The 55252-nt window shown below is 65.5% G+C and carries 55 protein-coding genes and 3 tRNA genes (2 of these 58 cut by a window edge); 27 read left to right on the top strand and 31 right to left on the bottom strand.

What is annotated here, in order from left to right; all coding sequences use genetic code 11:
• A protein-coding gene (locus E5673_RS09235) for a hypothetical protein (RefSeq protein ID WP_136189762.1) crosses the window boundary here: on the top strand, positions 1–739 show its 3' portion. It extends 326 nt beyond the left edge of the window; the window shows 739 of its 1065 coding nt (coding positions 327–1065); its start codon lies off the left edge, out of view; it ends in the stop codon at positions 737–739.
• Positions 740–939: 200 nt separating this feature from the next.
• Here the strand turns inward: E5673_RS09235 and E5673_RS09230 are convergent, their stop codons facing one another.
• On the bottom strand, positions 940–3993 hold the full coding sequence (locus tag E5673_RS09230) for a TonB-dependent receptor (protein ID WP_247599671.1): 3054 nt from the start codon (positions 3991–3993) through the stop codon (positions 940–942).
• A 396-nt stretch (positions 3994–4389) separates the two neighbouring features.
• Here E5673_RS09230 and E5673_RS09225 point away from each other — a divergent pair, with 396 nt between their 5' ends.
• From E5673_RS09225 to E5673_RS09210, 4 genes are all read left to right on the top strand, one after another.
• On the top strand, positions 4390–4929 hold the full coding sequence (locus E5673_RS09225; RefSeq protein WP_136189760.1) for a hypothetical protein: 540 nt from the start codon (positions 4390–4392) through the stop codon (positions 4927–4929).
• A 210-nt stretch (positions 4930–5139) separates the two neighbouring features.
• On the top strand, positions 5140–7062 hold the full coding sequence (locus E5673_RS09220) for a S9 family peptidase (protein ID WP_136189759.1): 1923 nt from the start codon (positions 5140–5142) through the stop codon (positions 7060–7062).
• Between the two features lie 38 nt (positions 7063–7100).
• Positions 7101–8081, top strand: a complete 981-nt coding sequence (locus E5673_RS09215) for an MBL fold metallo-hydrolase (protein WP_136189758.1) — start codon at positions 7101–7103, stop codon at positions 8079–8081.
• A 120-nt stretch (positions 8082–8201) separates the two neighbouring features.
• Positions 8202–9740, top strand: a complete 1539-nt coding sequence (locus E5673_RS09210; protein WP_136189757.1) for a L,D-transpeptidase family protein — start codon at positions 8202–8204, stop codon at positions 9738–9740.
• Here E5673_RS09210 and E5673_RS09205 read toward each other — a convergent pair.
• Positions 9737–11071, bottom strand: a complete 1335-nt coding sequence (locus tag E5673_RS09205) for a chloride channel protein (protein ID WP_136189756.1) — start codon at positions 11069–11071, stop codon at positions 9737–9739. The genes E5673_RS09210 and E5673_RS09205 overlap by 4 nt on opposite strands.
• 193 nt (positions 11072–11264) lie before the next feature.
• Between E5673_RS09205 and E5673_RS09200 the strand changes: the two genes are divergently transcribed.
• Positions 11265–12428, top strand: coding sequence for an endo-1,4-beta-xylanase (locus E5673_RS09200; protein ID WP_247599640.1), 1164 nt, complete (start codon positions 11265–11267; stop codon positions 12426–12428).
• A 25-nt stretch (positions 12429–12453) separates the two neighbouring features.
• Here E5673_RS09200 and proC read toward each other — a convergent pair whose 3' ends face one another.
• The 5 genes from proC to E5673_RS09175 all read right to left on the bottom strand — a co-directional run bounded on the left by proC (position 12454) and on the right by E5673_RS09175 (position 15736).
• Positions 12454–13257 carry a pyrroline-5-carboxylate reductase gene (gene proC, locus E5673_RS09195; RefSeq protein WP_136189755.1) on the bottom strand — a complete coding sequence of 268 codons (804 nt, stop codon included), beginning with the start codon at positions 13255–13257 and terminating at the stop codon, positions 12454–12456.
• Positions 13254–13760 carry a YbjN domain-containing protein gene (locus tag E5673_RS09190; protein ID WP_165895101.1) on the bottom strand — a complete coding sequence of 169 codons (507 nt, stop codon included), beginning with the start codon at positions 13758–13760 and terminating at the stop codon, positions 13254–13256. Before E5673_RS09190 ends, proC begins: the two co-directional genes overlap by 4 nt.
• Positions 13761–13857: 97 nt before the next feature.
• Positions 13858–14145 carry an accessory factor UbiK family protein gene (locus E5673_RS09185; RefSeq protein WP_136189754.1) on the bottom strand — a complete coding sequence of 96 codons (288 nt, stop codon included), beginning with the start codon at positions 14143–14145 and terminating at the stop codon, positions 13858–13860.
• A 51-nt stretch (positions 14146–14196) separates the two neighbouring features.
• A complete protein-coding gene (locus E5673_RS09180) occupies positions 14197–14748 on the bottom strand; it encodes a TspO/MBR family protein (RefSeq protein ID WP_247599639.1) in 552 nt (183 codons plus the stop codon).
• A gap of 187 nt (positions 14749–14935) precedes the next feature.
• Positions 14936–15736 (bottom strand): TlyA family RNA methyltransferase, encoded by an 801-nt coding sequence (locus E5673_RS09175; protein ID WP_136189753.1) that lies wholly within the window; start codon positions 15734–15736, stop codon positions 14936–14938.
• A gap of 185 nt (positions 15737–15921) precedes the next feature.
• Between E5673_RS09175 and E5673_RS09170 the strand changes: the two genes are divergently transcribed.
• Positions 15922–16593 (top strand): alpha/beta hydrolase, encoded by a 672-nt coding sequence (locus tag E5673_RS09170; protein ID WP_056047792.1) that lies wholly within the window; start codon positions 15922–15924, stop codon positions 16591–16593.
• Between the two features lie 132 nt (positions 16594–16725).
• On the opposite strand, the gene E5673_RS19650 is transcribed toward E5673_RS09170, so the two are convergent.
• Together E5673_RS19650 and dxs are read right to left on the bottom strand one after the other, a co-directional pair.
• Positions 16726–16893, bottom strand: a complete 168-nt coding sequence (locus E5673_RS19650) for a hypothetical protein (RefSeq protein ID WP_168711593.1) — start codon at positions 16891–16893, stop codon at positions 16726–16728.
• Positions 16890–18812 (bottom strand): 1-deoxy-D-xylulose-5-phosphate synthase, encoded by a 1923-nt coding sequence (gene dxs / locus E5673_RS09165; RefSeq protein WP_136189752.1) that lies wholly within the window; start codon positions 18810–18812, stop codon positions 16890–16892. Before dxs ends, E5673_RS19650 begins: the two co-directional genes overlap by 4 nt.
• A 92-nt stretch (positions 18813–18904) precedes the next feature.
• On the opposite strand from dxs, the gene E5673_RS09160 reads away from it, so the two are divergent.
• The gene (locus E5673_RS09160) at positions 18905–19435 is read left to right on the top strand and encodes a GNAT family N-acetyltransferase (RefSeq protein WP_136189751.1); all 531 of its coding nucleotides are present in this window, start codon (positions 18905–18907) and stop codon (positions 19433–19435) included.
• A gap of 143 nt (positions 19436–19578) precedes the next feature.
• On the opposite strand, the gene E5673_RS09155 is transcribed toward E5673_RS09160, so the two are convergent.
• Together E5673_RS09155 and E5673_RS09150 are read right to left on the bottom strand one after the other, a co-directional pair.
• On the bottom strand, positions 19579–20046 hold the full coding sequence (locus E5673_RS09155; protein ID WP_136189750.1) for a transcriptional repressor: 468 nt from the start codon (positions 20044–20046) through the stop codon (positions 19579–19581).
• Between the two features lie 41 nt (positions 20047–20087).
• Positions 20088–20471 carry a MerC domain-containing protein gene (locus tag E5673_RS09150; RefSeq protein ID WP_136189749.1) on the bottom strand — a complete coding sequence of 128 codons (384 nt, stop codon included), beginning with the start codon at positions 20469–20471 and terminating at the stop codon, positions 20088–20090.
• Positions 20472–20770: 299 nt separating this feature from the next.
• Here E5673_RS09150 and E5673_RS09145 point away from each other — a divergent pair, with 299 nt between their 5' ends.
• The 3 genes from E5673_RS09145 to rpsI all read left to right on the top strand — a co-directional run bounded on the left by E5673_RS09145 (position 20771) and on the right by rpsI (position 22984).
• Positions 20771–21823, top strand: a complete 1053-nt coding sequence (locus E5673_RS09145; protein ID WP_136189748.1) for a COX15/CtaA family protein — start codon at positions 20771–20773, stop codon at positions 21821–21823.
• Positions 21824–21947: 124 nt separating this feature from the next.
• A complete protein-coding gene (rplM, locus tag E5673_RS09140) occupies positions 21948–22427 on the top strand; it encodes a 50S ribosomal protein L13 (protein ID WP_082441436.1) in 480 nt (159 codons plus the stop codon).
• Positions 22427–22984, top strand: coding sequence for a 30S ribosomal protein S9 (gene rpsI, locus E5673_RS09135; RefSeq protein WP_082441435.1), 558 nt, complete (start codon positions 22427–22429; stop codon positions 22982–22984). The genes rplM and rpsI overlap by 1 nt, the downstream gene beginning before the upstream one ends.
• A 330-nt stretch (positions 22985–23314) precedes the next feature.
• Here the strand turns inward: rpsI and E5673_RS09130 are convergent, their stop codons facing one another.
• Both E5673_RS09130 and E5673_RS09125 read right to left on the bottom strand, forming a co-directional pair.
• Positions 23315–24298: a polysaccharide deacetylase family protein gene (locus tag E5673_RS09130; RefSeq protein ID WP_136189747.1), complete on the bottom strand. Its 984-nt coding sequence runs from the start codon at positions 24296–24298 to the stop codon at positions 23315–23317.
• The gene (locus E5673_RS09125) at positions 24295–26184 is read right to left on the bottom strand and encodes a HAMP domain-containing sensor histidine kinase (RefSeq protein ID WP_247599638.1); all 1890 of its coding nucleotides are present in this window, start codon (positions 26182–26184) and stop codon (positions 24295–24297) included. Before E5673_RS09125 ends, E5673_RS09130 begins: the two co-directional genes overlap by 4 nt.
• 167 nt (positions 26185–26351) lie before the next feature.
• Between E5673_RS09125 and E5673_RS09120 the strand changes: the two genes are divergently transcribed.
• On the top strand, positions 26352–26819 hold the full coding sequence (locus tag E5673_RS09120) for an Lrp/AsnC family transcriptional regulator (RefSeq protein ID WP_055880606.1): 468 nt from the start codon (positions 26352–26354) through the stop codon (positions 26817–26819).
• Between the two features lie 220 nt (positions 26820–27039).
• On the opposite strand, the gene E5673_RS09115 is transcribed toward E5673_RS09120, so the two are convergent.
• A complete protein-coding gene (locus E5673_RS09115) occupies positions 27040–28332 on the bottom strand; it encodes a hypothetical protein (RefSeq protein WP_136189746.1) in 1293 nt (430 codons plus the stop codon).
• Between the two features lie 163 nt (positions 28333–28495).
• On the opposite strand from E5673_RS09115, the gene yaaA reads away from it, so the two are divergent.
• The 5 genes from yaaA (at position 28496) to E5673_RS09090 (ending at position 33594) form a co-directional block, all read left to right on the top strand.
• A complete protein-coding gene (gene yaaA / locus E5673_RS09110) occupies positions 28496–29245 on the top strand; it encodes a peroxide stress protein YaaA (protein ID WP_136189745.1) in 750 nt (249 codons plus the stop codon).
• Complete coding sequence (locus E5673_RS09105; protein WP_136189744.1) at positions 29242–29928, top strand: SDR family NAD(P)-dependent oxidoreductase; 687 nt, start codon at positions 29242–29244, stop codon at positions 29926–29928. Before yaaA ends, E5673_RS09105 begins: the two co-directional genes overlap by 4 nt.
• A 152-nt stretch (positions 29929–30080) precedes the next feature.
• On the top strand, positions 30081–30362 hold the full coding sequence (locus E5673_RS09100) for a hypothetical protein (protein ID WP_136189743.1): 282 nt from the start codon (positions 30081–30083) through the stop codon (positions 30360–30362).
• Between the two features lie 119 nt (positions 30363–30481).
• Positions 30482–33247, top strand: coding sequence for a DNA gyrase subunit A (gene gyrA / locus E5673_RS09095; protein WP_136189742.1), 2766 nt, complete (start codon positions 30482–30484; stop codon positions 33245–33247).
• Positions 33244–33594: a DUF952 domain-containing protein gene (locus tag E5673_RS09090; RefSeq protein ID WP_136189741.1), complete on the top strand. Its 351-nt coding sequence runs from the start codon at positions 33244–33246 to the stop codon at positions 33592–33594. The genes gyrA and E5673_RS09090 overlap by 4 nt, the downstream gene beginning before the upstream one ends.
• Before the next feature lie 269 nt (positions 33595–33863).
• Here E5673_RS09090 and E5673_RS09085 read toward each other — a convergent pair whose 3' ends face one another.
• Positions 33864–34811 carry an alpha/beta hydrolase gene (locus E5673_RS09085; protein ID WP_210731826.1) on the bottom strand — a complete coding sequence of 316 codons (948 nt, stop codon included), beginning with the start codon at positions 34809–34811 and terminating at the stop codon, positions 33864–33866.
• A 117-nt stretch (positions 34812–34928) separates the two neighbouring features.
• Between E5673_RS09085 and E5673_RS09080 the strand changes: the two genes are divergently transcribed.
• A complete protein-coding gene (locus E5673_RS09080) occupies positions 34929–35858 on the top strand; it encodes an alpha/beta hydrolase (RefSeq protein ID WP_136189739.1) in 930 nt (309 codons plus the stop codon).
• Between the two features lie 9 nt (positions 35859–35867).
• On the opposite strand, the gene E5673_RS09075 is transcribed toward E5673_RS09080, so the two are convergent.
• Both E5673_RS09075 and E5673_RS09070 read right to left on the bottom strand, forming a co-directional pair.
• Positions 35868–35944: transfer RNA gene (locus E5673_RS09075), tRNA-Arg, on the bottom strand.
• Positions 35945–35994: 50 nt separating this feature from the next.
• Positions 35995–36071, bottom strand: a tRNA-Arg gene (locus tag E5673_RS09070).
• 94 nt (positions 36072–36165) lie between these two features.
• On the opposite strand from E5673_RS09070, the gene E5673_RS09065 reads away from it, so the two are divergent.
• The gene (locus E5673_RS09065; RefSeq protein WP_136189738.1) at positions 36166–36675 is read left to right on the top strand and encodes a hypothetical protein; all 510 of its coding nucleotides are present in this window, start codon (positions 36166–36168) and stop codon (positions 36673–36675) included.
• Positions 36676–36716: 41 nt separating this feature from the next.
• Here the strand turns inward: E5673_RS09065 and E5673_RS09060 are convergent, their stop codons facing one another.
• The 3 genes from E5673_RS09060 to hemB are packed head-to-tail and all read right to left on the bottom strand — an operon-like array spanning position 36717 to position 40478.
• Positions 36717–38957, bottom strand: coding sequence for a fused MFS/spermidine synthase (locus E5673_RS09060; protein WP_247599637.1), 2241 nt, complete (start codon positions 38955–38957; stop codon positions 36717–36719).
• A complete protein-coding gene (locus tag E5673_RS09055; RefSeq protein WP_136189737.1) occupies positions 38950–39489 on the bottom strand; it encodes a GNAT family N-acetyltransferase in 540 nt (179 codons plus the stop codon). Before E5673_RS09055 ends, E5673_RS09060 begins: the two co-directional genes overlap by 8 nt.
• Positions 39486–40478, bottom strand: coding sequence for a porphobilinogen synthase (gene hemB, locus E5673_RS09050; RefSeq protein WP_093399359.1), 993 nt, complete (start codon positions 40476–40478; stop codon positions 39486–39488). Before hemB ends, E5673_RS09055 begins: the two co-directional genes overlap by 4 nt.
• A 92-nt stretch (positions 40479–40570) precedes the next feature.
• Here hemB and E5673_RS09045 point away from each other — a divergent pair, with 92 nt between their 5' ends.
• Positions 40571–41455: a YegS/Rv2252/BmrU family lipid kinase gene (locus E5673_RS09045; RefSeq protein ID WP_136189736.1), complete on the top strand. Its 885-nt coding sequence runs from the start codon at positions 40571–40573 to the stop codon at positions 41453–41455.
• A 235-nt stretch (positions 41456–41690) separates the two neighbouring features.
• On the opposite strand, the gene E5673_RS09040 is transcribed toward E5673_RS09045, so the two are convergent.
• A complete protein-coding gene (locus E5673_RS09040; protein WP_136189735.1) occupies positions 41691–42311 on the bottom strand; it encodes a peptidylprolyl isomerase in 621 nt (206 codons plus the stop codon).
• Positions 42312–42425: 114 nt separating this feature from the next.
• On the opposite strand from E5673_RS09040, the gene E5673_RS09035 reads away from it, so the two are divergent.
• The 6 genes from E5673_RS09035 to E5673_RS09010 are packed head-to-tail and all read left to right on the top strand — an operon-like array spanning position 42426 to position 47561.
• Entirely contained in the window at positions 42426–43331 is a 906-nt protein-coding gene (locus E5673_RS09035; RefSeq protein ID WP_136189734.1) for an alpha-L-glutamate ligase, read from the top strand.
• Positions 43331–44347: an LLM class flavin-dependent oxidoreductase gene (locus tag E5673_RS09030; protein WP_136189733.1), complete on the top strand. Its 1017-nt coding sequence runs from the start codon at positions 43331–43333 to the stop codon at positions 44345–44347. The genes E5673_RS09035 and E5673_RS09030 overlap by 1 nt, the downstream gene beginning before the upstream one ends.
• On the top strand, positions 44344–45078 hold the full coding sequence (locus E5673_RS09025) for an ATP-binding cassette domain-containing protein (protein ID WP_136189732.1): 735 nt from the start codon (positions 44344–44346) through the stop codon (positions 45076–45078). Before E5673_RS09030 ends, E5673_RS09025 begins: the two co-directional genes overlap by 4 nt.
• Positions 45075–45737 (top strand): methionine ABC transporter permease, encoded by a 663-nt coding sequence (locus E5673_RS09020; RefSeq protein WP_136189731.1) that lies wholly within the window; start codon positions 45075–45077, stop codon positions 45735–45737. The genes E5673_RS09025 and E5673_RS09020 overlap by 4 nt, the downstream gene beginning before the upstream one ends.
• A gap of 22 nt (positions 45738–45759) precedes the next feature.
• The gene (locus E5673_RS09015; protein ID WP_056062680.1) at positions 45760–46554 is read left to right on the top strand and encodes a MetQ/NlpA family ABC transporter substrate-binding protein; all 795 of its coding nucleotides are present in this window, start codon (positions 45760–45762) and stop codon (positions 46552–46554) included.
• Positions 46555–46592: 38 nt separating this feature from the next.
• Positions 46593–47561: a magnesium and cobalt transport protein CorA gene (locus E5673_RS09010; protein WP_136189730.1), complete on the top strand. Its 969-nt coding sequence runs from the start codon at positions 46593–46595 to the stop codon at positions 47559–47561.
• A gap of 134 nt (positions 47562–47695) precedes the next feature.
• On the opposite strand, the gene E5673_RS09005 is transcribed toward E5673_RS09010, so the two are convergent.
• Complete coding sequence (locus tag E5673_RS09005) at positions 47696–48685, bottom strand: NADP-dependent oxidoreductase (protein ID WP_136189729.1); 990 nt, start codon at positions 48683–48685, stop codon at positions 47696–47698.
• Positions 48686–48826: 141 nt separating this feature from the next.
• Positions 48827–50137 (bottom strand): DUF2171 domain-containing protein, encoded by a 1311-nt coding sequence (locus E5673_RS09000; RefSeq protein WP_136189728.1) that lies wholly within the window; start codon positions 50135–50137, stop codon positions 48827–48829.
• A 236-nt stretch (positions 50138–50373) separates the two neighbouring features.
• Between E5673_RS09000 and E5673_RS08995 the strand changes: the two genes are divergently transcribed.
• A tRNA-Ala gene (locus E5673_RS08995) sits at positions 50374–50449 on the top strand.
• A gap of 17 nt (positions 50450–50466) precedes the next feature.
• On the opposite strand, the gene E5673_RS08990 is transcribed toward E5673_RS08995, so the two are convergent.
• From E5673_RS08990 to E5673_RS08960, 8 genes are all read right to left on the bottom strand, one after another.
• Positions 50467–51816 carry a phage integrase SAM-like domain-containing protein gene (locus E5673_RS08990; protein ID WP_136189727.1) on the bottom strand — a complete coding sequence of 450 codons (1350 nt, stop codon included), beginning with the start codon at positions 51814–51816 and terminating at the stop codon, positions 50467–50469.
• 151 nt (positions 51817–51967) lie between these two features.
• Positions 51968–53188, bottom strand: coding sequence for a hypothetical protein (locus E5673_RS08985; protein ID WP_136189726.1), 1221 nt, complete (start codon positions 53186–53188; stop codon positions 51968–51970).
• Between the two features lie 4 nt (positions 53189–53192).
• Complete coding sequence (locus E5673_RS08980; RefSeq protein ID WP_136189725.1) at positions 53193–53450, bottom strand: hypothetical protein; 258 nt, start codon at positions 53448–53450, stop codon at positions 53193–53195.
• 6 nt (positions 53451–53456) lie between these two features.
• Complete coding sequence (locus E5673_RS19645; RefSeq protein ID WP_168711592.1) at positions 53457–53756, bottom strand: hypothetical protein; 300 nt, start codon at positions 53754–53756, stop codon at positions 53457–53459.
• On the bottom strand, positions 53753–53953 hold the full coding sequence (locus E5673_RS08975; protein ID WP_136189724.1) for a hypothetical protein: 201 nt from the start codon (positions 53951–53953) through the stop codon (positions 53753–53755). Before E5673_RS08975 ends, E5673_RS19645 begins: the two co-directional genes overlap by 4 nt.
• On the bottom strand, positions 53950–54228 hold the full coding sequence (locus tag E5673_RS08970; protein ID WP_136189723.1) for a hypothetical protein: 279 nt from the start codon (positions 54226–54228) through the stop codon (positions 53950–53952). The genes E5673_RS08975 and E5673_RS08970 overlap by 4 nt, the downstream gene beginning before the upstream one ends.
• A gap of 2 nt (positions 54229–54230) precedes the next feature.
• Positions 54231–54698: a hypothetical protein gene (locus E5673_RS08965; protein WP_136189722.1), complete on the bottom strand. Its 468-nt coding sequence runs from the start codon at positions 54696–54698 to the stop codon at positions 54231–54233.
• Positions 54698–55252, bottom strand: the 3' portion of a protein-coding gene (locus tag E5673_RS08960) for a hypothetical protein (protein ID WP_136189721.1). 45 nt of this gene lie beyond the right edge of the window; the window shows 555 of its 600 coding nt (coding positions 46–600); the start codon falls outside the window, past its right edge; the stop codon is at positions 54698–54700. The genes E5673_RS08965 and E5673_RS08960 overlap by 1 nt, the downstream gene beginning before the upstream one ends.

The following is a 55252-nucleotide window of genomic DNA, read 5'->3' as shown; positions in this document are numbered from 1 at the left end:
GTCGACGCTGAAGGAACCGCTGATTCTCAACGACCTTGTCGGCTGGCGCCACCGCGGCGGCAACCCGGCACAGGTTGCCGACCGGCTCGACAGCGCACTCACGCTGCTGTCGCGCGCATTCGTGCCGGGCGAGGCGGTGATCGTGAAGCCGTCCAACGTGGTCAATGCACTGGCTCCGACGATGATGACGCTTCGTCCAGAGGCACACGCGGTGCTCCTGTACGCGCCACTGCGGGTCTTCCTTACGTCGATCGCGCGCAAGGGCATGTGGGGGCGTTTGTGGGTACGCGAACTGCTTGCCAAACAGTTAGCGGACGGCATGGTCGACCTTGGATTCGCGCCCGAGGATTATTTCCGGCTGACCGACCTGCAGGTCGCGGCGGTCGGCTGGATCGCACAGGCCGACCTGTTCGCCGGGCTCGTGACGCGGTTTCCGGGACGCGTGCGATCGTTGCAGAGCGAGACGCTGCTCGCCACGCCCCGCCCGGCGCTGGCCGCACTCTGTACCCTGTTCGGCTTAGCCGACGATCCCGCGACGATCGACGCGTTGGCGGCAAGCGAGGCGTTCGGGCGCAACGCCAAGGACGGCAAGGCGTACCGTGCTGCCGACCGCACGCGCGAACAGATCGACGGTGCGGCATTCCATGCCGAAGAAATCGACAAGGTGCTGGTCTGGGCCGAAGCGGTCGCCCGCGGGGCCGGCGTAGCACTCGATCCACCGGCGCCGCTTCTCGACTGAGCACGAGGCGGAGCGGAGCTTCACGCCGCCGATGGCTGGGACCCTGCGTACCCCGTCATGTCAAACTGAGACGCAGCGTCTTCCTTCGCGCCAACCAGCCGGCCCCGCGCAGCACGAAGGTTGCGACCCCAATCACGCCCCCCACGGGCAAAAAAAAGGGCGACTCCGAAGAGCCGCCCCGAGATCGGATCGTCGAGATCCTAGAAGTGCAGTCGTGCCCCGACCGCAAAGCGACGGCCCAGCGCGTCGTACGTCGACGGATAGGTGTTGCCGCTGTTGTACGAGGTCGAACCAACAGTCGAACCAACGATCGGCGGCTCCTTGTCGAGCAGGTTCTGAACCGTGACGGTGAAGTCGAAGTTCTCTGCAACGGCGATACGCGTGGTCAGATCGAAATAGTCGTGCGCCTTGATGCGACCGAAGTTGACCGTGTCGCCGCCGAACGTACCTGCGAATGCAGGACCGCTACCGTCCGTCACGTCGTAAGGCTCTTGCTTAACACCGTCGATATGGCGCCACATGAGCGATACATCGACGCTGTCGGCAAACGTGAAGGTCGCCCGGGTATTCCAATAGAACTCCGGCTGGATCGATGCGCAGCTGACCGAATAATAGCCGGTGCATTCGCGGTTGATCGAGGTTGGCGTTGCTTGGAACTTGGAGTCATGCGTCCAGTTGCCTTGGAACGACAATGCCATCTTCGCAAATCCGATATCGCGACGATAATTGATGCCGAGATCGATACCGTCCGTCTTGATCTGGCCAAGGTTGGACAGCGGCGAGAACAGGCCGGGAGTAGTGGCGCTATCGCCGTAGAGATTGCCCGTCGCAGGATTACGGCGAATGACAGTGCAGGCAGCTGAAGTTGCGCTAGCCGCGCTCAAGGAAGGACCAAAGCAGGCGTTGATCGCATCGTCAGGCGTCTGGCTCGAAATCGCGCCCTTCACCTTGATGTTGTAGTAATCGACCGTGACCGAGAAACCCGGGATCAGCTGAGTAGGCTGGAGAACAACACCAAACGTGTACGAGTCGGACTTTTCCGGCCGGACGTTGAGGTTTCCGCCGGTCGTGACGTTCGGCTGACCAGCAGGATCCGCTTGGATCGTCCCGATCGTGCTGACCGGTGCGCCCTGCGCTACGCAGACGTTGCGCAACACGACGTTCGAAACAGGCGCGGTCCCAGCGCATGGATCGGTCGCCAGATTGGTCAGTCCGGTGGTCAGCGGTGAGAACAGTTCGCTGATGTTCGGAGCGCGAACCGCACGCTGATAGTTCCCACGCAGCTTTACGCCGACAACTGGCTCCCAGCTACCACCAGCCTTGTAGGTCGTCGTATTGTAGGTCGGCGAGGTGGGAACGAGCACTTTATAATGCGAATAGCGCCCACCGACTTCCAACGTCAAACTTTGGAAGAAAGGCTTATCCTGGACGAGCGGCGCAATGATTTCGCCGAAACCCTCGACAACCTCATACCCGCCATCGACATTCGGAGCAGCACCACCGGCGCCACCGAGTTCGCCAGCCGTTTGAGCCAGCGTATCCGAGCGCTGCGACGCACGATATTTACGATATTCGGAACCGGCCGCGAAACCGACCGAGTCGGTTGCGAACGGCGATGCGAAGCCGAAGTCGCCGTTCAATACTGCACGAGCCTGAGCAAGCGATGTCTTGATCGTCGTGGTGCTCTCGCCGAGCAGGTAGGGAACCTGCGCTGGTGTGAGCGTCCCCTCCGCGCCGAACAGGTTAACGGGAACGCAACCCGTCCCTGCACCGAGCGCAGCACCCCCGGGAGCGCCAGCCAGGCAGGTCGTGGTGTTTGTAGCATACGCTGCCGAGCGCAAGCGCGACGTCAGGACGTAGCCCTGCAGCGTCTGCGTGTTCTCGGATTCACCGTAACCACCCGACACGTCCAGCTTGATGCCCTCGGTGATGCCCAGCTTAACGCCGGCTCGATAATCGAAAATCGTGGTTTGGAAGTTTGAGATACGCGGACCGACTTCTGGAGTACGACGCGACAGGGTCGTCGTCGCAGTCCGGAAGTTTGGATCCGTCGGGCTTGTCGCGATCGCGGCGGCCGCGCATTCCGTTGGCGTAAAGCGCGGCGTATAAGTAGTTTGAGCGGCAACCGAAGCACCAGCTGCAGTTACGCCGAGCGTTGTGGGTGCAATGTTGGCAGCGCAGAGCTGAGTACGGAGCGCAGCAGGCAGGTACGGATTGCTGAGGGGCACAACCAGCTGCGAGCCGAACGAACCCGATGGCGCCACGATGGTCTGCACGGTGTTCTTCGAGAACAGGCCGCGCGTATAGACCTCAATGTTGTCGGAAACGTCGTAGTGCGCCGCACCGTACATGTTGAAACGCTCGAACGGCGTCTGGAAGATGTTGTACGGGTTGAAATTGAACGGCGCATAAGCTGCAACGGCCTGCCCGTTCGAGCCAATCTGGCTGTTTCCACGATTGGCCATGCCGCCTGGGTTCAACGCGAGAATGGGAACGCCTGCTGCCGTCGTTCCGGTCTGGACATATAGCGGCGCCGTGTTGGCGATGCCGTTCACCAGCGTCCGAGTACCGGTAAGGCTTGCGGGGACCGAAGTACCCGAACCGCCGAGTGCACCGCTGAACGAGTTCACGTTGTTGATCGAGTAGTCACGATCGCCTTGATAGACGGGGTCTGACTGTTGATAGCCGACCGAGAATACCGCGTTGCCGCGACCGTCGTCGAAGTTCGCTCCGATCGTGATGTCGCCGCGGAAGTACGAACCGTCGCCACGCTCGGTGATCTGGTTCGAGACCGATGCGTCAAGGCCCGAGAAGTCCGAGCGGGTGATGAAGTTGACGACGCCTGCAACTGCGTCGGCGCCGTAAGTGGTAGCTGCGCCGCCGGTCAGCGTGTCGACACGCTCGACAAGTGCGAGCGGGATGTTGTTGAGATCGACGCGACCGACCAAGCCCGATGGTGCCAGACGGTTGCCATCGAGCAGCACGACGTTACGGAACGAACCAAGGCCGCGAAGATCGACGTAGGATGCGCCGCCGTTGCCGTTGTTCACGGCCGAACCGATGCTCGGCACGGCACCTGGAAGGGTGCGCAGGATGTCTTCGGCAGTGTTCGACTGGCGAAGCTGGATTTCTTCCTGGCCGATGACCTGGACTGGCGCCGATGCGATCAGCGCCGGATTCTTGATTAGCGAGCCGGTGACGACGATGTCGCCCTGGCTGTTCTCGGTGGTCGGCGCCGCTTCGGACGTCGTCATGCCGACTTCGCCCTGGGCATTCGCGCCCGGCGTGGTTGCTTGGGTCGCGGTCGCGCCCCCAGCGCGAATCCCCGAATTGTCACCCTGGACTTGCGCTAACGCTGGCGTGGCAAGCGTCGCCGCTCCCATGAGCAGCGTGGTCGCAAGCAGGTGTGAACGAGCAGCAGATGTCATATTAGCCCCCTTGTTGCCGGCGTATCGCCGTGCATTTGCCCCCGGAAAAAGAACCGGCTCTGGGAGGGGTGTATCGATCGCTATTACCGCACCGCAATGAATATCGTCGATTCGGACCTTTTGAGTTCCGTTTGCGACATTAGCGTGACATAAGCGCAACATAGTGTCCCCCGCCGGTCTCGGCCGATAGATTCTTTCCTTTATTCGTCTCGAGGTAGTCCAATGCGTGATTTGCGTGCCTATTGCGTTCCGTTTGCACTCCTCGCTCTGGCGGGCGTCTCCTGCGGTGAACCGGCAACCGCCGCCCCCGATCGCACCTCGTCGCGAACATTGGACGTTCTTGCGGAATGCCAGCAGGTTGCGACCGATGCTGCTCGGCTGTCATGCTTCGACGCAGCCGCTCGCGAGATCGCGAGCGCGCGCAAGTCCGGCAGTTTGCTGGCGCTGGACCGCGCGGCCGTCGTCGAGCGTAAACAGCAGCGGTTCGGGCTCGCAGATGCGGCAAAAAACCCCCTTGGCGGCGGCGAGGCCGACCGGCTTACAAGGGTTACCGAGGTGAAGACGACGATCACCGGTGTAAGGGCGTCGAGTTACGCGCGTTACTTAATCCAGCTAGCCAACAATACGGCGTGGGAGACAATCGAGCCTTTGACGCTCGCACCGCGTCCCGGCACCGCGGTCATCATCAAGCAGTCTGGTTTCGGCGGGTTTAAAGCGTTGATCGACGGCGAACGACCGGTTTTGGTGAAGCGTCAGCGCTAGTGACTGGGGCAAAAATAGGCTTAAGCGCGTCTCGTGGATTTCACTGCCCGAGCTAGCAGGTACGAACCCGCGATCACGGACGATTTCGGCCCGCTACGGATGCCTGGCGGTCGCGGCGCGAGGTCTTTGGACGGCGTAGTCACGACACCGGCTTGCCGCAGGTCCGCCACGCGTTAAGCAGGGGCAACCGCTGTTCTGCCGGAGCCCCCGATGCGTCTTACCGTCACCGCCGCCCTTCTTCTCGCGACCGCCGCGCCTGCGTCCGCGCAGACGCTTCACCAATATGGTGGGCTCGCGCTGTCGCCTGCGGGCGATCGCACCGCGACCATTGAAAGCAGCGGCGCGCATGGTGTCATAACCCTCCGCAACGTCGCCGACGGGCACGTGCTGCGGACCATCGATCCGTGCGCGACGTGCAGCTATGGGGGGCTGACCTTCGCGCCCAATGGTGACCTGGTGTTTCTGGTCCGCGACACCGCGGCGGGCAATGTCCGGCTGACCTATGCCGACGCCAGGACGACGCGCACCGTCGCGACCATCGCCGGTATCGCCCAGACCCCGCGCGTGTCGCCCGACGGCAAGCGGATCGCGCTGCTGGTGACGCTCGGCGCGGCCAAGGAATCGGGCGCGACGCAGGCCGGCGTCCGGATGATCGGCGAGATCGGTGAGAAGAGCGACGAGCAACGCCTCGCCGTGTTCGATATCGCCAAGGCGACGACGACGGTGACGCCGCTCTCGCCTGCGGGTCGCTATGTCTATGAATATGACTGGACGCCCGACGGCCGCGGGTTCGTCGCGACGACCGCGCTCGGCAATGGCGACAACAACTGGTGGGTGGCGACGCTCGACGCGATCGACGCGCAGACCGGCGCGGTCCGCTCGATCGCCAAGCCGACGACGCAGATCAACCAACCGCGCGTGTCCCCCGATGGCCGCACCGTCGCCTATGTCGGCGGCCTGATGAGCGATTTCGGCTCGATCGGCGGCGACGTCTTTACGGTCGGACTGGAGGGCGGCACCCCGCGCAACGTCACCGCCGGCGCAAAGTCCACGGTGACGACGATCGCCTGGACCCGCGGTGGCTTGCGCACCGTGACGCTGGCCGGCGACCAGATGCAGTTCGGCACGCTCACGCCCGGCCAGTCGGTCGCGCCGGGGTTTGCCAAGCCGGCAAGCTCGAGCGCAGGCGATGGCCGCGCCGTGTTCTCAGCGGACGGGCGGATCGCTGCCGCCGTGGTCCAGGATTTCGAGCACGCACCGGCGATCTACGCAGGTCCGCTCAACCCCCAGGGACAGGGCGTGAAACAGATCACGCACGACAACGACGCGATGCCCGCGCTCGCCGCCGCACGGAGCATCAGCTGGAAGAACGAGGGCTTCGACGTGCAAGGCTGGCTCCTCGCGCCCCGCCCCACCTCGGGCACCGCGCCGACCGGCAAGGCGCCGATGATCACGATCGTCCACGGCGGCCCATCGGCGGCCTCGACCCCCGGCTATCTCTATCCGACCTCGCTCAACGCTGCGCTGGTCAAGGCGGGCTATTACGTCTTCCTGCCCAATCCGCGCGGGAGTTACGGCCAGGGCGAGGCATTCACCGCCGCGAACAAGCGCGACTTCGGCGGTGGCGACCTGCGCGACGTGCTGGCCGGCGTCGATGCGGTCGAGCGCGTCGCGCCGGTCGACGACAAGCGCCTCGGCCTCGCCGGGTGCAGCTATGGCGGGTTCATGGCGATGTGGGCCAATACGCAGACCAACCGCTTCAAGGGCATCGTCGCCGGGGCCGGCCTGTCGAACTGGGTCAGCTATTACGGCACCAACGGCATCGACCAGTGGCTGTTGCCGTTCTTCGGCAAGTCGATGTACGACGACATGAAGGCGTATGAGGACGTCTCCGCGATCTATCACGCGAAGACCGCCCGGACGCCGACGTTCATCTATGTCGGCGAGCGCGATATCGAAGTGCCGCCGACCCAGTCGATCGAATGGTGGCACGCACTGAAGGATCGCAACGTCCCCGTCAGCCTGGTGATCTATCCCGACGCCGGCCACTGCGTGACGGGCCCCGAACAGTCCGCGGACGTCCGCCAGCGGTCGATCGCGTGGTTCGACAAATACGTGAAGAACGCGAAGTAGCATCTGGGCGGCCGGGGGGCTTCGGGCTAGGCAGGCACATGCCGCAGAACCGTTATTACCAGGGTCCCTCGTCCGACCATTTCGATGGTCTCCGGTTTTTCAATCCGGAACAGGCACCGACCGACCGCGGCCTGAAAGACGTGCTGCGGTGGAAGCTAGCGCGCGGTGTTGCCAAATGGCCGCGCTCGGTGCCGGTCACGCCGGCCAAGCCCGACGCGCGCGTCGACGGGATCCGCATCACGATGATTGGGCACGCCTCGATGCTGATCCAGGTGGCCGGGCTCAACATCCTGACCGACCCGATCTGGTCGGAGCGCGCGAGCCCGGTCTCGTTCGCCGGGCCAAAGCGCGTCACCGCGCCCGGTATCGCCTTCGACGACCTGCCGCCGATCGACGTCGTCCTCATCAGCCATTGCCATTACGATCATTTCGACGTCACCACTTTGCGCAGGCTTCAGGTGCCGCATACGCCCCTGTTCGTCCTCCCGCTCGGCAACGATACGATCCTGCGCGCCGCGGTGCCCGACGCCAGATGCGTCGTCGGCGACTGGTGGGATCGCCTGCCGATCGGCGACGGCATCTCAACCACGATCACGCCCGCCTATCACTGGGCGAACCGCTGGCCGAGCGACGTCCGGATGGCGCTATGGGCAGGGCACTGGCTCGACACGCCCGCCGGAGCGATCTGGTTTGCGGGCGATACCGCGTACGGCAATGGCGCGATCTTCGGCCAGATCCGCGAGCGTATCGGCGCGCCCGACGTCGCGCTGATCCCGATCGGCGCCTACGCCCCGCGCTGGTTCATGGCCGGGCAGCATGTCGATCCCGCCGAGGCGGTGCGCATCTTCGACAAGGTCGATGCGAAACGGGCGCTCGGCATCCACTGGGGCACGTTCCAGCTGACCGACGAGGCGCGCGACGCGCCGCAAATCGCGCTGGCCGAGGCGCTGGACGCAGCGACGATACCCCGCGAGAAGTTTGTCGCGGCACCACCCGGCGGCGTCTTCGATTTCGGCTGATCGACGAGAGCCGAACCTAGGAACCGAGAAATCTGCCGCTCATGTGAGCCCATCGAACGGTCCAAACGTTATCCACCGATGACAGTACGAACTTTACGGGTGCGGCTCGCTTCGGGTTGCATGCCGGTCCTGGCTCTGGCGCTCGGTGGATTTGCCCCGGCGCCCAAGCCCATCGCCCCGACAAAAACCGCAGCGGAGAGCCCGTCCCGCACCGCATCGAAGTCGGCACCAAGGGCAGTTGGCAAGGCCACTCCGACCAAGGCAACTTGGACCGCAGCAAACATCGCAGCCTTCGATCAAATCCTTGCCGACCGTGCGCGCCACGGCCTCGATCGGGTCGAGTTCCTTCCCGCACCCGCCGACGGCGCTCCGCCCGTCGACGATGCCGCGCGAACCAAGGCCGCACTCGACTATGCCGGCGCACTCGCACAGGGCCGCGTCGACCCCGCCTCGCTGCATCAGGTCTACACGCTGCCCCGCCCCAAGGTCGACCTTACCACCGGGCTGTCGCGCGCGCTGGCCAAGGGCGACCTCGTCGTCTGGTTCGACGGCCTCGCGCCGCAGGATGCCGAGTATAAACAACTCTCCGACGCGTATCTCGCGTTCAGCGCCAAGGCGTCGACCGCAACGCCGGTCCAGGCTATACCCTCCGGCGTCATCCGCGTCGGCAACCGCGACCCGCGTATCGCCACGATCGTCGAACAGCTAGCTGAGAGCGGATATCTTCCCTCGTCGACCGACCCGCTCGCCGTGGCGCCCGTACCGACGCCATTTTCGCCGACAGCGACCACGCCGACGACCGCGGCACCAATGATCTACACGCAGGCAGTGGCCGAGGCGCTGAAAGGGCTCCAGACCGACTACGGCATCGCCGCAGACGGCGTGGTCGGACCCGAGACGTTGAAGGTGCTGAACCTTGGTGCGGGCGACCGTGCTCGCGCGCTCGCGGTCGGGCTCGAACGGCGGCGGTGGCTGGCACGAACGCCACCGCCCACGCGGATCGACGTCAACACCGCCGCCGCACAGCTTCGCTACTACCGCGACGGCACGATGATCGATCAGCGCAAGGTGATCGTCGGCGAACCCGGCCGCGAGACGCCGGCGCTCTCGTCGCCGATCTATCGGCTGGTTGCCAATCCCACCTGGACCGTGCCCAAATCGATCCAGAACGGCGAGATGGCCAATGTCGGCGAGGAGTATCTGACCGCGCACAACATGGTCGTCCGCGATGGCTGGATCGTCCAGCAGCCGGGGCCGAGCAACGCGCTAGGCATGGTCAAGTTCGACATGGCCAACGATCAGGCGATCTATCTGCACGACACGTCCGCGCCGGGGCTGTTCGACCGCAGCCAGCGTCATCTGAGCCATGGTTGCGTCCGCGTCGAGGATGCGTTGGGGTTCGCGCGCATACTCGCAGAGGATGAAGGCGTCGGCGAGGCTTGGCAGACGGCGCAGGATTCGGGCGAGACGAGCTTCGTCCCCCTGCCCCGCCGCATTCCGGTCCGGCTGCTGTACCACAACGTCTATGTCGACGATGCCGGCAAGATCGCGTTTCGGACCGATCCTTACGGTTGGAACGATCCGATCGCGGAGCAACTCGGCTTCGCCAAGGCATCCGCCAAACGCGCCGAGGCGCAGGCGATCGATATCGGGCCTTAAGGGACTTTCGGCGTTGCGGGCATCGCGAACGTCTTCGACAACCCGTGGTACAGCTTCTCGCGGCAGACCCATTGGCTGGCCGCATCGGCGATGAACGCGGTCGCGAACATGGGCAGCATCAGCCCGCGGCTGGCGGTCGTCTCCGACAGGATGATGACCGCGGTCAGCGGCGCGCGGACGACGCCTGCGAAATACGCGACCATCCCCAGGATCACGATCGCGCTTGCGGGTTCGCCGGGAAACACTTCGCGGAGCAAATTGCCGACGCCGGCCCCGACCGCGAGCGACGGCGCGAAGATCCCGCCGGGCAACCCCGCGATCGCGGTCGCGGCGGTCGCCACGAACTTGGCGGGTCCGAACCACAAGGGTGCATCGACACCGACGATCATCGCGCGCGCCGCGGAATAGCCGGTTCCCCAGGTCAGGCCGGTGAACACGCCCAGCACCGCGACGACGGCACCGCACGCCCCCGCGAACTTGACCGGATTGGCGCGGGTCCAGGTCGTCATGCGGTTGCGACTCTGCGCCATCGCCAGCAGCGTGCGGGAAAACAGACCGCCCGCCATCCCGCCGGCGATCCCGGCGACCGGTGCTACCAGCAGCGCCGACAGCAACGGCATATGCGCGCCGATCGCGCCGAAATAGATGTAGTCGCCCTGCACCGACTGCGCGACCATCCCGGCGATGACGATCGCGGCGAGGACCAGCAGCGTCACGCGCTGCTCGTACGCCGACGCCAGTTCTTCGATCGCGAACAACAACCCGGCGAGCGGCGTGTTGAACGCGGCTGCGACACCCGCCGCGCCACCGGCGATCAGCACGCCGCCCCGCAACGGCACGCGGACCAGCCGGTGCGTCGCGCCCATCACCGCCGCGGCAAGCTGGACGGTCGGTCCCTCGCGCCCGACCGACGCCCCGCCCAGCACCGCGCCGATCGTCAGCACGGCCTTGGCGGCGACGGTGCGCGGCGAGATCAGCGTCCGCGTCGCCTCGTTCGGATCGGCCTGTGCCGCGATCACCTGCGGAATACCCGATCCCCGCGCGAACGGTGCGTACCGCCGGGTCAGCCAGACCAGCGCCATGAACGTCAGCGGCGTCGTCAACAGCGGCAGCCAGTGCCAGCTCTGCGCGTACCTGGCGAACACCCCCGCCGCCCAATCCGCCGCTTCGGCGAACAGCGTCGCGACCACCCCGATCAGGATCGCGCCCGTCAGGATCGCCGCACGAGTGCGGAACTGCACGGACCGCGGCCCCCGTGCACGCAGCAACGCACGGTACCGCGACGGCGTCCAGCGTTTCGCCGGCATAAGATGATCGAAGAGCCCAGGCATGATGTCGATCTAGTTGATGCCGGCCGCCACGTCACCCGCCCCGTCACCCGCCCCATCACTCGCCCCATCACTCGCCTGAGTCACCCGCCTGCGATCTGGCGGCGCGCAGGCCTTGGCAGCCCGGTAAGCGATTGACATCGTCCCGATATCTAACAACGATAGCGCTATCACAAAAATATAATGAGGATGCTTCGTGGACATTACACGACGGGACGGACTGGGCATGCTGGCGGGGCTCGCGGCTGCCGGCGCTACGGCGAATGCTCAGGCGCGATCGATCCTGCGCCCGACGGGCGCCGACGGGAGCCTGCAATCACTGGCAGCAGCCAAGGGCATGCGCCTCGGCTCCTGTTTCGCGTGGAGCGAACCCGGCGCGGACCGCGGCTCGTTCGCCAACCCGGCCTATGCGAGACTGTTGAAGCGCGACTGCGGGCTGCTGGTGCCCGAAAACGAGATGAAGTGGCAGGCGCTCCGCCCCAGTGCCACGACCTTCGACTTCACGCGGTTCGACGCGATGATGGCGTGGGCCGATGCCAACGCGCTGCCCGTCCGCGGCCACAACCTCCTGTGGCACCAGCCGAAATGGATGCCGAAATGGGAAGAGACCTACGATTTCGGCGCAACGCCCGCGCGTGCGGCGGAACAGTTGCTCGTCCGGCACATCACCACGGTATGCCAGCGCTATGGCACGCGTATCTGCAGCTACGACGTCGTCAACGAGGCGGTCACTCCCGCCGACGGCACGCTGTACACGACCGCCCTGTCCCGCGCACTCGGCAGTCCCGAGGCGACGCTCGATCTAGCCTTCCACACTGCGCGCACCGCAGCCCCGCACGCGCAACTCGTCTATAACGACTATATGAGCTGGGAGCCGGGCAACGCACAGCACCACGCCGGCGTCCTCAAACTGCTGGAGGGGTTCAAGGCCCGCGGCGTTCCGGTCGACGCACTCGGCGTCCAGTCGCACCTCGTCACGCAAGGCACCGACACCCGCGCCACGATCGCCGCGCTCGAAGGCGAATGGCGCCGTTTCGTCGATGCCGTCACCGCGATGGGCTATGCCATCGTCATCACCGAACTCGACGTCCGCGACAATAATCTCCCCGCCGACGTCGCCGCACGCGATCAGGGAGTGGCCGACTTCACGCGCGGCTATCTAGACCTGATGTTCGCCTACCCGGCGCTGAAGGACGTGTTGTTGTGGGGCATGACCGACCGCTACAGCTGGATCGAGGGTTTCGAGCCGCGCAAGGACAAGGCCCGCCGCCGCCCCTGCCCGTATGACGCCGCATTCGCCGCCAAGCCGATGCACGCCGCAATCGCCGCGGCCTTCACCGCGGCAGCACCGCGCGGCTAGCGACTCACGACATTCGACGCCACCTCTAGCGCGCCGCAGCCGCCATTTCGGCGTTGCGGCGTTCGGAGGCGGCCAGCGTCGCGGTAAGCAGCGCGACCAAGGCATCGTCGCGGTCGAGGACGTTCAGGCCCTCGCGGGTCGATCCGCCGGGGCTGGCGACGCGGTCGGCGAGTATGCCGGGCGATACGTCCGCCTCGGCCGCCATGATCGCAGAACCCTCCAGAGTTGCGATAGCGAGACGCGCCGCCTGGTCCGCTGGCAGCCCGAGCGCCGCACCTGCCCTGGCGAGCGCATCGGCGAATCGGAACACGAACCCGGGGCCGGACCCCGCGAGCGCGGTCACCGCATCGAAATGCGCTTCGTCGGCGATCCATTCGTAATGACCGAGCGGCGCTGCGAACGCTTCCGCCGCCGCGATCGCCTCTTCCGACGCACCAGCGGTGTAGAGCGACGTCACGCCCTTGCCGATCGCCACCGGAAGGTTGGGCATCGCGCGGACGATCGTGTCAGCCGCAAACCGCTGGGAGAGTGCCGCTTGGTCGACACCGGCGAGGATCGACAGGAGAAGCTGCGGCGTACCTCGCATGGGCGCCAGCAAAGCCTGCGCCGCATCGATCTGTTGCGGCTTCAGCGCGAGCATCACCGTCGCGGGCGCCTCTTCGTCGGGAAGCGCGGTCAGCGAACGGACACCTTCGGGTGCGCCCTGCCCGCTCCGCGTGATCACCGTGACGGTCGCCGGATCAAGCCCGGCGGCGATCCACCGCCGCAGCATCGCCCCGCCCATGTTGCCGCAACCGATCAGCCACAGCGGACCCGCCGGAAAGCTCATGCCTCGCCGTGCGTTTCGATCAGTGCCGCGGCGATTGCTTCCTTGGGGCTCTTCCCACCCCACAGCACGAACTGGAACACGGGATAGAAGCGCTCGCACTCCTCGATCGCCGATTCGACCAGCAGTTCCGCCGCGTCGAGCGACATCGTGCCGTCGTCACCCCCGTCGACCATCGCCGCGTGCCGGAACAGCAGAATGCCGCTCGACGACCAGAGTTCGAAATGCCCGATCCAGAGCTGTTCGTTGACCAGCCCGATCGTCTCGTACACGGCCTGACGGCGTTCGTCGGGCACCTTGATGTCGGGAAAAGCGAGAAATTGCAGGACGCTATCGTCTTCGCGCCACAGCGCGCGCAGCTCGTAGGTCGCCCAGCTTCCCTTGACGGTCGCGACGATCTCGTCGTCGTGACGCTCATGCTCCCAGCCATGCGCAGCGTAATAGCTCTCGAGCATGTCGATCGGGGCGGCGTCTTCGTGGTCGTGGTCGGCGTGTTCAAGCATCATAGGGTCCTGGCGGTCCTTATCGCACGACAAAGGGTGCCGAGGCAAAAACGCCCCGACAACCCCATCGGCCCCAATTCTGCGGAAAACTGTGGAAAAGTCAGTCGACCGACGCCCCGAGCGGTGCATTTACCGTCGATTGTGCCGCAAACTTGGCCTCAAGCGCATCAAGCCGAGTCTTCAACGCGTCGTTCTCATCGCGTGCGGCCGATGCCATCGCCTTCACGGCATCGAACTCTTCGCGGCTGACGAAGTCCAGCCCGCCGAGCCATTCGCGCGCGCGTTCCCGCGCACCTGAACCGGCTTCGCGACCAACGCCCGCAAGCGTACCGGCAGCACCGTTCAAGACCTTGACGATATCGTCGAACACGCGGTTTTCGGACTGCATTGCTTCAAAATCCCAAAGACTGTCGCAGTGACTGTTACAGTGACTGCTGCGTCACAGCATTTGGGACGTATGCGGCGCGGGTGCAAGGGTTTCGGCATCGGGGTTCAACCGCCCGATGCTGAACGCGAGCACGCCGGCAAAGCTGATCCACACCATGTACGGCACCATCAGCCACGCCGCGGCGGGGCGGATGCGCGCGAATACGAAGGTTGCAGCGATCGACAGCGCGAGCATCGCGACGATCACCAGTACCGACAGCCCGATCCTGTGCGCGCCGAAGAACATCGGCGTCCAGGCGAGGTTGAGCAGGAACTGGCCAACGAACAAAGCGACGGCCAGCCCGCGCAACCGAGCGCCGCGCGCGTTGAGGATCATCGCGAGCGCTAGCCCGATCAGGACGTAGAGCGTGGTCCACACGACCGGGAATACCCAGCCCGGCGGGTTCAGCGCCGGCTTGGCGAGCGCCATGTACCAAGCATTCTCGCTGCCGACGCTGACCGAACGCCCCGAGACGAAGCCCAGCAACAGGATCAGGGGCACGGTCACGACCGCCCAGCGGAGGAACGACATCCTCAACTGGCCCTTCGAAGCGATACCGCCCACACAAATCCTTCCGCCTCTAAGCGCGCTCGTCCTGGCGCGCATTTTGCGATCGGTAAACCGAGTTTGGTGGTTAATCGTTCCGCTAGTGGTTCATTCCGGTACGCCACCTCCCCACGCCGTCATCCTGACGAAAGTCAGTATCCAGGATACCGAGCGCACCCAGTGTGGCTCTGGGTCCTGACGTTTGTCAGGATGACAGAGGCGTTTCGGGATCGTTTGGCGCGTCCGAGGCAGGCTGTTCCACCGTTAGACTCTCGTCATGCAAAGCCGCAATCAGGAACTCGACATTGCCCTCGGGCCCCGTGATCGGGCTCTCGACCACACCGACCACACTCCACCCCTGCCCCGTCAACCACGCCGCGACCTCGTCGCAGACGCGCTGGTGGATCGCGGTATCGCGGACGACACCGCCTTTCCCCACTTCGCCGCGTCCCGCCTCGAACTGCGGCTTCACCAGCGCCATCAGCCGCGCGTCCGGCTTGGCGAAGGACATCGGCCGCTCCAGCACCTTCGCCAAACCGATAAAGCTCGCATCGCAGACGATCAGGTCGATCGGCTCTGGGATATGCGCGGGCGTGAGGATCCGCGCGCTGGTCTGTTCGTGGACGATGACGCGTTCATCCTGCCGCAGCGACCAGGCAAGCTGGTTGGTCCCACTGTCGACCGCGTAGACCTTCGCCGCGCCGTTCTTCAACATGACGTCGGTAAAACCTCCAGTCGAGGAGCCGACGTCGATCGCCACCGCACCGGTCACGTCCCAACCGAAATGCGCAAAGCCGTGCGCCAGCTTGATCCCGCCGCGCGAAACCCAGGGATGATCACGACCGCGCACGTCGAGCTGCACGTCGTCTGCGAGCGTCTGTCCGGGCTTGTCGACCTTCTTCGTCCCCGCGAACACGAGGCCCGCCATGATCAGCGCCTGTGCGCGCGTCCGCGACTCGACCAGCCCTCTGTCGACCAGCATCTGGTCTGCACGTACCTTCACCATGCGCCCGCTATCGCGGTCCGATCCGATTGCCGCAAGCTGCCTTCCTTTCGCCGCAATGCCATTGCCTACCGAACAAGTAGGATTACGTTGAAGTCATGGGATCGTGACCGGATGGCGTGCCCTAGAGCGTCCTTCGGCCACGCTCCCGACCTCGAAGAACGAGGTTTTGGAGAAGGAGAAGCGCTGTGGGTTCTTTCGCACCGTATGATTCCGTCCAGCCGACGATCCTGACCGTGCCCGGCCTTGGTGGATCGGGTCCTTCGCACTGGCAGACGTTATGGGAAGAGGCGCGGCCCGACACGGTGCGCGTCGAACTCGGCATGTGGAACACGCCGCACCGCAATGCCTGGGTGACTCGTCTCGACGAGGCGATCCGGCAGGCACAGGCGCCGGTGATCCTCGCCGCACACAGCCTCGGGTGCCTCGCAGTGGCGTGGTGGGCCGAACTCAGCCCGCAGCCTTATGGGTGGCCGGTAGCGGGCGCGTTGTTGGTAGCGCCAGCGGACGTCGATCGCGGCGGCGCGCAGGCCGAACTGAAAGGCTTCTCGCCGACTCCGCGCACGCCCTTGCCATTCCCGTCGATCGTGGTGGCGAGCAGCGACGACCCCTGGGTCACGCCCGAGCGCGCGCACAGCATGGCGGCGGACTGGGGCAGCCACTTCGTCGATGCGGGACCACAAGGGCATCTGAATGCCGCGAGCGGGATCGGCTGGTGGCGTGAAGGGCAGGATTTGCTGGAGCGCGTCATCGCCGCAAGTGGCGATGGCAGGGGACAGGCTTTACCGCCAAGCAAAGCCCGCTCGATCCTTGCGGTCAGCGCAACGGACGCTGCACAAACACACTACCTGGGCGGCTAACCGTACGCACCCAACAATACACCACCCCGGCGAAGGCCGGGGCCCAATTGGTGAGGTCACAGTAACGAGGCACCGCGCTCCGTTACCAACTTTTCCCAATTGGGCCCCGGCCTGCGCCGGGGTGGTTCTCAGTTATGAAATCCGCGAACCATCTTCATCGAACAGTTCGGGGTTCGCCGCCTGCTCAGCCTTCGCCGCTGCGAGCCCACCCCGCATCCGCCGCCACATCGCAATATTGAGCGACACCATCACGATCACCGCCAGCGCGATGATCACAAGACCCTTGGTCGGCCCGGTCATGCGCGCGCTTCGGCAACCCCGCCCGAATTGTGACGGAGCGCCTTGAGCACGGTATCCACCAGCGCGGTCGCATCGAGGCCGGCTTCGGCATACTGGACTTCGGGCTTGTCCTGGTCCTGATACACGTCGGGCAGACGCAACGTACGCAGCTTGAGCCCACCGTCGATCAAGCCCTCGTCAGATGCCATCGTCAGCACGTGCGCGCCGAAGCCACCAACCGAGTTCTCCTCGATCGTCACCGCGACTTCGTGCGTGGTGAGCAGCTTCCGAATCAGGTCGACGTCGAGCGGCTTGGCGAAACGAAGATCGGCGACCGTGGTGCTCAGCCCCTTGGCTTCGAGAACCTCGGCGGCCTTGAGCGCTTCCTCGAGACGCGTACCGAGCGACAAGATCGCGATCTTCTTGCCTTCGCGCACGACGCGACCCTTGCCGATCTCCAGCAGTTGCGGAGTCTCGGGCAGCGCAACGCCGGTGCCGTTGCCGCGCGGATAGCGCACCGCGATCGGGCCGGTGTCGTACTGCGCCGCGGTGTGCGTCATGTGGACCAGTTCCGCCTCGTCCGCCGCCGCCATCACGACGAAGTTCGGCAGCGTCGCGAGGTACGTGACGTCGAACGATCCGGCGTGAGTCGCACCATCCGCACCGACCAGACCCGCGCGGTCGATCGCGAACCGGACCGGCAGGTTCTGGATCGCGACGTCATGCACGACCTGATCGTATGCGCGCTGAAGGAACGTCGAGTAGATCGCACAGAACGGCCGCATCCCCTGCGCGGCAAGGCCGGCGGCGAAGGTCACGCCATGCTGCTCGGCGATGCCGACGTCGAAGAAGCGGTCGGGATACGCCTTGGCGAACGCATCGAGCCCGGTACCCGACGGCATCGCCGCGGTGATCGCGCAGATCCGCGGGTCGTTGGCGGCCTCGGCAACGAGCTGCGCGCCGAACACGTTCTGGTATTGCGGTGGTCCCGGCGGCGCCTTGGTCTGCACGCCGGAGATCACGTCGAACTTCTGGACGCCGTGATACTTGTCCGCGGCAGCCTCGGCGGGGCCGTAGCCCTTGCCCTTCTTGGTGACGACGTGGACGAGGATCGGGCCCTCTTCGGCATCGCGAACATTCTCGAGCACCGGGATCAGATGTTCGAGGTTATGACCGTCGATCGGGCCGACATAATAAAAGCCCAGTTCCTCGAACAACGTGCCGCCCATCGTCATGCCGCGCGCGAACTCGTCGGTCTTGCGCATGCCGCTGGCGATCGGCCGTGGCAGCCGCTTGGCGAGTTTGCGTGCCAGATCGCGAAAGCCGAGGAACTCGCGACTCGATACAATACGGCTCAGATACGCCGACAATCCACCGACCGGCGGGGCGATCGACATGTCGTTGTCGTTGAGGATCACGACGAGGCGGTTACCCGCCTGCGCGGCGTTGTTCATCGCCTCGTACGCCATGCCCGCGGACATAGCGCCGTCGCCGATCACAGCGATGCCCTTGCCGGGGGCGCCTGCAATCTTGTTGGCGATCGCAAAGCCGAGCGCGGCCGAGATCGACGTCGAGGAATGCGCCGCGCCGAACGGATCGTATTCGCTCTCGCTGCGCTTGGTGAAGCCGCTGAGCCCCCCGCCCTGCCGCAGCGTGCGAATCCGATCGCGGCGTCCGGTGAGGATCTTGTGCGGATAACACTGGTGGCCGACGTCCCAGACGAGGCGGTCGCGCGGGGTATCGAAGACATAGTGGATCGCGGTGGTCAGCTCGACCACGCCGAGGCCCGAGCCGAGATGCCCACCGGTGGTGCCGACCGCGGAAATCGTCTCGGTACGCAGTTCGTCGGCGAGTTGGCGGAGCTGGTCCGGGCGCAACTTGCGGAGGTCGTCGGGCGTCGAAACGGTGTCGAGCAGCGGTGTCGAGGGAAGGTCGGCCATCGGACGGGCTTAATGCAGCGCGCGTATCGTGTCGATTGTTACCGTGTCTTGACGTAGCATTCGCGCTGGAGTCGCTCGGAAAGTGCACAATTATGAACTTTACGCACCGTGTGGCCGTGGCGGCGGATATTCCCGCGATCTCGGCGCTGATGGCCCGTTCGATCGGCGCGTTGCAGGGGGACTTCCTCACGCCGGCCCAAGTCGAGGCGAGCCGCGCGGTGATGGGGCTAGATACGCAGTTGATCGCGGACGGGACGTATCTGCTGGTCGAGGCGGACGGTCGGCTGGCCGGATGTGGCGGGTGGAGTCGGCGCGCGACGCTCTATGGCGGCGATCACAGCACGGCGTTGCGCGATGCGGCGCTACTCGACCCGGCGCGCGACGCGGCGCGGATTCGGGCGATGTATACCGATCCGGACTTTACGCGGCGGGGTGTCGGGCGGCTGGTGTTATCGGTTTGCGAGGCCGCAGCACGGGAGGCCGGGTTTGCGCGGGCGGAGATGATGGCGACGCTGGCCGGGGAGCCGCTGTATCAGGCCTGCGGGTATCTGCCGATCGAGCGGATCGAGACGCCGGGCGACGTGCCTGTGCCGATGATCCGGATGGGGAAGGATCTGGGGTAGAACTTGATCCTCCCCCGCCAGGGGGAGGTGGCACCGAAGGTGACGGAGGGGGAGGACACGGAACAGCGGTTTACCCTTCCTCCCCCTCCGACTGGCAAGCGCCAGCCACCTCCCCCTTACGGGGGAGGATTAAGCGGTCGAAGCTACTTCGCCTCGCACTCCGCGCAGCGACCGCGGACCTCGATCACTGGCCTCACGGGCGAGAAGCCCGCCGCCTCCGCCGCGTTCCGCACACCCTTGGTGATCGTGTCGTTATCGAGATGCGTCGTCTGGCCGCACGAGTCGCAGACCAGGAAGATGCAGTCGTGCAAGCAATCCGGGTGCGCGTTCGCGACATAGGCGTTCGCGCTCTCGACTCGCCGCGCGAGGTTCGCGCCGACGAACAGGTCGAGGATGCGGTACACGCTGTTCGCGGCGACCCGACGACCTTCAGATTTCGAGACGGCCTCGGCGATATCGTACGCCGACGCCGGCTTCTCGAAGCTGGCGAGGGCTGCGAACACGCTGGCGCGCATCGTCGTCCATTGCTCGCCAGCCTTTTCGAGCGTCGTCTGTGCTGCGACGGTGAGATCGGCGCCCTGCGGTTCGGTGTGGGTGTGAGCGTGCGCCATGCTGGGTGAAGTAGGATGCCGGAACAGTTCCAGCAACCCGCTCAGCTTTCCGCGCGGCGGTTGAGATCGTGGCCGAATGCGAGCAGCCCGACGCCGACGATCGTCCACAACGTCTCGCCGCCACCGCTGTCGTGCGGCAGCGTCATCGCGCCCGCCATGATGCCGAGTCCGAGCGCGCCCATCGCGGCAGGCATCATATAGCCGTGGTTCAGCACGCCGCGACCGAGCGCGAGCGCGCCCAAAGCGATCGCGATCGTCAGGCCGATTTCGTGGAAGATCGGGTCGAGCAGGAAACCGCCCGCGGTCGACATCAGCGCAACCAGCACGGAGGTCGCCAGGCAATGCACCATGCACAGGCCCGACAGCCCGATCGCGTAGCGATCGAGCCCGGCGAAGCGGTGGGTATGCGTGGCCGAGGGCGTCATCGTTCGTCGGATATAGATGGGTGGTTGAAAGGATACAACATTACATTGCAGATTTTGTTGGGTGCTGGGGTGGTTTTTCGTCGCCGTCCAGCAGGCCCTGACCATGCAACGTCGCGCCCTCCTCACTTGTTTCCCCGCGAAGGCGGGGACCCAGCCTGGGCTCCCGCCTTCGCGGGAGAACAACGAAGCAGAGCGCTGCGGCTACTGGGGTCTTGGTCCCCGACCGGATCCAGCAACATGAAGCAACGGCGCACCACGAACCGATGGCGCCCCGCCGCGCAAACCACTATCTCCTCACCATGCTTCAACCCAGCGCCGCCTTCCTCAGCAAGGCCCGTCCTCGTTCCGTCGCCCTGTGGCTGGTCACGGTCGCCGGTCTGATCGTCGCGATGGTCGTCATCGGCGGGATCACGCGGCTGACCGAGTCGGGGCTGTCGATCACGCAGTGGAAGCCGATCAGCGGAATCATCCCGCCACTCAACGACGCGCAGTGGCAGGCCGAGTTCGACGCCTACAAGCGCATCCCCGAATACGCCGCGTTCAACGCCGACATGACGGTCGGCGGGTTCAAGGCGATCTTCTTCTGGGAATACCTCCACCGGCTATGGGGCCGCGTGATCGGGCTCGTGTTCGCGGTGCCGCTGATCTGGTTCGCGGTGCGCAAACGTATCCCGGTCGGCTATGGCTGGCGGCTGTCGGCGTTGCTGGCGCTCGGTGCGTTCCAGGGCGCCATCGGCTGGTGGATGGTCGCCTCCGGACTGTCGGTGCGAACCGATGTGAGTCACATCCGACTCGCCGTGCATCTGCTGACCGCGCTGACGATCCTCGCGGGGATCGTGTGGACCGCGCTCGACCTGATGGCGCTGCACCGCAACCCGCTAGCCGCCCCTGCCCGGCTCGCCCCGGTCGCGATCCTCGCGCTGGCACTGTTGTTCGTACAACTCGTCTACGGCGCGTTCACCGCCGGGCTCGACGCGGGGTACGCGTTCGCAAGCTGGCCGCTGATGGGCGACGGGCTGTTCCCAGCCGACGTGCCGATGGTGAACCCGGCCTGGAGCAACGCGGTCGACAACCCAATCGTCGTCCAGTTCATCCACCGCTGGTTCGCGTTCGCCGCCGCCGCCGGACTCATCTGGCTGGCGATCAAGGCGACCAAGACGGGCAGCAGCGCTGGCTTCTTCGTCGTCGGGTTGGTCACGCTCCAGATCATGCTCGGCATCGCCACGCTGATGACCGGCGTGCAGATCGACGTCGCGGTCGCACACCAGGGCAACGCCGCGCTGCTGCTGATCGCCGCGATGTTCGCCGCCCATGCTGTCGGCACAGCACCCCGCATTACACAGCGGGTATAATAATACCCGTCAGGAAACCGGCGGAAAGCTTGACTTGAAGCCCCCCTTTCAGCATTAGGCCGGCATTCGCGCTGCGGGGCTTCCCCTTGGTGCGCTTGCATTCAATCTGGAAGGTCTAACGCCCATGAAGGCGCTCATGAAGACCACCAAGTCGGCAAAGCCGGCAGAGGTGGACAAGCAGTGGCATATCGTCGACGCGGAAGGTCTCGTCGTCGGCCGTGCCGCATCGATCATCGCCAACGTCCTGCGCGGCAAGCACAAGGTGTCGTTCACCCCGCATGTCGATTGCGGTGACAACGTCGTCGTGATCAACGCCGACAAGATCCGCTTCACCGGCAACAAGGCTGCGAAGAAGATCTATTACAAGCACACCGGTTACGCCGGCGGCATCAAGGGCATCACTGCCGCTAAGGTCCTCGATGGCCGCTTCCCGGAGCGCGTTCTCGAAAAGGCTGTCGAGCGCATGATCCCGCGGGGCCCGCTGGGTCGTGAGCAGATGCGCAACCTGCGTATCTTCAAGGGCACCGAGCATCCGCACGAGGCACAGAACCCTGCCGTGCTCGACATCGGCAGCATGAACCGCAAGAACAAGGTGGGCGCATAATGTCCGACAACCGCCAGTCGCTCGCCGATCTCGCGAGCCTGACCAACCAGCCCGCGCCGGCTGCCCCCGCCGAGCAGGCTCTGCCGACCAGCGAAGGCGATATCGCAGCGCCGGTCTCGAACGAGCCCGTCCGCGAGCCGATGCCGCTGCGCGAGCAGATCCTCGACAAGCAGGGCCGCGCCTATGCGACCGGCCGTCGTAAGGACGCCGTCGCGCGCGTCTGGGTCAAGCCCGGCACCGGCAAGATCACGATCAACGGTCGTGACCAGGAAGTGTATTTCGCACGTCCGACGCTGCGTCTCGTCATCAACCAGGTGTTCGGCATCACCGAGCGCGAAGGTCAGTACGACGTCGTCTGCACCGTCAAGGGCGGTGGCCTTTCGGGCCAGGCCGGCGCGGTCAAGCACGGCATCAGCCAGGCACTGACCCGCTTCGAGCCGGTGCTCCGCGCATCGGTGAAGGCAGCAGGCTTCCTGACCCGCGACAGCCGCGTCGTCGAGCGCAAGAAGTACGGCAAGGCGAAGGCCCGTCGCAGCTTCCAGTTCTCGAAGCGCTAATCTCGCTTTCAGTATCTGCGTATCAGAAGGGCGGTCCGGCAACGGGCCGCCCTTTCTGGTTTTGGGGTGCAGCGTGATGACGCCAGGGTGAGAGCTGCAACGAAGCCCAAACCCCAACGATCCCCCCTCCCTTCCAGGGAGGGGAGCCTGTTGGAGTTGGCGCGCAGCGTGGCTATTGCAGATGCCACGGCGGTCGAACTTGTCGAACGTTGATGTTCCCGCCAGATACGAAAGCGCGCCAAAGCCGCAGCGGCGCGGCCGTTTCTTGTTCTCCCGCGAAGGCGGGAGCCCAGTCTGGGTCCCCGCCTTCGCGGGGAAACAATCGACGCCTTACCCCAACGCCGCAATGATCTCGTCGAGCGAGGCGTTGCGAATCCCACGCCGCTCGAACTCGTCCAGCATCGCAGTCCACCAGTCGTGGAAACGCTTCAAATCCGCCGCGTCGCGAACATAGGGCGTGTGGCCCGGGACCAAAGACGGCGAGTGGAAGGACAGGTTCAGCAACCGCAGACCTTCACCAGCCGCCACCGCGACAGCCTCCAAAGCATCGGCGATCGGCATGTCCTCGGGCGTCAGCGCGATCCGGGACAGCAGGTGCACGCGCGCGAAGAGGCCCCTGCCCTTCGGAACTCGCCCGAGCGCCCGGTACAGATGCGCGCCGCCCTTCCGGGCATAGCCTGTGAAAACCGTCGTCAACGGCAGTTCGACGATCCCCTCCGCGCGATAAGCGCCGGCGTCGGCCATCGAGAAATCTGGACCTCCGTCAGCACTGTAATCATAGCCGGGACGAACCGAGCTATCGATCCGGTAACCAAGCCTAGCGAGCAGCGCGAAACTGTTCGGACCGATACCGTAGCGTCCGGCGCGATAGGCGCATGGAGTGCGGCCGAATGCGGTCGTGATGGCCCGGGTCAGCGTTTCGAGCTTGGCGGCCTCCGATGCGCGCGGCAGGTTGCCGGCGTAACTCGATCCCGGCGGCGCGCTGTCCGGGAACGGCGGATTGACCCAGGCATGAAGCTGCGTGCCGATCTCCGACCGTCCGTCCTCGACGACACGCGACAAGATCGCGACGGCTGCCGGATCGGTGGCGACTGGGTAATCGACCATGCAGGCCAGCGCGACGCCCCGTTCGGCGAACCGGCGATGCGCGTCAGGAAAGGCCGCCATCGCGGTCGTCGCGCGGTTGCGGCGATCCAGCGGGGCGTTCCAGTCGAATTCCTCTTCGACGTCCGCGAAGACGGTGAAGCGCGTGCCGAATTCCTCGGGCCATACCACGCGTTGTGCGTCGGTCGGGCGCGGGGGGCGATACGTCACCGCTGTTCGTCGGCGGTCCGCTCCGCATCGACAGTATCGGCAGCCGGAAGCTGAAGGGCCAGGCGGTCGGCGCCGATCGTCAGCACGCCGCCCAGTTCGACCGCGAGGTTCTGTGCCAGCCGCAACGCGAACCCGGTCCCGAGCAAGGGCGCGCCATCGCCGTCGCTCTCATGTTCGGCATCGATGCTCAGCAGGACATCGGTGGCATGCGCGGCGAGCGCGGCGGGTCGGTCGAACTCGATCGTCACCGTCTCGACGACCGGCCGCACGACCACGCCAAGCTGCTCGCCCTTCCGCCCGGCCGAAACCAGCGCGGCGAGCAACCGGCCGATCAACCGCTCGACCGCACGATCGTCGCCGCGAATGTCGCAGTCGCCCGCCGGCATCGCCACGACCAGGCTCGTACCACGCAGCGTCGCGAGCGGCTGGAGATCCCGCGCGACCCGGTCGAGCAACGCACGAACCGGCACCGTCGTCGGGCGCAGGTCGAGCGCACGCCCTTCGATCCGCGCGGCAGTATCGAGATCGTCGATCGCCGCGAGCAGGTCGCCCGCTTGCGTGCGAATCGTGGTCGCACGGTCGCGGTAGGTCGGCGAGACCGGACCCAGCAACTGCGTCTCGATCAGCTCCGCGAACCCGGCGATCGCATTGGTGGGCGTGCGCAGTTCGTGAACGAGCTGGCGGAGCGAGTCGGACACCGGCGACGAGACACGAACCGGCTCGGCCGTCTCGTCGCGACGCGGGCGACGCCCCGTTCCGCGGAAACCGATGAATCGGCCCGACGCGTGCTCGAACGCCGGCACGCCCGAAAGCCGCCACGATCCGAACGCATCGGACAGGCCGCCTACTTCGAGCCGCGCATCGCTGAACCGCGAGCGGCGGCGGAACGCGCCCGCCGCGACTCCGTCGAGATGCGCCTCGCCCTGTTGCGCGGCATAGGCGAGCGACACGCCGACCAGTGCCGAGCGCGCGACGCCGTCGACCATCCGGATGATCCCTTGCGCATCGGTCTCGAAACGGAAGCCCTCGATCTCAGCCGCTACGGGCGCTGGCGTAGCAGCATCGACGGTGCGGTCGCGATTGAACGCTTCGATACGCGCGACGAGGTCAGAAATTTCGAACCGATCCGCCGGGGCTGCATCCTCGGGTGCCGGAACGGGCGGTTCGGTTTCGGCTAGCTTGGCGTGGCGAAACGCCTCGGCGACGAACGGCAGCCCGCGTGCGACCGCGCCGAGCGCCATGAACGGGGTTTCGCTGAGCGGCGCTGCGTAGAGGGACAGCTCGGGAATGTCGGCGGGAGCCGGTTCGGAGAGCTTCGCGATCTGTTCATCGCGGACTGGCGCCTTTTTGCTCAGCGCCGGCTCGAGGGCGATGGGCTCGGGCGCAACCGGTTCCGCCTCGGCCACCTCGATCTCGACTGGCGCTTCGGGTTCCGGCAACACGAAGTCGGTCGGACCGAAGCTCTGCAACCCACGCTGGACCTCGGCGGGCAGATCACGTCGATGACGCAGGACGGATCGACTGGGTGGTGTCAGTCGCGGGAGAAGCGCGAGCCAGTCGTTCGGCTCCAGCGTCGCCGTCCGCAACACCGGTGCGGCGATCGCCAGCACGTCTTCCGCGAAGAACCCAACGAGCCGCGCATCGGGCTTGGCAAACGCCAGCGCCCGCGCACTCGCGGCACGGACCTCGACCCGTACCGCCTGCCGCAACAGCCGCAACCGCGCGATCGCCGGCTCGTCGACGACCGCACGACCACGTCCCATCAGGTCGACCAGCTGCCGCCATGCCGATTGCGCACCGAAATCGGTGGCCATGTCGGCGGCAAGGATCGTCTTCAGGCTATCGTCGAACCGCACATCGTTCCCCGGCTTCAGCGGGCTTAGCACGCTCTCCGTACCGATTCCTTAACGCGCGCGGCGATGCGAAGGAACAACCCATTTCGGTAAGCAAAGGCCTTCGTCGCATTGTGGGACAATTGCGTTTCGCCGCAACAATCTTATCGCTATGAGGAATGAATCGCTTGGTTTGCGATGCCCATCAGGAGTTGCGTGAAATGAGTTTTGACCGGATCGATCGGCAGATCCTGTCGCTGTTGCAGGCCGACGGTCGGATGACCAATGTCGACCTGGCCGACCAGGTGGGGCTCACTGCGCCGCCGTGCCTCCGCCGTGTCCGCGCACTCGAGGAAGCGGGTGCCATTCGTGGCTATCACGCCGATCTCGATGCCAGCCGCCTGGGCTTCCCGATCACCGTGTTCGCGATGGTGTCGCTACGCAGCCAGGCCGAGCACGACCTCGCCGCGTTCGAGCATCACATCGCCGACATTCCCGAAATCCGCGAATGCCACATGCTCAACGGCGAGATCGACTTCATCCTGAAGATCGTCGCCGCCGACCTGAAGAGCTTCCAGGAAATCCTGACGACGCACCTGACGCCCGCGCCGAACGTGGCCAGCGTAAAGACGTCGCTGACGATCCGGACGGCGAAGGCGTTGTCGGGCATCCCGGTGGTGGTGGACTAGCCTTCTGACTTCCAGTCTTCGCCCCTCCCTGGAAGGGAGGGGTTGGGGGTGGGTCGGGTTCCGCTGGGTTCTGACCTTCGAGACACCAGCCGGCCTACCCACCCCCTGCCCCTCCCTTTCAGGGAGGGGAGTTCGGACGCCGTGATTGGCTAGCCATACCTGCAAACGAAAACGGGGCGGCATTTCTGCCGCCCCGTTTCCTTATTCAAGACGCCGCAGCTTAGGCAGCCGGTGCGCCGAGCCAGGTCGTCCACAGACCGGCAACGTCGGCCTTGGGCGAAGCCTTGACCGCCGAGAACGCCGTCGTGGCGCCAGCCTTGTCGCCCGACCGCGCGAGTGCGATGCCCATATGCAGGTTGACGTCGTCGGCATCGACGCCGCCCTTGGTCAGCGCCAAGCGATACAGCTCGATCGACTTGGCGTAGTTGTTCTGGCCAAGATAGGCATCGGCCGTACCCGCGGCGAGCTTGCCGTTCGGAGCAGCCGCAGCGCGCTTCTCGAGGCCCGACAACGGACCGTCGTTGGCGATGTTCTTGCTCGCGTCCGCCAGCAGGCCCTTGGCCATCGTGTTCGACGCCGGGATTTTCCCCGCGGCGAGGCCTTCCTTGATCACCGCCTGTGCTTCGCTCGGCAGGCCGCGACGGTTTACGCTGTCGGCATACTGGAGATAGTCGGTCTGATCGGCGAGCGAATTGGTCGCACGCATCAGGCGGAACACGTCGACCTTCTGTGCCTCGTCGAGCGGGATCAGCGCGTTGGCCTGGATCCCCGACAGGATCAGCACGTCGCGCCAGTTCTTTGCCGACGGATATGCCGCGATCCACTTCTTCAGCCACGCCATTGTGTCGGCGTTGCGCTTGGCGGCGTAGGACTTGGCGATCGCATAGCGATAATAATCCTCGGGAGCCTTCTGGCCCGCCGCGGTCATCTGCGTGATCGAAGCGTCGAGATCGGCGGTGGCACCGGTCACGTCGCCGCTTTCCATCTTCGCCTTGACGATCTGCAACCCGAGGTCCGGGTTGGTATATCCGAGTTCCTTGGCCTTCGCGAAATACTGGAGCGCGATCGGATACTGCTTGCCGTTGAACGCGAGTGCACCGCGGCGATATGCGTATTTGCCGCGATCGGCAGCCGGCGTCGCCGGGTTGGCGATCAGCGCGTCGAGCGGCTTTGCCAGCGTCGTCTCGTTCATCGGGGCGTTCGGGTTGGCGGTCTGCGCGGCGACCAGCTTCTCGTTCTCGAGCTGATAGCGAAGCGCGGCGCCGATATACTTTTCATAGTCGGTCTTGGCGGCGGCATCGATCTGGTCGATCGCGGTCTGCGCGCCGGCGTAATCCTTGGCGGTCAGCGCAGTCTGCGCGGCAATGCCGGGCTTCTGGACTTCGGGGCTCAGCTTCATGGCCGGTGCCTCTTCGGCCTTCTTCTCCTTGGCGAACGCAGGCGCCGACAGCGCGAGGCCGCTCGTGCCGGTGGCAAACGCCGCAATCAGTGCAAGCTTGGAAATGGTCTTCATGCGGAAACTCTCCCTCTGCGTCGGCCCGCTTACGTAAGTGGCGCGCCGCGACGCTATATGGTCCGTGGTGCATACGTTCAAGCAAGCGGTCCGGATCCCCTGCCTGCAAATTAGCGGGTGAACGTCAATTGAACGCGCTCCCCGCCAACGCTAGATCGCGACGATGATCGCTGTCCTATCGCCCGCCAAGACGCTCAATTACGAGAGCGCGCTCCCCAAGCTCGACCCGACCACGCCGCGCTTCGCCGACGAGGCAAAGACGCTGGCGCATGCCGCCGCGCACCTGACGCAGAAGAAGCTGTCCGAGCTGATGCATATCTCGCCCGCGCTGGCGAAGCTCAATGCGGACCGGTATCGCGATTTCGACACGCTGCCCGAGCGGCCGGCGATGTTCGCGTTCGCCGGCGACGTCTATACCGGGCTCGAGGCGAAGACCCTCGACGAGGCCGCGGTGGATTACGCGCAGGATCACGTGCGGATGCTGTCGGGCTTGTACGGGTTGTTGCGGCCGCTCGACCTGATGCGCCCTTACCGGTTGGAAATGGGTACGCGCTGGGCGCCGCGGAAGACGAAGCTGACCGACTGGTGGGGCGACCGGATCGCCAAGCTGCTCGCGGACGACGTCGAGGCGGAGGGATCTGGGACGATCCTCAACCTCGCGAGCCAGGAATATTGGGCGGCGGCGGAAGGGAAATTACCTTCGTCCATACGCGTCGTCGCGATCGATTTCCGCGAGGGCGAGGCGCAGAAGTTCGTCAGCTTCCACGCGAAGAAAGCCCGCGGCATGGTCGCGCGGTGGCTGGTCGAGCACCGCTTCGACGACATCGAGGGGATCAAGGGGTTCGACAGCGACGGCTATGCCTATGACGCGGCGGGCAGCAGCGACGCGCAGTTCCGGTTCGTACGCAAGTGAGCAGCGCGGTCGTCATCGGTGTGTCGGGTGGGATCGGCAAGGCGCTTGAGGAAGCGCTGATCGAGGAAGGGGCTTTCGACAAGGTCTACGGGTTCGCGCGGTCGGAGAGCGGCGATCGGCATCTCGATCTGGAGGACGAGGCTAGCATTGCGGCAGCGGCTTCACGGGTCGGCTCGCCGGCGCTGGTGATCGTCGCGACCGGGTTGCTGCACGACGGCGACAAGGGCCCGGAAAAGGCGATGCGCGAGCTCGATCCGGCGTGGATGGCGCGCAGTTTCGCGATCAATGCGATTGGGCCGGCACTGGTGGCCAAGCACTTTCTGCCGACTATGCCGAAGGCGGGGCGGATCGTGTTTGCCGTGCTGTCTGCTCGCGTAGGTAGCATCGGCGATAACAAGCTTGGCGGCTGGTACGGCTATCGTGCGTCGAAGGCGGCGCTGAACCAGTTGGTCAAGACGATCTCGATCGAGGACAAGCGCCGGAACTCCAGCGGCATCGTCGTCGGCCTGCATCCGGGGACGGTCGACACCGGCCTGTCGAAGCCGTTCCAGGGCAACGTCACGCCCGGCAACCTGTTCAAGCCGGACCGCGCAGCGGTGCAGTTGCTCGACGTCATCGACGGCCTGCGCGCGCCGGATAGCGGGAAGCTGTTCGCCTGGGACGGCGTCGAGGTCACGCCGTAACGGACTACAATCCTCCCCCGCCAGGGGGAGGATCGTCGACGTCCGTAACCCGATCCATGACGCCGATTTCACCTGCCCGCCACAGTCCGTTCAGGTCCCCCGGCGCAGTCTCTCCGCATCGTCCACCAAGGCCGAAACGAGAGGATACCCGCATGATCAAGTCCCTCCCCCTCGCGATCCTCGCCGGCGCTACGCTGCTGTCCGGCACCGCAGCCGTCGCCGCGACCCAAGCGCAGACCAGCGTCAAGCCGAAGACCGTCGCGACGCACACCACCACGACCAAGACCACCACGCCCGCCGGCAACACCAAGGTCGCCAAGCGCACCACGACCGTCGCCAAGGGCCGCATGGTCACCGCCAAACTCGCGAACGGCAAGTCCGTCACCTACAATTGCTCGCTTGCCGGCAACAAGACCAAGACCGCCTGCAAATAACCCGTAATTAACGATGAAACCCTTCTCCCTCGCGTGCGTACGCGTGCGCGGGGGTAGCAAGGTGCCCCCCCTCGGCTAAGGTGTGTCATCATACCGCAACAAGCCGAAAGCGTTCAGATTTGACCGACGAGACCATACTCGCCGAACCCCAGGGCGGCGAGCCCGCCGACATCGCCACGATCTCGATCGTCGACGAGATGAAGTCGAGCTACCTCGACTATGCGATGAGCGTCATCGTCGCGCGCGCGCTGCCCGACGTCCGCGACGGCCTCAAGCCCGTGCATCGCCGCATCCTGTACGGCGCGCACGAGAGCGGCTTCGTCGCCGGCAAGCCCTACCGCAAGTCCGCGCGCATCGTCGGCGACGTGATGGGTAAATACCATCCGCACGGCGACAGCTCGATCTACGACGCCTTGGCCCGCATGACCCAGGACTGGTCGATGCGCGTGCCGCTGATCGACGGCCAGGGCAACTTCGGCTCGATGGATCCCGATCCGCCCGCGGCAATGCGCTACACCGAGGCGCGCCTCGGCAAGGTGGCGAACGCGTTGCTCGGCGATCTCGACAAGGACACCGTCGACTTCACGCCCAACTATGACGGCTCGGAGCGCGAGCCTTCGGTGTTGCCGGCGCGCTTCCCGAACCTGCTGGTCAACGGCGCGGGCGGCATCGCGGTCGGCATGGCGACCAACATCCCGCCGCACAATCTCGGCGAAGTCATCGCCGCGTGCCTCGCCTACATGGACAATAGCGCGATCACGACGGAAGAACTGTTCGAGATCGTACCCGGTCCCGACTTCCCGACCGGCGCGATCATCCTCGGCCGCGCGGGCGCCAAGTCCGCCTACGAAACCGGCCGCGGCTCGATCATCGTCCGCTCGCGCCACATCGTCGAGGAGGGCAAGGGCGACCGTCGCTCGATCGTCCTGACCGAGATCCCGTTCCAGACCGGCAAGAACGGCCTGGTCGAGAAGATCGCCGAAGCCGCCAAGGACAAGCGGATCGAAGGCGTCAGCGACATCCGCGACGAATCGAGCCGCATGGGCGTCCGCATCGTCATCGACCTGAAGCGCGATGCGACCGTTGACGTGGTGCTCAACCAGCTCTGGCGGCACACGCCGGCGCAGTCGAGCTTCCCCGCCAACATGCTGGCGATCCGCGGCGGCCGCCCCGAGCTGCTCAACCTGCGCGACATCATCGGCGCGTTCATCACCTTCCGCGAGCAGGTCATCACCCGCCGCTCGAAGTTCGAACTCGCCAAGGCTAGAGAGCGCGCGCATCTGTTGCTCGGCCTCGTCATCGCGGTCACCAACCTCGACGAAGTCGTCAAGATCATCCGCGGCTCGTCGAGCCCGGCCGAAGCACGCGGCAAGTTGCTCGCACGCGAATGGCCGGTCGAGGAAATCGCGCCGTACATCGCGCTGGTCGAGGCGGTCGAGGACAAGCAGCAGGAGGGCATCTACAAGCTGTCCGAGCCGCAGGTCCGTGCGATCCTCGATCTCCGCCTGCACCGCCTTACGCTGCTGGGCCGCGACGAGATCGGCGACGAGCTGAAGGCACTGGCCGCGACGATCGGCGAGCTGCTCCACATCCTCGGCGACCGCGCGAAACTGTACGAAGTGATGCGCGGCGAGCTGATCGCGATCCGCGACGAATTCGCCACCCCGCGCCGCTCCGAGATCGCCGCCGCCGCCAACGGCATCGACGACGAGGACCTGATCGAGCGCGAAGACATGGTCGTCACGGTGACCATGCAGGGCTATATCAAGCGCACCAGCCTCGACACGTTCCGCGCGCAGGCGCGTGGCGGCAAGGGTCGCGCGGGCATGTCGACGAAGGACGAGGACGTCGTCACCGAGCTGTTCGTCACCTCGACGCACACCCCGGTGCTGTTCTTCTCGAACCTCGGCAAGGTCTATCGCTACAAGGTCTGGCGCCTGCCCGAGGGCGGCCCCGCCACGCGTGGCCGGCCGATGATCAACCTGCTGCCGCTGGCGCCGGGCGAGACGATTTCGACCGTGCTCCCGTTGCCGGAGGATCTGAGCGAGTGGAGCCGCCTGCACGTGATGTTCGCGACGCAGCGCGGGCTCGTCCGCCGCAACGCGATGGACGCGTTCACCAACGTACCGTCGAACGGCAAGATCGCGATGCGCTTCGAAGAGGGCTCGGAGGACAAGCTGATCGGCGTCGCGCTGCTCAGCGAGCATGACGACGTGCTGCTCGCGACCAAGCTCGGCAAGGCGATCCGCTTCGCCGGCGACGACGTCCGCGAGTTCCAGAGCCGGACGTCGACCGGCGTGCGCGGTGTCACGCTCAAGGGCGACGACGAGGTCATCTCGCTGTCGGTCCTGCACCGTGTCGGCGCCACGCCTGAGGAGCGCGAGACGTATCTCAAGTTCGCACCGTGGAAGGGCGAGCGCGAGGGCGATCACGGCATGGGTGCCGACCGCTACAACGATCTCAAGGACCGCGAGCAGTTCATCCTGACGGTCTGCGAGAACGGCTATGGCAAGCTGTCGAGCGCCTATGACTATCGCCGCACCGGTCGCGGTGGCCAGGGCATCACCAACATCGACAACATCGCACGCAACGGCCCGGTGGTGGCGAGCTTTGCCGCGGCGAAGGGCCATCAGCTGATGCTGGTGACCAACCAGGCCAAACTGATCCGCACGACGCTCGCGTCGCTCCGCGTCATCAGCCGCAACTCGGCTGGCGTGAAGCTGTTCGACGTGGCCAAGGGCGAGCACGTCGTCTCGGCGGCGCGGATCGAGGAAACCGAGGAAGACGCCGAGATCAACCTGGCGGATGCCGTGCCGGAGGTCGCTCCGGACACCGGCGCGACGATCGGCGAGGATACCGCCGCGGGCCCGGAGGACGGCGAATGAGCCGCGATCCGATCGCGTACAAGGTGCTGACGGGGGAGCAGCTGGCGACTCTGGAAAGCGGGAGCTTTGTGGGTGCGCCGGTGGATGTGGCCGACGGCTATATCCACCTTTCGACCGCCGAGCAGCTGACGGAGACGGTCGATAAGCACTTCGCCGGTCAGTCGGACCTGCACGTGGCCGCGATCGATCTCGAAGCGCTCGGCGACGACGTGAAATGGGAAGAGTCGCGTGGCGGGCAGTTGTTCCCGCACGTCTATGGCGGGCCGCTGCTGCTCGAGGTCGTGTTGTCCTACGGCCCGTTGGAACGAGACGACAAGGGCAAGGTGAAGCTCCCCGTCGCGGGCTGACCGGCACTCCAACGCAAGCATGTTCTCCCGCGAAGGCGGGAGCCCAGTCTGGACTCTCGCCTTCGCGGGAGAACAAGGAGCGGGAGTTGCCGCTCGATTGGCTGTGTGTCGGTGCCGACTATGCCAATACCACCCCGGCGAAGGCCGGGGCCCAGTTGGGGAACGTTGCTAATGGAGCGCCGTCCTCAGTTACATCGACCTTTCCAACTGGACCCCGGCCTCCGCCGGGGTGGATAGTTTACTCGAGTACGCTGACCCCAGCCGCAAACTCACCCAGCCGCAAACGCAGCCCTTACAAACCGCGCACAAGCCTCCGGCGCAGTGATCGGGATCATATGCCCGCCCTCGATCGTGTCGATCTTAGCCCCCGGAATAATCGCCGCAGTCCGGTGCCCATTCCACGCCGGGTCAAGAATCGCATCCTGCCGCCCGAACAATATCCGCACCGGCAAACCGATCTCCGCATACCGCGCGACCATCGCCGTCACATCGTCGTTCGCCCCGGCAAGATCCGCAGCCGCCGCCGCGATCGCGATCGGCCGAGCCGACAACGCACCGCCGCCCCGCGTTATAAAATCCTCCGGCACAGCCTCAGGCGCAAACACGCCTTCCAACGTCTTCTTCGCGGTCAGCCGACTGAGCGGCGTCCCCAGCACCTGCGCGAACGCCAGCCGCGCACCCGACGGAATCCGAGCGAGCCCGCGGAAGCTCTCCGGCACCTGCTCCAACGGCTGCGTCAGCGGTGCGATCAGGGCGAGCGCGCGAACCAGATGCGGATGGTCGAGCCCGACCGCGAGGCTGAGCGCACCGCCCAGCGAATGCCCGACCAGCAACGGCCGATCGAGCCCGAGCTTCTGGATGAAGTCGGCGATGATCGCGCCCTGCCCGATGATCCCCGGCATCGCCCCCGTCGCGGTCGAATAGCCCGACCCCGGCCGATCGACGACGATCACGCGGTAGTCGTCTTTCAGCAGGTCGACGAGCGCATAGCTGAAGTTGCGCAACTGCCCGGCGAGCCCGTGGACCATGACGATCGCCGGCCCGCTGCCGACGTCGATATAATGCAGTCGAGCGCCCGCGACGTCGAGAAAACGCCCTTCCGCCGGCACCAGGTCCTCGGCAAGCCGTGCGACGCGGCTCGAATAGAGCGACAGCCCGATCCCCGATACTGCCGCCAGCAGCGCCCCGCCGATCAATCGCTTACCCGTTCGCTTCATAGCCATCTCCTTGATATCTCTGTGCGCTGAACGCCCGGCTTTGTCCAAAGTCGCAGCCGCCCGCGCAGGGAACCCGTTACGGCTACCGAACGTCCGGTCCGCGAAGGAGATGCGCCGGTGGATCCACAGGCTCGAACGATACTCGACACGATACAGACACTCGCCCCGAACGCCGATCCGCACGCGGACGACGCGCAGTGGCTCGCCGACTTCCGCTACCAGACGGCGCTGCTGAAGACCTTCTCTGGCGATCCGGAACCGGTGCACGCGATCACGCACCTTATGCTGCCGTCCGAGCCCGGACCGCTGACCGTGCGGCTCTATCGCCCGAAACCCGGTCCGTTGCCGCTGCTGCTACACATCCACGGCGGCGGCGCGATCGCCGGGTCGATCGACGGCCACGATCCGGCGTTGCGCGCGCTGGCGAACCGGACCGGCTGGCTGGTCGCCGCGCCCGCCTATCGCCTGGCGCCCGAACACCGCTTCCCCGCGCAACTCGACGATAGCTGGACGGCGCTGCAGGGCCTCGTCGCACAAGCCGACACGCTGGATATCGACCTGTCGCGCGTCGTCGTCTCCGGGGACAGCATAGGCGGTACGCTCGCGACCGCCCTCGCCTCCCGCGCAGCGTCCGAAGGCGAACCAGACCTAAAAGGCCAGATCCTGCTCTACCCCAACACCGACCTGCGCCGCGATGCCACCTACCTGTCGCGGCAAAGCGAAGACGGCAACATCATCGACGCGAAGTCCTTGGAGCGGCAGATCGACCTGTACCTAGCTTCGGATGCAGACCGCACCGACCGCCACGCGTCACCCATCCTGGCAGACGACTTCACTGCCCTGCCCCCGACGCTGCTGGTAACCTGCGAGAACGACCCGCTACGCGACGAGGGCGAAGCCTATGGCCAGCATCTGCACGACGCAGGCGTTACGGTCGACCACGACCGGTTCGACGGCATGATCCACGCCTTCCTGCAGATGGGCGGAAGGCTGGACGCGACCGACCGGCTGCTCGATCGCATCGCCCGCTGGCTCGACGCCCGATGACAGGAAAAATGGTGCACCCAGAGCGATTCGAACGCCCGACCCTCAGATTCGTAGTCTGATGCTCTATCCAGCTGAGCTATGGGTGCATCGCCGTCCCGTGACCGGTTCGACAAGCCCGCCGTGAAGCGGAAAATCCTGGTGCACCCAGAGCGATTCGAACGCCCGACCCTCAGATTCGTAGTCTGATGCTCTATCCAGCTGAGCTATGGGTGCACTGGAGGGGCGCTGATAGCAGGCATTTTCCGGGGCGCAAGGGTTTGCCGCGATAAAGTTGTGTCAGGCGGCGCGGACGCATAGAGCGGCGGGCATGAAACTCGCCGCTCCGCTCCGTTCGCTGTCGCTCCTCGCCCTGCTCGCGGCGTCCGCGTGCAGCAAGGATACCACCGCCTACCCGTCGCTCGGCCTGCGCCCGGTCGAGAAGCTCGGATTCGCCGAGCCCGAGGTGAAGACCGCCGTGGCCGCCCCCGATCCCGCGCTCGACGCCGATATCCGGACGATATCGGGCAAGCTCGACACAATCTCCACCGGCTTCACGCGCGACGCGGCCAAGGCGGAGGCCCTCGCCCGGACCGCACGCGGCGGCGCGGTCGGCAGCGATGCGTGGCTCGCCGCGCAGACTGCACTCGCCGGACTCGACGACTGGCGCGCGCAATCGTCCGCGCTGGTGACGGACATCGAGCAGCGAGCTACCGATCGCGCCGCCAAGCTGCAAGCCGACTATCCGGCGCTGGCCGCGATCCGCGACAAGGCACAGGCGGAAAACGATCGCCAAGGCGCCACGATCACGCGCATCCAGGCAAGCCTCCCCGCCGCTTGATCAGTTGCTGATCCTCCCCCGCCAAGGGGAGGATCAGCGGGCTAGAACCCCTTCAGCAACGGCAGGATCGTCGAATAATCGTCGGTCCACGCGGTGAAGCCCTTGCGCGGCATGAGCGGTGCCCACGCGGGGTCACCCGACTGCAACGCGGCAATCGCACGCGGATCGCGCGACAACGCCACCCAGTCCGACGCCGACGCGCGATCGACCAGCAAGCTCGACGGGCGGTATTTCAGCTCGACCGCAGTCCACCCGCCCTCGCGCGCCGCCGCCGCGATCACCGGCTCCAGATCGATGAACCGGTTCGAGATATGCACCAGCAACAGGCCGCCCTGCGACAGCACCCGGCCATAGGTCGCGAACGCCTCGCGCGTCATCAGGTGCATCGGCACCGAATCCGAAGAGAACGCATCGAGCGCGAGCAGGTCGAGACTGTTGGGCGTATCATGCGCCAACGCGATCCGCGCATCGCCCATCCGGATCTCCGACTTGGACAGGCACCGCGATAGATAGGTGAACTGCCCGGTATCCCGCGCGATCCGCGCCACCGCCGGATCGATCTCGTAGAACCGCCAGCGCTGCCCCGGTCTCGCATAGCAGGAGAGCGTCCCCGTCCCGAGCCCGACTACACCGATCCGCGCCTGCGGGCCGTACAAGGTGGGCGCGGCTTGCATCGCCTGACCGACACCCGATCCTGCCGCGTAATAGGTCGTCGGCGTCCGCTCGCGCTCAGGCGAACCGCGCAACTGGATGCCGTGCACCGTCGTCCCATGATCGAGTTCGCGCGTGCCGCCGTTCGGCCCCGGCTCGTCTCGCACGGTATAGACGCCAAAATAACTCCGCACCCGCGCGCCCGGATCGAGCGAGAACTCGAGTGAGCGATACCCGCCGAACAGCACCAGCGCCCCCGCCAGCACGACCATGTACGGCCGCCGCGCGCCGATCGCGACGAATCCGATCGCGGCTATCACCAGGAAGACGAGGCCCTGGCGCCCCTCGCCGAACACGCCATCGGGATTGCCGATCCGCAACCCGGTAAGGATGACCAACGCGCAGACGATCGCGAGCAGCGCGATATGCCTCGCCGGCCCCTTCCCCATCCACAGCGCACGAAATCGTCCGAACAGATAGATTTGCGGCACCAGCGCGCCCGCCGCGAGGATCAGCAGCGGATACTCATACGTCCAGTCGAACACCACGGGCGCCACCAGCGCGGCGAACACGCCACCAAGCGCACCACCCGCCGACATCGCGAGATAGAACCCGGTCAGACGATCGGGCGCCGGCCGCTTGCGATACAGCGTGGTGTGCAGCGCGACCGAGACCATGAACAGCAACACCAGCGCGATTCCCGCGCTGAAGAACGGCCGCTCGTTGACCCCGCCCATGATGATCCCGCCGAACAGCAGAATCGTGATCGGCGCGATCCGCGTGAGCAGGTCGGCGAGCCAGCGATCGTTCGCAAACGCCACGCTGAAGCTCAGCAGATACAGCCCGAGCGGGATCACCCACAGCAGCGGCATCGCGACGATATCGGTCGTGATGTAGGTCGATGTCGCTAGCATCATCCCCGACGGCACGAGCGCCAGCGCGATCCAATGCGCGATTCGCTTTGCACCCGGCGGCGCGCTGGTCGCCGCAACGTGATCGACCGCCGCGGTCTTGGGCAGGCGCGTGGCGCAGGCGAGCACCAGCACGATCAGCAGCAGATACCCGCCGCTCCACAGCAAGCTCTGGCCGTGCACCGCCATCAGCGGCTCGACCAGCAACGGATACGCGATCAGCCCCGCGAAACTGCCGAGGTTCGACGCGGCATACAGCGCATAGGGATCGCCGCCGCCGCTCGCCGCGCTGAACCAGCGCTGGATCAAAGGCGCCTGCGCGGAGACCGCGAAGAACAACGGCCCGATCGACAGCCCGAGCAGCCACGGCACCCACAAAGCCGGCAGCGCATCCGCCGGCAGGTCCATCGCGATCAACCCGATCGGCAACCACAACGCCGCAACGATCAGCACGCCAAGGTGGATCGCCGCCTGCGCCCGCGGCCTCACCCGCCCGAGCCAATGCGCATACGCATAGCCCGCGAGCAGCAACGCCTGGTACACCACCATCGCCGAGTTCCAGACCGCGGGCGCCCCGCCCAGCCGCGGCAACGCCATCCGCGCCACCATCGGCTGGACCAGGAACAACAGGAACGACCCCGTCAGGATCGTCGCGACGAACATCGTCCGGCACCAGCGCGCCATCAGCGGCCGCACTTCCATCGCATCGGTGTCAGACATGGGCGGGACGGTCGATCCGGTAGAGGATGTGGCGGCGAAGGCGGTCACCTTCGGCGAGCTTCGGGTGATCGAAATCGCCGTCGACCACGCGCGTCATCCCGAGCCGTTCCATGAGTGTGCGGCTGCCCGTGTTTGCAGGGACGGTGATCGCCCAGACCGTCGGAAGGTTCAGCTCATGCCAACCCCAGGCGAGGGAAGCCTCCGCTGCCTCCCGCGCATAGCCCTGCCCCCATTCGCTTTGAACGAGACTCCAGCCGATCTCGGGTTTCCCGTCGATCGGCGTACCGACCGGGCCGGGCTTGATCCCGCACCAGCCGATAAACGCGCCGGTATCCCGTCGTTCGAGCGCCCAGAAGCACGCGCCATAGTCGGCGAACATCGCCTTCTGGCGCGCCACCACCGCGGTGGAGTCGGCCAGCGTCGGCGCCGGCCCGAGATACGCCATCACCGCCGGATCGGCGCACATCGCATGATGCAAGGCGGCATCGTCATCACGCCAGCCGCGCAAGATCAGCCGTTCGGTCTCGATCATCCGCCGAGCAATTTCGCCGCATGCGCCGCGTGGTAGGTCAGCACGCCCGAGCAGCCCGCGCGCTTGAACGACATCAGCGTCTCCAGCACCATGACGTCGCGCTCCGCCGCACCCGCTGCGACGGCGTGCTCGATCATCGCGTATTCGCCCGACACCTGGTACGCGAACACCGGCACTTCGAACGCCTGGCGGACGCGGACGATGATGTCGAGATACGGCAGGCCGGGCTTGACCATCACCGTGTCGGCGCCCTCCGCCAGGTCCATCGCGACCTCGCGCAATGCTTCCTCGGCGTTGGCATTGTCCATCTGGTACGTCTTCTTGTCGCCCTTCAGCAGACCGCGCGAGCCTACCGCATCGCGGAACGGCCCGTAGAACGCGCTGGCGTACTTGGCTGCGTAAGACATGATCTGGACGTTGTGGTGCGACTCCGCCTCGAGCGCGCTGCGAATCATGCCGATCCGGCCGTCCATCATGTCCGACGGCGCGATGATATCGGCGCCCGCGTTCGCCTGGTTGAGCGCCTGCGCGACGAGCATCTCGGCGGTCGTGTCGTTGACGACATAGCCAGCCGCGTCGACCAGCCCGTCATGGCCGTGGCTCGTATAAGGATCGAGCGCGACGTCGGTCAGCACGCCGACCTCGGGCACCGCATCCTTCAGCGCACGGATCGCCTGGCACATGAGGTTGTCGGGGTTGAGCGCCTCGCGACCATCCTCGGTCCGGCGCTCGACCTGCGTATACGGGAACAGGGCGATGCACGGGATGCCGAGGTCGCGCGCCTCGCGGCCACGCGCGACGATCCCGTCGACCGACCAGCGCGACACGCCCGGCAGGCTGGCGATCGGTTGCTCGACGCCGGCTCCTTCGGTGACGAACAGCGGCCAGATCAGGTCGGCGGGAGTCAGCACGGTCTCGGCATGGAGGCGGCGGCTCCAGGCGGAGGCGCGGGTGCGACGGAGGCGAAGCGCGGGATAGCTTGCGGTCATGCGGCGGGCTTTGCGGGATGCGCGGCGACGGATCAAGTTTTACGGGAGAAGCGTTACGGGTGCGAAACCGCGTGCCGTGCGTTGGGGGCCTTATGTCGAACGATACGATCACGTCTGCCGCGCTCGTCGTCAACGCCAAGTCGCGCAAGGGCCAGAAGCTGTTCAAGCGCGCGTGTGCGGCGATGTCGGGGCTGCCTTATGAGGTCGACGCGCATGCCGTCGAGGATCCGAAGGACCTGGAGGCGACGGTATTGCGGGCGCTCGCGAAGAAGCCGGACTTGCTGATCCTCGGCGGCGGCGACGGTACGGTCAGCGGCTTGGTCGACCTGATGGTCGGCCACGACGTAATCCTGGGCGTCCTACCGCTCGGCACCGCCAACAGTTTCGCGCGCACGCTCGGCATTCCGCTGAATATCGAGGGCGCGGTGGAGGTGATCCGGACCGGCAAGCCACGTCGCATCGATCTCGGCATGATCGACGGCGATTATTTCGCAAACTGCGCCGCGATGGGCATCAGCCCGAAGATCGCCGAGACGGTCCCGCACGGCCTCAAGAAGGTCTTCGGCAAGGTCGGCTATCTGGCGTGGGCGACGTATCAGTACATGCGCTTCCGTCCGTTCACGCTGATCGTCGGCGAGGACCCGACCGCGGTGAAGATCCGCGTCGTCGAGGTGCGAATCTCGAACGGGCCGTATCACGGCGGCACCGAACTGGTCGACGCAGCGGCGGTCGATTCGGGCGAGATCGTCGTGCAGGCGGTGATGGGGCATGTGAAGCGGCGGCTGGTGCAGAACTGGTATGCCAGCGTATTCCGGCTCGAGTCGCGCCACGAGAAGGTGCGGGACTTTCGGGGCAAGAGCCTGAAGATCAACACGATCCCCCCGCTGCCAATCTCGATCGACGGCGAAGTGCTGGCGAAGACCCCGGTAACGGCGAAGGTCGCGGCCGGAATCATCCGGGTGATGGCGCCGGCCTGAGGCGCGCTCGACTGGCGGCACCACCCGCCTCCTTGTTCTCCAGCGAAGGCGGGAGCCCAGACTGGGTCCCCGCCTTCGCGGGGAGACAATTTAGTGGAGGGGTGACCTATCCTCACACCACCCCGGCGAAGGCCCGGGCCCAATTGGAAAGGCCGGAGTAACTGCTGGCGGTCCTACGTTAGCAACGTTCCCCAATTGGGCCCCGGCCTCCGCCGGGGTGGAAGCTGAGGTGGGCTTACTTCACCCGCCGAACCGTCAAAATCTTCACCGGCGCGGCGATCATCTGCCCCTTCATCACCCCGACCCCGGCAGTAGGCGAAGTCGGCGCAGCAAGAATGCGCTTCACCACGTCCATCCCCTCCACCACATGCCCAAACGCCGCGAACCCAGCCGTATCCCCGCTCCCCGCGGGGTTCGCATCGAGCGACAACACCGGCCCGACGGTAATGAAGAAATCCGCCGTCGCGCTCCCCGGCGCAAACCTTGCCATCGAGATCGTCGCGTCGACATGCGACAGCCCGGTCTGGCTGGTCGGCTCATGCTTCACCGGCGGCAGCAGACGTTTCACCTCGCCCTGCGGCCCGCCCTGGATCAACCCCGCGTCCGCGCCGAGCTTCATCGCGCGGTAGAACGTCACCCCATCGAGCCGCTTCTGGTCGACATAGCGCAGAAAATTAGCGGTCGTCAGCGGCGCACGCTCCTTCTCCAGCGCCAGCGTGATCGGCCCCTCGCTCGTCGTCATCACGATCGAGACGGTCGCCGGTACAGCGGGCGAGGGCGCCAGCGGAGCCTCCTGCGCCGAGACGGAAACGGCGCCGAGAACGGCAAGAGCGAGCGTGACGAATCTGGAGGTCATCCGCCACGCTACCGCGTCGCCCCGCTCCTGTCAGCGGCCCCGCGACACGATATTGCGCGCGGCAAAGTTTTGCTTGGGTTTGCACGCCCGCACGCAATGCGTATCCGGTGAGCGATGACCGATCTCGCCATTCTCTACGAGCACCCGCTCTGGTTCGAACCGCTGTTCGCCGCCCTCGACCGCCGAGGCGTCCACTTCTCGCGCGCGACGCCGGACGGCTTCTGGAACCCCGCCGACCAGAGCGCCCCCGCCCCCGTCGTCTTCAACCGCATCGCGATGTCGAGTTTCCTGCGCAACGACGAGCATCCGATCTTCGACACGATGGCGATGCTCGATCACTGGCGGCGCACTGGCGCGCGCGTGATCAACGGCACCGACGTGCTCGCGATCGACGCCTCGAAGGCCCGCCAATTGTCGCTGATCGCCTCGCTCGGCCTCGCGATCCCCGAGACACGCGTCGTCCACCGCGCCGCCGACGTCGTCCCCGCCGCGCAGACGCTCCGCTTCCCGCTGGTTGTGAAGGCGAACATCGGCGGATCCGGCGCAGGCATCGTCCGCTTCGACAGCCTCGACGAACTCCGCACCGCCGTCGCCGACGCCGGCCTGCCAAGCAGCGTCGACGGAGTCCTGCTGGTCCAGGAATACGTCCCCGTCCGCGACGGCGCGATCACCCGGATCGAGACGCTCGACCGCAAATTCCTCTACGCGATAGAGGTCGCCGGCGGCGGCGCATTCGATCTCTGCCCGGCGGATGCGTGCGTCGTCCCCGGCTCCGGCATCAGGATGGCCGCGGTCGAGCCTTCGCAGACGTTGAAGGACGCCGCCGAAGCGATCGCCAACGCGGTTGATCTCGACGTCGGCGGTGTCGAGGTGATGATCGACGACCGTGACGGCGTCGCGCGCTTCTACGACATCAACGCGCTGTCGAACTTCGTCGCCAAGCCCCTCGAAACACTCGGCTGGGATCCCCACGACCGCCTCGTCGATTACCTGATCGAACAGATCGAGAAGGCCCGCTGATGCGCTATGGTTACTGGACTCCCGTCTTCGGCGGCTGGCTTCGCAACGTCCCCGACGAGGGGATGGAGGCGAGCTGGGCGTACACCAAGGCGCTGACGCAGAACGCCGAGCGCTGGGGTTACGACCTGACGCTGATCGCCGAGCTGAACCTCAACGACATCAAGGGCATCGAACAGCCCGCGCTCGATGCGTGGTCGACCGCGGCGGCGCTCGCGGCGGTGACCGACAGCATCGAGCTGATGGTCGCGGTTCGCCCGAACTTCCACCACCCCGCGCTGTTCGCCAAAGCCGCCGCGAACATCGATCGGATCTCGGGCAGCCGCCTCGCGCTCAACGTCGTGTCGTCCTGGTGGGCGGACGAAGCCAAGCAATACGGCCTCCAGTTCGACCAGCACGACGATCGCTACGCGCGCACCGCCGAGTGGCTGACCGTGGTCGACGGGCTCTGGACGCAGGAGCGCTTCGACTTCGCCGGCCAGTTCTACACCACCGAACAGGCGATCTGCGCGCCCAAGCCCGCCAAGCGCCCGACCGTCTACGCGGGCGGCGAAAGCGAGAAGGCCAAGGCGATGATCGCCGCGCAGTGCGACGCGTACGTCATGCACGGCGACCCCGCCGACGCGATCGCGCCGAAGATCGCCGACATGGCGGCGCGACGCGAGGCAGCTGGCGGCGCGCCGATGCAATACGGCATGGCTGCCTACGCGATCGTCCGCGACAGCGAGGCGGAGGCCAAGCGCGAGCTGGAGCGCATCACCAGCGTCACCGAACTCCCCGCCGGCTATGCGAATTTCGACCAGTGGCTGTCAGGTACGCAACTCGAACGCGAGTTGAAGATCCAGGAATACTCCGTCTCCAACCGCGGCCTGCGTCCCAACCTGGTCGGCACGCCCGAGCAGCTGAAGGAGCGTGTCGCCGAATACGAAGCCGCCGGTCTCGACCTGTTGCTACTCCAGATGAGTCCGCAGGCCGAGGAAATGGAGCGGTTCGCCGCGCAGGTCATGGGCACCGCATGATCCGCCTGATCGACGTCATCAAAACCTACCCGGCGAGCGAGGCGGCCGCCCTGGACGGCGTGTCGCTGGAGATTCCGGCGCGCGGCGTATTTGGCGTCATCGGCCAGTCCGGCGCAGGCAAGTCGACGCTGATCCGCCTTATCAACGCGCTCGAACGCCCGACGTCGGGCCGGGTCGAAGTCGATGGCGTCGACGTAGCCGCTTTGTCGGCGGCGGACCTGCGCGCGCTGCGCCGCCGGATCGGCATGATCTTCCAGAACTTCGGCCTGCTGTCGTCGCGCACGGTCGCCGCAAACGTCGCGTTCCCGCTGGTGCTGGCGGGCGTATCCAAGGCCGAGCGCGAGACGAAAGTCGCCGCGCTGCTCGACCGCGTAGGCCTCGCCAATCACGCCGCCAAATACCCTGCCCAACTCTCCGGCGGCCAGAAGCAGCGCGTCGGCATCGCCCGCGCGCTCGCCACCGATCCCGACATCCTTCTCTGCGACGAAGCGACTAGCGCACTAGACCCCGAAACTACCCGCTCGGTCCTCACACTGCTCCGCGACCTCAACCGAGACCTCGGCCTGACGATCGTCCTCATCACCCACGAAATGGATGTCGTCCGCTACGTCTGCGACCGCGTCGCCGTCCTCGAGCGCGGCCGCATCGTCGAGACCGGAGACGTTACCGACATCTTCGCCAACGCCGCGCACCCGGCAACGCAGCGCATGCTGGCGGCGCTGGCAGCATGAGCTTCTTTGCCAACATCGACTGGTCGGACATCGGCCAGGCCTGCCTCGACACGCTGATCATGCTCGGCGGATCACTCGTGTTGACGATCGCGTTCGGCCTCCCGCTCGGCGTCCTTCTGTACCTCACCGACCGGGGCCGGCTGTCGCAGAACCGCGTCGCCAACGCCGTGCTCGGGATCATCGTCAACATCCTCCGCTCGGTGCCGTTCATCATCCTGCTGATCGTGATGATTCCGCTCACCGTGATGCTCGTCGGCACCTCGCTAGGCGTTGCCGGCGCGATCCCCCCGCTCGTCGTCGGCGCCGCGCCCTTCTACGCACGGCTCGTCGAAGGATCGCTCAAGGAAGTCGACCGCACCACGATCGAGGCAGTCCAGGCGATGGGTGCCACCACGCGCCAGATCGTCACCGGCGCGCTGATCCCCGAGGCGCTCCCCGGGCTGATTGCCGGCGCCACCGTGACCGCGGTCGCGCTCGTCTCGTTCACCGCGATGGCGGGCGTCGTCGGTGCAGGCGGGCTCGGCGATCTCGCGATCCGGTTCGGCTATCAGCGCTTCCAGACCGACGTCATGGTCGTCACCGTCGTGCTGCTGGTCGTGCTCGTCCAGATCATCCAATATGCCGGCGACGCGCTCGCCCGCCACTTCACCCGCCGCTAATTTAACGCCGCTAGGAATTCGCATGAACCGCCGCATTTTGCTCGCCTCGTTCTCGCTGCTCGCGCTAGCCGCCTGCGGTGGCACCAAGACCAATGACGGCAAGACGCTGACCGTCGCCGCGACCGCGGTGCCCCACGCGGAAATCCTGGAGTCGATCAAGCCGACGCTCGCCAAGGAAGGCGTCGACCTCCAGATCCGCGTCTTCAACGACTACGTCCAGCCCAACCTCCAGGTCGAGCAGAAGCAGATCGACGTCAGCTATTTCGAGACCAAGCCGTATCTCGACGAGTTCAACGCCTCGCGCGGCACGCATCTCGTGACCTATGCCGGCGTCCATGTCGAACCGCTCGGCGCCTATTCGCGCAAGTGGAAGTCGATCGCGCAGATCCCCAACGGCGCGACCGTCGCGATCCCGAACGAGCCGAGCAACGGCGGCCGCGCGCTGCTGCTGCTCCAGAAGGCCGGGCTGATCACGCTCAAGAACCCAACCAACCCGCTGTCGAGCCTCAACGACATCGCCACCAACCCCAAGAACCTGCAATTCAAGGAGCTGGAGGGCGCCACCCTGCCCCGCACGCTCGGCGAGGTCGATCTCGCGCTGATCAACACCAACTACGCGCTCGACGCGAAGCTCAACCCGGTCCGCGACGCGCTCGCGATCGAGGACAAGAACAGCCCCTACGTCAATTTCGTCGTCGGCCTGCCCGGCGGTGAGAAGGATCCGCGGGTCGTGAAACTGATCGCCGCGCTGCGCAGCCCGGCGACCAAGACCTTCATCGAGCAGCATTATCGGGGTGCGGTCCTCCCGGCGTTCTGATACCGGCCCGGCCTCGTTAGCGTAATCCCTGAGGCTCCATGACGGTCGTCGCCGCGTATCTCTATCGCCATGGCAAGCGCGTCCGCGCGGTCTCGATCGACGAAAAGGTCGATTGCCCGGCGGATCGCTCGGAGTTCGTCTGGATCGGCATCTGCGACCCGACCGACGCCGAGATGCGGACGCTGAAGGACCAGTATAACCTCCACCCACTAGCGGTGGAGGACGCGATCAAGGCGGACCAGCTGCCCAAGGTCGACGTCTATGGCGACCAGCTGTTCGTCGTCGCGCGCACCGCCCAGCTCCAGGACGACAAGATCGCATACGGCGAAACCGCGATCTTCGTCGGCCACAGTCACATCATCAGCGTCCGCCACGGCTCGGCGCGGTCGCACAAGGCACTGCGCGAACAGCTCGAAGCCGCGCCGACGCTGTTGATCAACGGCGTCGATTACGTCCTCCACGCGATCCTCGATTACGTCGTCGACGGCTATCTGCCGATCGTCGAGAGCATCGAGGACGAGGTACTCGCGATGGAACAACGCACGATCGACGCGTTCCTAGGCCGCGACGAGATCGTCCGCATCTTCGGGCTCCGACGCGAGATGATCCGCTTCCAGCGCATCTTGGGCCCGATGGGCGAGGTCGCGGGCAAGATCGTCCGCCTCGACCTCCCCTGCATCGACACCGAGGCGAAACCGTATTTCAGCGACGTGCTCGACCACGTCCGCCGCGTGCAGACGATGGTCGAGGGCCTGCGCGAAGTGCTGACCTCGGTGTTCGAATTCAGCAACCTGCTCGAACAACAACGTACCGGCGCGATCACCCGCCAACTCGCTGCCTGGGCCGCGATCCTTGCCGTCCCGACCGCGATCGCGGGGATTTACGGCATGAACTTCGAGAACATGCCCGAGTTGAAGACGGAATACGGGTATTTTGTGGTGCTGGGCGTGATCGGGGTCGTCTGCGCCGCGCTATACGTAAAGTTCAAGCAGGCGAAGTGGCTGTAGGAAGGGGCACAACCATCGTCATCCCCGCGGAGGCGGGGACCCATATTCTCAAACGCTGGCGGTTAGACCGCTACGCTTGCCAGTATGGATTCCCGCCTGCGCGGGAATGACGATGAGAGGTTGGGGATACGAACTCAAACCTTGACGAGCATCTTCCCCGTGTTCCCACCCGAGAACAGCCCCAGGAACGCGTCCGGCATCGTTTCGAGCCCCTCGTGCACGGTCTCCTGCCGCTTCAGCGTCCCCGCCGCCAGCATCCCGCCCATGTCCTTGTAGAACTCCTCGGCGCGATTCATGTAGTCGCTGACGATGAACCCGCGGATCTGCACGCGGTTACCGATCAGTCGCGCGAGATACTTCAACTGCGTCGCCGCGCCGCTGTTGTACACGTCGATCATCCCGCACACCGCGAACCGCGCGTGCATCCGCGCATGCGCCAGCGCCGCGTCGAGATGCTCGCCGCCGACGTTGTCGAAATACACGTCGATTCCTTTCGGAGCAGCCTCGCCAAGCGCCTTCACCACCGGCACGTCGCTCTTATAGTCGATCACCGCATCCGCACCGAGCGACTTCACCCAAGCGCATTTCTCCGCGCCGCCAGCCGAACCGATCACCGTCATGCCCTTGGCCTTGGCGACCTGCACGACGGTCGAACCGACCGCACCCGCCGCCGCCGACACGAACACCGTATCGCCCGCCTTCGCCTCGGCAACCTGAAGCAACCCGAAATACCCCGTCATCCCCGGCATGCCGAGCTGACCCAGAAACGCCTGGGCCGGCACGTCCAGCGGAGGGAGCTTTTGCACCTGCGCGGCCGGCACCACCGCTTCGTCGCGCCAGCCCGCCATGTGCAGCACCATGTCGCCGACCTTGATGCCGTCGTCGTTGCTCTCGACCACTTCGCCGACCGCACCGCCCTGCATCGCCTCGCCTAGCGCGAACGGCGGGACATAGCTCTTCACGTCGTTCATCCGCCCTCGCATGTACGGGTCGACCGACAGCCAGCGATTGGCGATCCGCACCTCGCCGGCGCCGAGCGTCGACTGGTCGAGATCGATCATGGCGAAGTCGGTATGCTTCGGCATGCCTTGCGGACGTGCCTTCAGGCTCCATGCACGGGCCATAAACTTGCTCCTGTCTTGATTATTCGTGTTGCGGGTATGGCGAAACGCACACTCAACGCAACCTGCAAAAAGGCCCGGACGTTTCCGCCCGGGCCCCTGTTCGGCTGACGTCATGCGACACCAGGCAACGCTTTTAACCAGTTAGTACGTGGTCGAACCCGACTTGCCGAGCGTGTCCGACGTCGTGCCGCCGGTCGTCGTGCCCGTGGTCGATGCCGTGCTGGTCCCGGTGCTGCCGGTCGCCGTGCTGCCCGTCTGCGTGCTCGAAGCATAACCGCTGCTGCCGGTATCCTTCTTGTCGCCGCCCGTGCGATCACCGTACTCGAACATCGCCGAGTTGCGCTCTTCTTCCTTCCACGCCGCCTTGGCTTCGTCGGCCGACTTCGACAGAGTCACCTTGCCGTCGACGGTCTTGATCCAGCGCGACGGGATCGAGTGATGCACGCCGCCCGCATCGCGGTCGTTCTTGGTCAGCAGGATCCGGTCGCCCTTCACCTTGTCGACCGTGCCGACATGGCTGCCGTCAGACCCGACGACTTCCATATGCTCGGTGACCTGCGACAGCGAACTGCGCTGGCCCTGGCGCTCATTGCGCCACGACGAGAACTCGGTCTCGAACTTCGAGCGGTTCTCGTTCCGATACTCGTCATAGTCACGATCGAGCGCCGCGATCTGCGAGCTCCGCCAGCCATGATAATGGTCGTCATGCGTGTTCGACGAGCGATTGCCTAACGCACGATTGTCCGAGTTGCCATAGGACCGCTCGTCATAGCGTGCATCGGCTTCGCGGCGACGCTCGGCCTCGTCGTCACCGAACCACGAGCGAACTTCGTCGCCTGCGCGCGCGATGAACCCGCGATCGTCATAGTCATAGCCCTGTGGCTGACGACCATAGTCACGCCCCTCGTTACGGCTGCCGCCGCGCGCAGAGTTGCGGTTGTCGTCATCGGCGTCGCGGTTGCGGCCTACGTCCTCGAAGCGGCGACCGTCCGAAGCATAGCTGCCGTGATATTCGGTATCGCCCGAACCCTGGCTGCGCTGGCCGTAGGACTGCTGGCCATAGCCCTGGCCGGAGCGCTGCTGGCCATAGCCCTGCTGGCCATAACCCTGCTGGCCGTAACCCTGACCCGATCCCTGGCCGTAACGCGACTGGCCGTACCGGTCGCCACCCGATGGCTGCGAGCGGTCATTGTGGCCACCATAATAATCACGACCGCCCTGCTCGCGACCATATTGATCGCCGCGTCCCTGGTCGTCACGCCCCTGAGATCCCTGGCCGCGGCCGCTGCGGTTATCGTCGCGGTCATATTCGCCGGCGGCTTCATATTCACGCGCGCTGGAACGACCATAGCCGCCACCGTCTGCGCGGAAATCGCGACCATAATCGTTCGAGTTCGGCCGACCGTAATAGTCGCCCGACTGGCGATCTCGGGTGTTGCGTTCGTAGACCATAGGAACCTCCTAATTGCTGTCCTGCGGCTGCCGGCCCCGTCGATCGCGGGGTCGTACATTCCGAGGACTACAAGCGCCAAACTGGCGGAATGTTCCTGCGATTGCGGCAGCTTGACGGCGACACGACGCTGCGTTGCGACGACATGCCGGAGGCCAGTTGGCGCAACCTCATCAACCCAGTTGCAAGGCCGAAATCGAGCCGCTAGATCACCATCCTGGCCTATGGCCAACCGCGCGGGGCCGTAGCTCAGATGGGAGAGCGCTGCAATCGCACTGCAGAGGTCCGGGGTTCGATTCCCCGTGGCTCCACCACGCGGCATTGGCTTAAATCAGCCATTTCCTAACCTCTTATCGGCGCGAGCCGCGGCTAAGCTGACTACACTGGGACCGCACTGGGACCGCAGATGCACGCTCGTGAATCGGCGCATCTCCTGCCAATAGTCCTCAACCGCGGTAATAAGCTCGGCGAGATAGTCGGGGCGCAAATGGCGATAATTCCGTTTGTTCGTCCCTTCACCGGCATGGCCTGACGCTGCGTCGATCTGTGCTTCCGCCACGCCGCGCCGATGCATCTCGGTGATGATCGTGTGTCGCAGCGTGTTCGGCGTGCCCTTCCCCTTCAGAACCGGGCGGCCGACGGTCTCGCCCAGCTTGCGCCTGGGCGGGTGCATCTTGGGGGAGCCGTCGACGTTTAGGACGGACTTGCATATCCCTGCTTCGATCAACGCGCCCTCGAACGCCTTGCCGACGTCGTAGCAGTCGCGCTCGAAATATTCGGGTGCTGCCGGGTCGGTCCACTTTGCTTCGGCGATCGGTGCGCGGAACTTGATGACCTTGCCTGTTACACCATCCAGCCACGGGGCGAGGGTCGGCGCGATCGGTACGATCGAGCGGCGCTTCGACGTCTGGTCGCGGTCTGGGTCGAGGAAGAATATCAGCCCGCGGTCGAGCTGGTGATCGTGAAGGTCAAGGATGGCCTCGCTGCGCCCGCAGGTGCTGAGCGCGATCATCGAATAGAGGAATGCATGCCGACGCTCTGGCCTGCTCCATAGAGCCTCCAGCAGCGCTGCGACCTCCTCCATCGTATAGATGAGGTCGCGGGGCTTTGCCTTGTCCTTCGCCGCTACCTCCTTCACGAACGGCGCCGCTTCGATTAGCTCTTCGCGCCAGGCATGGTTGAGCGAACCGCGAAGCGCCGCGATGTCTCGGCTGATGGTGTGCCCCCCGACTCCCTCGGACTTACGAAACGTGATGAAGCGATCGACGAAGGCGTTGTTGACGTCCGCGACGGTCACGCCGTTGATCACGTGACCGAGCTTGCGCTGACGATCGAAGAACCGCAGCCAGTGCTGCACGGAGATCGCGTACCGAGCGGGGTCCTCCTTCGTCGACACGTGATCGCGTAGCCAGATCGCCAAGAGTTCGGGGACGAGCGCCTTCGCCTTCGGCTGCGGGGCGGCTGGCTTGCTCGCCTCTAGATAGTGGCGTGCGAGGGCCTCGCGCGCCGCTTCCGGCGGCCCATCGCCTGTGCCGCCTCCGATGCCAGTCTTTCGGCGGCGGCGTGTACGTGCGGCTGCATCGTACCAGCAGATGGACCAGTCATCTCGTTCCGCTCGGTATTCGAGCCAGAAGGCTCCAAGCTGGACCCGATTCTCGGCGGCGTCGGCTGTTCGGCCCATGAGGCGACTAGCTCCTTCGTTCGTTCGGCGGTAATGATCGGGTACGCGGCCGATTCAATCAATGCGCGTACGAGTTCGGGCGCGACATGCGCCTTCGTCCCATTTCGAGCCGCTCGCTCGAATATGTCGGCGATTTCGGTGAAAGGCTGCATTACTCGCGGCCCCCGATCTCGATCTCGTCTACGCTCAGTGATCCGGTGGAATCGCCTACGAAATCTCCGAGCGTGCGACTGCCATCATCGCCGAGTGCCTCGTCCAAGCTCTTCGGACCAAAGCCGCTGGCCCAGGACTGAAATGCGCGCCCGACGTATTTTTTCGCGTGAGCACGAATCTGATCGAGCGTCAGGTCGCCTTGCAGTACCGCGAGAGAGAGCTCGGATACCACCTCATCTCGGACACTGCTCACTATCCCGGCAGGAACCGCCGCTTGGACTTTCTCAAAGAGGTTTCTGCCGTGCACCGCGCCGTCATCATCGCGGATGCGGCGATACACGATGCAGGCTCTACGATGACGCTCCGCCGGCGACATCGCGCGGAGCACACGGTACGCCCGTTTCTCTGAGGTTGGGACGTTGCGGCGTACCGTGATGATCGAGTCACCGTTCAGCAGCGCGTTCAATATTCGGTCCTGCTCTTCTCGGGGCATCGGTTGCGGGCCACGGATCCGGAGATCGCTTTCCCAGGTTGCGATGCAAACTCCTCGGTGACCTCGGCGTTCGCCGCAGCCGCAAAAGGTACCATCGACCGCCATCTTCTCCCACAGCGGCGTCGCGTACTTTAAGATCGTGTGGATGCTGGCGGCCTTCCGGGAGGATCGCACCATCTGCGCAGCACTGAAGCCTCGCGCCACCCAATCCTTAATCTGCTGCCGCTTGTTGATCCCGATCAGACTGGGCGAGTTGACTATACACCCCCCCGGATGACGTGCGGGACGACCGCACCGGCACGGGGGGAACGGGCGTTCCCGCTTCTTCATCCAGGCCTTACTGTGGCGATTTACGGCCGTCAGCGAGATCCCGGTTTCTAGTGCAATCGACCGGTTTGACTGGCCGGCATCTATACGCCGATATATATCTTTGATCTTCGGCCACCCCAGCTGGCTCGCTCGGCGCTTTGGATATCCAGTCTTGCGGGCGGTGCTCACCGCGCACACCAGGTTGCGATGGCCCACGCCTCGCAGCTGACCGCATGGGCAGTGGGTCGGCAATTCCTTCGAAGCGTCAAGTTCCGCGACAATCGGCCGGACGTTATGATGATGCGTTCCGACGCGCCGACATATCTCGCGGACGCTGAACCCCTCGCGAGCCAAGCGCTTCACAGCCTCGATTTTTTCCAACGGAAAGTTCGCGTAGGGTTTTGTTGTCGCAGGCATCAGATCACCCGGCGAAACTGAAATCGGCGGTTTGTTGTTCGGGCAACGCGCGCACGCTGTCGGCGAACGGTACTGATCGCAGGATCGCCTCGGACGCGGGAGTGCCGGCAGCCCGATTGGTCAACAGGCTGCGGGCCAGTTGCTCGTCGAGCACGATCGTTATCTCACCACTTCTCGTCCGCGCCTGAACAAGACGCGCCAGATGGAGCCAGCCAGCGTCGTTCAGTGCGTTTCGCGGTCCAGTGAAATGAGGATGCGGCATGCTGGACTACCTCTCGTACGGATCGCGCGGGGAGACCAACGAGGTCGGAACCTCGCGCTTGGTATAGGGCGACCACTCTGCGCACCATTGACCCGGCATTGTTCTCGGGAACGACGAAGCCGGCGATCCGTCGGCATCGGCATGCATCGTGGGCGCGCGGCGGCGGCATACCGTCATCACCGCCATGTTGACGGCACCCTTGTCGCCGAATTCGAGGTCTGCGCGACAGTTCGGTGCCTCCGAGACGGCCGAGCAATTCGCGCACTCCTGCTCGGCGGGCGGAGTTGTGCTGCTGCGCTGCATCATGATTGTCCCTTGTGATGAACACGCGCGATCTCGCGCATGATGGTGAAGACGGCACCCGGGTTGTCGACGGTCAGTCGCAACGCTTCGGTTTCGGCCGCAGGATAGGTTTCGTGAGCCCGTCCACGACGACGGCCTTCCTTCTGGATACGGTACGAACCGCTGACCGGAACGACATCAACGTCGGCGGGCTGCATCATGCGTCCTCCCACGTCACAGCCTCCGCGATCGATCCCGTGGCGACGAAGCGGCAGAGCAGCGGAATGAGCTCTGCCGCCATGGCCTGCGTCAGGAGCGCACGGCCATCGCGACGGCCCAGCCATACCGCCCTCCCCTCCGGATAATTCGTGTCACCGATCGACCAATGATCACCGTTCCGATCGAACCCGCGCGCGATGGGAAGACCACGCATGGTCAGATCCATCACCAGGTTCGTCTCGTCGGCAACGGCTCCATCCTGTGAAACGTCCGCCATGATCACGCCGCCTGCTGCAAGTTGGAGTAGAAGTCTTCGACCCGCCCCCACGGCCAGTCCGGATGCTTGTTCCAGATGAGAGACGTCTCCGCCGCGGCATGGCGTAAGCGCGCGAGGTACAGCTGATCGTCCGCGATCTGGCGCTCACGCATTTTGATCAGGCCGTGGAACTCGATCCTGTTCATCGCTCGCGTCGACTTGATGATGCCGTCGACGCCGTCGAGCGCGTGCGCCTGGCGCAGATCGAACAAAGAGCCCTGTCTGGACCCGAACGACTTCACCGTGGCTTCCTGGGCGCGGCATAGGTGCTGCTTGATCGACTTCGACAGGTGCTGACGGACGATCTGCTCCACAAGCATGTCGTCGGCGAGGACACGGGGCAACGCCTGATCCACAGCGGCGGCGCGGTCGACGACCCCAGCCTTCTCGTTGCGGCCGGCAACGTCGGATATGATTTCAGCGAGAGACATCACAGCTTCTCCATCATGGCCGCGACGCTCTGCTGGCGACGGGCTTCGGCTTCGGGGAACAACGAATTGAAGTAGCCGAGCCACGTCACGGCGCTGGAGATCGTCTCGGCGGGAATGCCGTGCCCGACGAACTCTGCCCAGATGTCGGCTACGTCGCTCGGCGGCGGTGCGGACGCGAGCGTCACGATCGCCTGCATCACGCTTTCCCGAACCTGAGCGATGGCGAAGTCGAAGACGCGAGGGGTCGAAGGCGTCACCGCATCGTCTTCGGCCGCGTCACCGGCATCGCCGTCCTTTTCGAAACCGTTCTCGACTGTGGCCGTGGCAGACTCAAAGATCGGCGACGGTCCGGTGATCCTCCAGGTCGGCTCGATCGACACGATGTCGGCGTACTCGCCTCGCGCTTCGGCGACTGCGTGCTCCTGCGCTTCGAAGAAGCGGATATCGGCCACGACCGATGCGCTGCGCACGTCGGCACCGGCGCGGATCTCGCCGAGGAATATCCGCAACTGCTGCGAACGGCGACTTTCCGGTGCCGGACCGTATTCCGCGAC

Source organism: Sphingomonas sp. PAMC26645 (assembly GCF_004795835.1).
GTDB lineage: Bacteria > Pseudomonadota > Alphaproteobacteria > Sphingomonadales > Sphingomonadaceae > Sphingomonas.
The sequence above is the reverse complement of the archived record's forward strand: the minus strand, read 5'-3'. Positions and strand labels throughout refer to the sequence as shown.

Excerpts from the sequence above, each read along its gene's own strand:
- E5673_RS09040 (WP_136189735.1), bottom strand. The coding sequence starts at position 42,311 with ATGACCTCCAGATTCGTCACGCTCGCTCTTGCCGTTCTCGGCGCCGTT.
- yaaA (WP_136189745.1), top strand. The coding sequence starts at position 28,496 with ATGATCGCTGTCCTATCGCCCGCCAAGACGCTCAATTACGAGAGCGCG.
- E5673_RS09015 (WP_056062680.1), top strand. The coding sequence starts at position 45,760 with ATGAACCGCCGCATTTTGCTCGCCTCGTTCTCGCTGCTCGCGCTAGCC.
- E5673_RS09160 (WP_136189751.1), top strand. The coding sequence starts at position 18,905 with ATGAACTTTACGCACCGTGTGGCCGTGGCGGCGGATATTCCCGCGATC.
- E5673_RS09005 (WP_136189729.1), bottom strand. The coding sequence starts at position 48,685 with ATGGCCCGTGCATGGAGCCTGAAGGCACGTCCGCAAGGCATGCCGAAG.
- E5673_RS09010 (WP_136189730.1), top strand. The coding sequence starts at position 46,593 with ATGACGGTCGTCGCCGCGTATCTCTATCGCCATGGCAAGCGCGTCCGC.
- E5673_RS09115 (WP_136189746.1), bottom strand. The coding sequence starts at position 28,332 with ATGAAGACCATTTCCAAGCTTGCACTGATTGCGGCGTTTGCCACCGGC.
- hemB (WP_093399359.1), bottom strand. The coding sequence starts at position 40,478 with ATGACCGCAAGCTATCCCGCGCTTCGCCTCCGTCGCACCCGCGCCTCC.
- E5673_RS08985 (WP_136189726.1), bottom strand. The coding sequence starts at position 53,188 with ATGCCTGCGACAACAAAACCCTACGCGAACTTTCCGTTGGAAAAAATC.
- dxs (WP_136189752.1), bottom strand. The coding sequence starts at position 18,812 with ATGGCCGACCTTCCCTCGACACCGCTGCTCGACACCGTTTCGACGCCC.
- E5673_RS09215 (WP_136189758.1), top strand. The coding sequence starts at position 7,101 with ATGCCGCAGAACCGTTATTACCAGGGTCCCTCGTCCGACCATTTCGAT.
- E5673_RS09220 (WP_136189759.1), top strand. The coding sequence starts at position 5,140 with ATGCGTCTTACCGTCACCGCCGCCCTTCTTCTCGCGACCGCCGCGCCT.
- E5673_RS09090 (WP_136189741.1), top strand. The coding sequence starts at position 33,244 with ATGAGCCGCGATCCGATCGCGTACAAGGTGCTGACGGGGGAGCAGCTG.
- E5673_RS09120 (WP_055880606.1), top strand. The coding sequence starts at position 26,352 with ATGAGTTTTGACCGGATCGATCGGCAGATCCTGTCGCTGTTGCAGGCC.
- E5673_RS09035 (WP_136189734.1), top strand. The coding sequence starts at position 42,426 with ATGACCGATCTCGCCATTCTCTACGAGCACCCGCTCTGGTTCGAACCG.
- E5673_RS09150 (WP_136189749.1), bottom strand. The coding sequence starts at position 20,471 with ATGACGCCCTCGGCCACGCATACCCACCGCTTCGCCGGGCTCGATCGC.
- E5673_RS19645 (WP_168711592.1), bottom strand. The coding sequence starts at position 53,756 with ATGATGCAGCGCAGCAGCACAACTCCGCCCGCCGAGCAGGAGTGCGCG.
- E5673_RS09065 (WP_136189738.1), top strand. The coding sequence starts at position 36,166 with ATGAAACTCGCCGCTCCGCTCCGTTCGCTGTCGCTCCTCGCCCTGCTC.
- E5673_RS08965 (WP_136189722.1), bottom strand. The coding sequence starts at position 54,698 with ATGTCTCTCGCTGAAATCATATCCGACGTTGCCGGCCGCAACGAGAAG.
- E5673_RS09175 (WP_136189753.1), bottom strand. The coding sequence starts at position 15,736 with ATGGTGAAGGTACGTGCAGACCAGATGCTGGTCGACAGAGGGCTGGTC.
- E5673_RS09055 (WP_136189737.1), bottom strand. The coding sequence starts at position 39,489 with ATGATCGAGACCGAACGGCTGATCTTGCGCGGCTGGCGTGATGACGAT.
- proC (WP_136189755.1), bottom strand. The coding sequence starts at position 13,257 with ATGAGCTTTCCGGCGGGTCCGCTGTGGCTGATCGGTTGCGGCAACATG.
- E5673_RS09045 (WP_136189736.1), top strand. The coding sequence starts at position 40,571 with ATGTCGAACGATACGATCACGTCTGCCGCGCTCGTCGTCAACGCCAAG.
- E5673_RS08970 (WP_136189723.1), bottom strand. The coding sequence starts at position 54,228 with ATGGCGGACGTTTCACAGGATGGAGCCGTTGCCGACGAGACGAACCTG.
- E5673_RS09025 (WP_136189732.1), top strand. The coding sequence starts at position 44,344 with ATGATCCGCCTGATCGACGTCATCAAAACCTACCCGGCGAGCGAGGCG.
- E5673_RS19650 (WP_168711593.1), bottom strand. The coding sequence starts at position 16,893 with ATGACCGGGCCGACCAAGGGTCTTGTGATCATCGCGCTGGCGGTGATC.
- rplM (WP_082441436.1), top strand. The coding sequence starts at position 21,948 with ATGAAGGCGCTCATGAAGACCACCAAGTCGGCAAAGCCGGCAGAGGTG.
- E5673_RS09210 (WP_136189757.1), top strand. The coding sequence starts at position 8,202 with ATGCCGGTCCTGGCTCTGGCGCTCGGTGGATTTGCCCCGGCGCCCAAG.
- rpsI (WP_082441435.1), top strand. The coding sequence starts at position 22,427 with ATGTCCGACAACCGCCAGTCGCTCGCCGATCTCGCGAGCCTGACCAAC.
- E5673_RS09185 (WP_136189754.1), bottom strand. The coding sequence starts at position 14,145 with ATGCAGTCCGAAAACCGCGTGTTCGACGATATCGTCAAGGTCTTGAAC.
- E5673_RS09225 (WP_136189760.1), top strand. The coding sequence starts at position 4,390 with ATGCGTGATTTGCGTGCCTATTGCGTTCCGTTTGCACTCCTCGCTCTG.
- E5673_RS08980 (WP_136189725.1), bottom strand. The coding sequence starts at position 53,450 with ATGCCGCATCCTCATTTCACTGGACCGCGAAACGCACTGAACGACGCT.
- E5673_RS09060 (WP_247599637.1), bottom strand. The coding sequence starts at position 38,957 with ATGTCTGACACCGATGCGATGGAAGTGCGGCCGCTGATGGCGCGCTGG.
- E5673_RS09145 (WP_136189748.1), top strand. The coding sequence starts at position 20,771 with ATGCTTCAACCCAGCGCCGCCTTCCTCAGCAAGGCCCGTCCTCGTTCC.
- E5673_RS09030 (WP_136189733.1), top strand. The coding sequence starts at position 43,331 with ATGCGCTATGGTTACTGGACTCCCGTCTTCGGCGGCTGGCTTCGCAAC.
- E5673_RS08975 (WP_136189724.1), bottom strand. The coding sequence starts at position 53,953 with ATGATGCAGCCCGCCGACGTTGATGTCGTTCCGGTCAGCGGTTCGTAC.
- E5673_RS09020 (WP_136189731.1), top strand. The coding sequence starts at position 45,075 with ATGAGCTTCTTTGCCAACATCGACTGGTCGGACATCGGCCAGGCCTGC.
- E5673_RS09000 (WP_136189728.1), bottom strand. The coding sequence starts at position 50,137 with ATGGTCTACGAACGCAACACCCGAGATCGCCAGTCGGGCGACTATTAC.
- E5673_RS09155 (WP_136189750.1), bottom strand. The coding sequence starts at position 20,046 with ATGGCGCACGCTCACACCCACACCGAACCGCAGGGCGCCGATCTCACC.
- E5673_RS09205 (WP_136189756.1), bottom strand. The coding sequence starts at position 11,071 with ATGCCTGGGCTCTTCGATCATCTTATGCCGGCGAAACGCTGGACGCCG.
- E5673_RS09230 (WP_247599671.1), bottom strand. The coding sequence starts at position 3,993 with ATGACGACGTCCGAAGCGGCGCCGACCACCGAGAACAGCCAGGGCGAC.
- E5673_RS09190 (WP_165895101.1), bottom strand. The coding sequence starts at position 13,760 with ATGATGCTTGAACACGCCGACCACGACCACGAAGACGCCGCCCCGATC.
- E5673_RS08990 (WP_136189727.1), bottom strand. The coding sequence starts at position 51,816 with ATGGGCCGAACAGCCGACGCCGCCGAGAATCGGGTCCAGCTTGGAGCC.
- E5673_RS09085 (WP_210731826.1), bottom strand. The coding sequence starts at position 34,811 with ATGAAGCGAACGGGTAAGCGATTGATCGGCGGGGCGCTGCTGGCGGCA.
- E5673_RS09100 (WP_136189743.1), top strand. The coding sequence starts at position 30,081 with ATGATCAAGTCCCTCCCCCTCGCGATCCTCGCCGGCGCTACGCTGCTG.